Annotated in this window: 56 protein-coding genes (1 of these 56 running past the window's edge); 24 read left to right on the top strand and 32 right to left on the bottom strand. The window is 37.5% G+C overall.

Annotated elements, in window-relative coordinates:
- The 3 genes from murC to gshB all read right to left on the bottom strand — a co-directional run.
- Positions 1–1,099 carry the 5' portion of a UDP-N-acetylmuramate--L-alanine ligase gene (gene murC / locus ACLCEG_RS11210; RefSeq protein ID WP_004704924.1) on the bottom strand. 350 nt of this gene lie to the left of the window's left edge, so 1,099 of the gene's 1,449 nt are visible here — the first part of the coding sequence; its start codon is at positions 1,097–1,099; its stop codon lies beyond the left edge, outside the window.
- An 11-nt stretch (positions 1,100–1,110) separates the two neighbouring features.
- Positions 1,111–2,208, bottom strand: coding sequence for an undecaprenyldiphospho-muramoylpentapeptide beta-N-acetylglucosaminyltransferase (murG, locus tag ACLCEG_RS11215; RefSeq protein ID WP_410567540.1), 1,098 nt, complete (start codon positions 2,206–2,208; stop codon positions 1,111–1,113).
- A gap of 237 nt (positions 2,209–2,445) precedes the next feature.
- On the bottom strand, positions 2,446–3,390 hold the full coding sequence (gshB, locus tag ACLCEG_RS11220) for a glutathione synthase (protein ID WP_410567542.1): 945 nt from the start codon (positions 3,388–3,390) through the stop codon (positions 2,446–2,448).
- A gap of 160 nt (positions 3,391–3,550) precedes the next feature.
- Here gshB and ACLCEG_RS11225 point away from each other — a divergent pair, with 160 nt between their 5' ends.
- The 3 genes from ACLCEG_RS11225 to ACLCEG_RS11235 all read left to right on the top strand — a co-directional run bounded on the left by ACLCEG_RS11225 (position 3,551) and on the right by ACLCEG_RS11235 (position 6,801).
- Positions 3,551–3,763 (top strand): DUF1737 domain-containing protein, encoded by a 213-nt coding sequence (locus tag ACLCEG_RS11225; protein WP_004704920.1) that lies wholly within the window; start codon positions 3,551–3,553, stop codon positions 3,761–3,763.
- Positions 3,764–3,989: 226 nt separating this feature from the next.
- A complete protein-coding gene (locus tag ACLCEG_RS11230; RefSeq protein WP_410567544.1) occupies positions 3,990–6,182 on the top strand; it encodes a TonB-dependent receptor in 2,193 nt (730 codons plus the stop codon).
- Positions 6,183–6,333: 151 nt separating this feature from the next.
- Positions 6,334–6,801, top strand: coding sequence for a surface-adhesin E family protein (locus tag ACLCEG_RS11235; protein ID WP_086496467.1), 468 nt, complete (start codon positions 6,334–6,336; stop codon positions 6,799–6,801).
- Between the two features lie 51 nt (positions 6,802–6,852).
- On the opposite strand, the gene pyrE is transcribed toward ACLCEG_RS11235, so the two are convergent.
- Complete coding sequence (gene pyrE / locus ACLCEG_RS11240) at positions 6,853–7,503, bottom strand: orotate phosphoribosyltransferase (RefSeq protein WP_134262631.1); 651 nt, start codon at positions 7,501–7,503, stop codon at positions 6,853–6,855.
- 38 nt (positions 7,504–7,541) lie between these two features.
- On the opposite strand from pyrE, the gene ACLCEG_RS11245 reads away from it, so the two are divergent.
- Together ACLCEG_RS11245 and ACLCEG_RS11250 are read left to right on the top strand one after the other, a co-directional pair.
- Complete coding sequence (locus tag ACLCEG_RS11245; RefSeq protein ID WP_004704909.1) at positions 7,542–8,366, top strand: exodeoxyribonuclease III; 825 nt, start codon at positions 7,542–7,544, stop codon at positions 8,364–8,366.
- A 456-nt stretch (positions 8,367–8,822) separates the two neighbouring features.
- Entirely contained in the window at positions 8,823–9,173 is a 351-nt protein-coding gene (locus ACLCEG_RS11250) for an arsenate reductase (RefSeq protein ID WP_100193409.1), read from the top strand.
- A 39-nt stretch (positions 9,174–9,212) separates the two neighbouring features.
- Here ACLCEG_RS11250 and ACLCEG_RS11255 read toward each other — a convergent pair whose 3' ends face one another.
- A complete protein-coding gene (locus ACLCEG_RS11255) occupies positions 9,213–9,650 on the bottom strand; it encodes a DUF2147 domain-containing protein (protein ID WP_004704906.1) in 438 nt (145 codons plus the stop codon).
- 149 nt (positions 9,651–9,799) lie between these two features.
- Between ACLCEG_RS11255 and ACLCEG_RS11260 the strand changes: the two genes are divergently transcribed.
- Both ACLCEG_RS11260 and ACLCEG_RS11265 read left to right on the top strand, forming a co-directional pair.
- The gene (locus ACLCEG_RS11260) at positions 9,800–10,711 is read left to right on the top strand and encodes an alpha/beta hydrolase (protein ID WP_004704904.1); all 912 of its coding nucleotides are present in this window, start codon (positions 9,800–9,802) and stop codon (positions 10,709–10,711) included.
- Between the two features lie 176 nt (positions 10,712–10,887).
- Entirely contained in the window at positions 10,888–12,081 is a 1,194-nt protein-coding gene (locus ACLCEG_RS11265; protein ID WP_191110487.1) for a GGDEF domain-containing protein, read from the top strand.
- On the opposite strand, the gene dsbD is transcribed toward ACLCEG_RS11265, so the two are convergent.
- From dsbD to ACLCEG_RS11285, 4 genes are all read right to left on the bottom strand, one after another.
- Positions 12,082–13,890 carry a protein-disulfide reductase DsbD gene (dsbD, locus tag ACLCEG_RS11270; protein WP_410567547.1) on the bottom strand — a complete coding sequence of 603 codons (1,809 nt, stop codon included), beginning with the start codon at positions 13,888–13,890 and terminating at the stop codon, positions 12,082–12,084. It abuts the gene before it with no gap.
- Positions 13,891–13,908: 18 nt separating this feature from the next.
- Positions 13,909–14,676: a transporter gene (locus ACLCEG_RS11275; protein WP_004704898.1), complete on the bottom strand. Its 768-nt coding sequence runs from the start codon at positions 14,674–14,676 to the stop codon at positions 13,909–13,911.
- A gap of 12 nt (positions 14,677–14,688) precedes the next feature.
- The gene (locus ACLCEG_RS11280) at positions 14,689–15,234 is read right to left on the bottom strand and encodes an ankyrin repeat domain-containing protein (protein WP_004704896.1); all 546 of its coding nucleotides are present in this window, start codon (positions 15,232–15,234) and stop codon (positions 14,689–14,691) included.
- A 158-nt stretch (positions 15,235–15,392) separates the two neighbouring features.
- Positions 15,393–15,743 (bottom strand): HPF/RaiA family ribosome-associated protein, encoded by a 351-nt coding sequence (locus ACLCEG_RS11285; protein WP_263614835.1) that lies wholly within the window; start codon positions 15,741–15,743, stop codon positions 15,393–15,395.
- A gap of 252 nt (positions 15,744–15,995) precedes the next feature.
- Between ACLCEG_RS11285 and puuE the strand changes: the two genes are divergently transcribed.
- From puuE to ACLCEG_RS11310, 5 genes are all read left to right on the top strand, one after another.
- A complete protein-coding gene (puuE, locus tag ACLCEG_RS11290; RefSeq protein ID WP_215901306.1) occupies positions 15,996–16,961 on the top strand; it encodes an allantoinase PuuE in 966 nt (321 codons plus the stop codon).
- A 99-nt stretch (positions 16,962–17,060) separates the two neighbouring features.
- On the top strand, positions 17,061–17,564 hold the full coding sequence (gene uraD / locus ACLCEG_RS11295; RefSeq protein WP_410567654.1) for a 2-oxo-4-hydroxy-4-carboxy-5-ureidoimidazoline decarboxylase: 504 nt from the start codon (positions 17,061–17,063) through the stop codon (positions 17,562–17,564).
- Positions 17,561–17,884 (top strand): hydroxyisourate hydrolase, encoded by a 324-nt coding sequence (gene uraH / locus ACLCEG_RS11300; RefSeq protein WP_039251947.1) that lies wholly within the window; start codon positions 17,561–17,563, stop codon positions 17,882–17,884. Before uraD ends, uraH begins: the two co-directional genes overlap by 4 nt.
- Positions 17,885–17,907: 23 nt before the next feature.
- Entirely contained in the window at positions 17,908–19,275 is a 1,368-nt protein-coding gene (locus ACLCEG_RS11305) for a nucleobase:cation symporter-2 family protein (protein ID WP_410567550.1), read from the top strand.
- A gap of 121 nt (positions 19,276–19,396) precedes the next feature.
- Complete coding sequence (locus tag ACLCEG_RS11310) at positions 19,397–20,122, top strand: outer membrane protein OmpK (RefSeq protein ID WP_004704884.1); 726 nt, start codon at positions 19,397–19,399, stop codon at positions 20,120–20,122.
- Between the two features lie 53 nt (positions 20,123–20,175).
- On the opposite strand, the gene hpxO is transcribed toward ACLCEG_RS11310, so the two are convergent.
- Positions 20,176–21,333: an FAD-dependent urate hydroxylase HpxO gene (gene hpxO / locus ACLCEG_RS11315; RefSeq protein WP_410567552.1), complete on the bottom strand. Its 1,158-nt coding sequence runs from the start codon at positions 21,331–21,333 to the stop codon at positions 20,176–20,178.
- 199 nt (positions 21,334–21,532) lie between these two features.
- On the opposite strand from hpxO, the gene alc reads away from it, so the two are divergent.
- Positions 21,533–22,543 (top strand): allantoicase, encoded by a 1,011-nt coding sequence (gene alc, locus ACLCEG_RS11320; RefSeq protein WP_151750023.1) that lies wholly within the window; start codon positions 21,533–21,535, stop codon positions 22,541–22,543.
- Positions 22,540–23,043 (top strand): ureidoglycolate lyase, encoded by a 504-nt coding sequence (locus tag ACLCEG_RS11325; RefSeq protein ID WP_348889240.1) that lies wholly within the window; start codon positions 22,540–22,542, stop codon positions 23,041–23,043. The genes alc and ACLCEG_RS11325 overlap by 4 nt, the downstream gene beginning before the upstream one ends.
- A gap of 117 nt (positions 23,044–23,160) precedes the next feature.
- Here ACLCEG_RS11325 and parE read toward each other — a convergent pair whose 3' ends face one another.
- Together parE and ACLCEG_RS11335 are read right to left on the bottom strand one after the other, a co-directional pair.
- Positions 23,161–25,044, bottom strand: coding sequence for a DNA topoisomerase IV subunit B (parE, locus tag ACLCEG_RS11330; protein WP_004704878.1), 1,884 nt, complete (start codon positions 25,042–25,044; stop codon positions 23,161–23,163).
- Between the two features lie 14 nt (positions 25,045–25,058).
- The gene (locus ACLCEG_RS11335; RefSeq protein ID WP_410567555.1) at positions 25,059–25,640 is read right to left on the bottom strand and encodes a YqiA/YcfP family alpha/beta fold hydrolase; all 582 of its coding nucleotides are present in this window, start codon (positions 25,638–25,640) and stop codon (positions 25,059–25,061) included.
- A 211-nt stretch (positions 25,641–25,851) separates the two neighbouring features.
- Between ACLCEG_RS11335 and ACLCEG_RS11340 the strand changes: the two genes are divergently transcribed.
- On the top strand, positions 25,852–27,195 hold the full coding sequence (locus tag ACLCEG_RS11340) for a hypothetical protein (protein WP_039251962.1): 1,344 nt from the start codon (positions 25,852–25,854) through the stop codon (positions 27,193–27,195).
- Positions 27,196–27,289: 94 nt separating this feature from the next.
- Here ACLCEG_RS11340 and ACLCEG_RS11345 read toward each other — a convergent pair whose 3' ends face one another.
- Together ACLCEG_RS11345 and ACLCEG_RS11350 are read right to left on the bottom strand one after the other, a co-directional pair.
- Positions 27,290–27,811, bottom strand: coding sequence for a hypothetical protein (locus tag ACLCEG_RS11345; RefSeq protein WP_410567557.1), 522 nt, complete (start codon positions 27,809–27,811; stop codon positions 27,290–27,292).
- Positions 27,812–27,901: 90 nt separating this feature from the next.
- Positions 27,902–28,501, bottom strand: a complete 600-nt coding sequence (locus ACLCEG_RS11350; protein ID WP_410567559.1) for a hypothetical protein — start codon at positions 28,499–28,501, stop codon at positions 27,902–27,904.
- 152 nt (positions 28,502–28,653) lie between these two features.
- On the opposite strand from ACLCEG_RS11350, the gene ACLCEG_RS11355 reads away from it, so the two are divergent.
- Positions 28,654–29,310: a haloacid dehalogenase-like hydrolase gene (locus ACLCEG_RS11355; protein ID WP_410567561.1), complete on the top strand. Its 657-nt coding sequence runs from the start codon at positions 28,654–28,656 to the stop codon at positions 29,308–29,310.
- Between the two features lie 109 nt (positions 29,311–29,419).
- On the opposite strand, the gene ACLCEG_RS11360 is transcribed toward ACLCEG_RS11355, so the two are convergent.
- The 11 genes from ACLCEG_RS11360 to gshA form a co-directional block, all read right to left on the bottom strand.
- Entirely contained in the window at positions 29,420–30,091 is a 672-nt protein-coding gene (locus ACLCEG_RS11360) for a hypothetical protein (protein ID WP_410567563.1), read from the bottom strand.
- Between the two features lie 69 nt (positions 30,092–30,160).
- Positions 30,161–30,886: an SH3 domain-containing protein gene (locus ACLCEG_RS11365; protein WP_410567565.1), complete on the bottom strand. Its 726-nt coding sequence runs from the start codon at positions 30,884–30,886 to the stop codon at positions 30,161–30,163.
- Between the two features lie 117 nt (positions 30,887–31,003).
- A complete protein-coding gene (locus ACLCEG_RS11370; RefSeq protein WP_410567567.1) occupies positions 31,004–31,804 on the bottom strand; it encodes a hypothetical protein in 801 nt (266 codons plus the stop codon).
- A gap of 43 nt (positions 31,805–31,847) precedes the next feature.
- Entirely contained in the window at positions 31,848–32,582 is a 735-nt protein-coding gene (locus ACLCEG_RS11375; RefSeq protein ID WP_410567569.1) for a lysozyme inhibitor LprI family protein, read from the bottom strand.
- A gap of 365 nt (positions 32,583–32,947) precedes the next feature.
- A complete protein-coding gene (locus ACLCEG_RS11380; RefSeq protein WP_410567571.1) occupies positions 32,948–33,301 on the bottom strand; it encodes a hypothetical protein in 354 nt (117 codons plus the stop codon).
- Between the two features lie 140 nt (positions 33,302–33,441).
- Positions 33,442–33,798, bottom strand: coding sequence for a hypothetical protein (locus ACLCEG_RS11385; RefSeq protein WP_410567573.1), 357 nt, complete (start codon positions 33,796–33,798; stop codon positions 33,442–33,444).
- A gap of 1 nt (position 33,799) precedes the next feature.
- A complete protein-coding gene (locus tag ACLCEG_RS11390; protein ID WP_410567575.1) occupies positions 33,800–34,258 on the bottom strand; it encodes a hypothetical protein in 459 nt (152 codons plus the stop codon).
- A 21-nt stretch (positions 34,259–34,279) separates the two neighbouring features.
- Positions 34,280–36,028 carry a LysM peptidoglycan-binding domain-containing protein gene (locus ACLCEG_RS11395; RefSeq protein WP_410567577.1) on the bottom strand — a complete coding sequence of 583 codons (1,749 nt, stop codon included), beginning with the start codon at positions 36,026–36,028 and terminating at the stop codon, positions 34,280–34,282.
- Between the two features lie 12 nt (positions 36,029–36,040).
- Positions 36,041–39,346, bottom strand: a complete 3,306-nt coding sequence (locus ACLCEG_RS11400) for a type VI secretion system Vgr family protein (protein ID WP_410567579.1) — start codon at positions 39,344–39,346, stop codon at positions 36,041–36,043.
- 167 nt (positions 39,347–39,513) lie between these two features.
- Positions 39,514–40,029, bottom strand: coding sequence for a disulfide bond formation protein B (locus ACLCEG_RS11405; RefSeq protein WP_004704854.1), 516 nt, complete (start codon positions 40,027–40,029; stop codon positions 39,514–39,516).
- Between the two features lie 14 nt (positions 40,030–40,043).
- Positions 40,044–41,621, bottom strand: a complete 1,578-nt coding sequence (gshA, locus tag ACLCEG_RS11410; RefSeq protein ID WP_346790791.1) for a glutamate--cysteine ligase — start codon at positions 41,619–41,621, stop codon at positions 40,044–40,046.
- Positions 41,622–41,789: 168 nt separating this feature from the next.
- Between gshA and ACLCEG_RS11415 the strand changes: the two genes are divergently transcribed.
- The 5 genes from ACLCEG_RS11415 (at position 41,790) to ACLCEG_RS11435 (ending at position 46,932) form a co-directional block, all read left to right on the top strand.
- Complete coding sequence (locus ACLCEG_RS11415) at positions 41,790–42,329, top strand: DUF924 family protein (RefSeq protein WP_004704852.1); 540 nt, start codon at positions 41,790–41,792, stop codon at positions 42,327–42,329.
- Positions 42,330–42,389: 60 nt separating this feature from the next.
- The gene (locus ACLCEG_RS11420; RefSeq protein ID WP_004704850.1) at positions 42,390–42,953 is read left to right on the top strand and encodes a CC0125/CC1285 family lipoprotein; all 564 of its coding nucleotides are present in this window, start codon (positions 42,390–42,392) and stop codon (positions 42,951–42,953) included.
- 13 nt (positions 42,954–42,966) lie between these two features.
- Positions 42,967–44,277, top strand: coding sequence for a DUF445 domain-containing protein (locus ACLCEG_RS11425; protein ID WP_019458561.1), 1,311 nt, complete (start codon positions 42,967–42,969; stop codon positions 44,275–44,277).
- Between the two features lie 27 nt (positions 44,278–44,304).
- Positions 44,305–45,459, top strand: a complete 1,155-nt coding sequence (locus ACLCEG_RS11430; protein ID WP_410567582.1) for a pyridoxal phosphate-dependent aminotransferase — start codon at positions 44,305–44,307, stop codon at positions 45,457–45,459.
- A gap of 105 nt (positions 45,460–45,564) precedes the next feature.
- Positions 45,565–46,932, top strand: coding sequence for an MATE family efflux transporter (locus ACLCEG_RS11435; RefSeq protein ID WP_223861079.1), 1,368 nt, complete (start codon positions 45,565–45,567; stop codon positions 46,930–46,932).
- 57 nt (positions 46,933–46,989) lie between these two features.
- On the opposite strand, the gene ACLCEG_RS11440 is transcribed toward ACLCEG_RS11435, so the two are convergent.
- Positions 46,990–47,823, bottom strand: a complete 834-nt coding sequence (locus ACLCEG_RS11440) for an SDR family NAD(P)-dependent oxidoreductase (RefSeq protein WP_004704843.1) — start codon at positions 47,821–47,823, stop codon at positions 46,990–46,992.
- 194 nt (positions 47,824–48,017) lie between these two features.
- Between ACLCEG_RS11440 and ACLCEG_RS11445 the strand changes: the two genes are divergently transcribed.
- The 3 genes from ACLCEG_RS11445 (at position 48,018) to phoR (ending at position 51,023) form a co-directional block, all read left to right on the top strand.
- Positions 48,018–48,689, top strand: a complete 672-nt coding sequence (locus tag ACLCEG_RS11445) for a TetR/AcrR family transcriptional regulator (protein WP_004704841.1) — start codon at positions 48,018–48,020, stop codon at positions 48,687–48,689.
- Between the two features lie 255 nt (positions 48,690–48,944).
- Complete coding sequence (phoB, locus tag ACLCEG_RS11450) at positions 48,945–49,655, top strand: phosphate regulon transcriptional regulator PhoB (RefSeq protein ID WP_000650776.1); 711 nt, start codon at positions 48,945–48,947, stop codon at positions 49,653–49,655.
- A gap of 9 nt (positions 49,656–49,664) precedes the next feature.
- Positions 49,665–51,023, top strand: coding sequence for a phosphate regulon sensor histidine kinase PhoR (phoR, locus tag ACLCEG_RS11455; RefSeq protein WP_049066296.1), 1,359 nt, complete (start codon positions 49,665–49,667; stop codon positions 51,021–51,023).
- Positions 51,024–51,090: 67 nt separating this feature from the next.
- On the opposite strand, the gene ACLCEG_RS11460 is transcribed toward phoR, so the two are convergent.
- The 6 genes from ACLCEG_RS11460 to pncB form a co-directional block, all read right to left on the bottom strand.
- A complete protein-coding gene (locus tag ACLCEG_RS11460; RefSeq protein WP_410567584.1) occupies positions 51,091–52,287 on the bottom strand; it encodes an alpha/beta fold hydrolase in 1,197 nt (398 codons plus the stop codon).
- A 39-nt stretch (positions 52,288–52,326) separates the two neighbouring features.
- Entirely contained in the window at positions 52,327–52,746 is a 420-nt protein-coding gene (locus ACLCEG_RS11465; RefSeq protein ID WP_049066294.1) for a hypothetical protein, read from the bottom strand.
- 130 nt (positions 52,747–52,876) lie between these two features.
- Positions 52,877–54,097: an acetamidase/formamidase family protein gene (locus ACLCEG_RS11470; protein WP_019458567.1), complete on the bottom strand. Its 1,221-nt coding sequence runs from the start codon at positions 54,095–54,097 to the stop codon at positions 52,877–52,879.
- Positions 54,098–54,524: 427 nt separating this feature from the next.
- Positions 54,525–55,376 (bottom strand): archaetidylserine decarboxylase, encoded by an 852-nt coding sequence (asd, locus tag ACLCEG_RS11475; RefSeq protein WP_410567587.1) that lies wholly within the window; start codon positions 55,374–55,376, stop codon positions 54,525–54,527.
- The gene (locus tag ACLCEG_RS11480; protein ID WP_049065132.1) at positions 55,373–56,221 is read right to left on the bottom strand and encodes a sulfurtransferase; all 849 of its coding nucleotides are present in this window, start codon (positions 56,219–56,221) and stop codon (positions 55,373–55,375) included. Before ACLCEG_RS11480 ends, asd begins: the two co-directional genes overlap by 4 nt.
- A gap of 150 nt (positions 56,222–56,371) precedes the next feature.
- Positions 56,372–57,586 carry a nicotinate phosphoribosyltransferase gene (gene pncB, locus ACLCEG_RS11485; protein WP_191103242.1) on the bottom strand — a complete coding sequence of 405 codons (1,215 nt, stop codon included), beginning with the start codon at positions 57,584–57,586 and terminating at the stop codon, positions 56,372–56,374.
- Positions 57,587–57,671: the final 85 nt, after the last annotated feature.

Genomic DNA, 57,671 nt, shown 5'->3' on the forward strand with positions numbered 1-57,671 from the left:
TCTGACGAGCTGCTTTAATAGTTGCTTCTACTTCTTTAGGATGATGTCCATAGTCATCGACTAATTTTACATTACCCTCACCAAGCTCAAATTCACCTTGTACTTGGAAGCGACGCCCAACACCACTAAAGCCTTTTAATGCACGACTAATGGCTTCGTCTGAAACACCTTCATCAGTTGCAACACCAATTGCAGCCAAAGCATTTAAAACATTATGCATGCCTGGTTGATTGATCGTTAAACGAAGCGGCTCACGTCCTTTACGCAATACCGTAAAGTGCGAACGCATGCCATCTTGCTCTACATCAATCGCACGGATGTCATTATCTTCATTAAAACCATAAGTAATAACCGGACGGCCTACGCGTGGTAAAATCTCACGAATGTTCGCATCATCACCGCAAACTACCGCTAAACCATAGAACGGTAAGTTATGTAGGAACTGCACAAAAGTATCTTTTAACTTATCAAAGCTACCTTCATAGGTATCCATATGGTCAGCATCGATATTGGTTACAATCGCTGCCATTGGCTGCAAATAAAGGAATGAGGCATCTGATTCGTCAGCTTCTGCAACAATAAAACGACTTTCACCAAGCGCTGCATTTACACCAGTACTATTAAGCAAACCACCAATCACATAAGTTGGATCAAGGTTTTCTTCAGCCAACATTGTGGTTAACAAACTCGTTGTTGTGGTTTTACCATGTGTACCTGCTACGGCAATACCATGACGGTAACGCATAAGTTCACCGAGCATTTCTGCACGACGTACAATCGGAGTACGTTGTTCAATTGCAGCTTTAATTTCCGGATTTTCCGGATCAATAGCAGTTGAAACTACAAGCACATTAGCGTTTTTAATATTTTCTGCTTCGTGTCCGATATAGACCTTAATGCCATTTTCTTCTAATTGTTGCGTAGTTTTAGAAGCTTTAATATCTGAACCGGAAATTTTATATCCTTGGTTAGCTAACACCTCAGCAATACCACACATACCTGCTCCGCCAATACCCACAAAATGAATGTGTTTGATACGGCGCATTTCAGGCACTTTAATCAATTTTTTTGCTTGGTTTGCAGCTGTTGTTGGAGACATAGTAAATCCGATTACATTTTTTGAATAAGATCAACCACATGCTGAGTTGCATTTGGTTGGGCATGTTGACGCGCTTTCACTGCCATTTCTGTAAGTAATTGGCGGTTCATCAACGTAGTAAACAATTGATTTAAAACTTCTGGTGTCATGGTAGATTGCTGGCAAATTTTTGCAGCACCGACATCAGCCAGAAATTTAGCATTTGCTGTTTGGTGGTCATCTACCGCAATAGGTAACGGTACAAAAACTGCTGCAACACCAGCGGTTGCAACTTCTGTCACAGTTAAAGCACCAGCACGGCAAATAATCAGATCTGCTTCGCTATATGCCTTCGCCATGTCTTCAATAAATGGCAAAACCTGTACAGTTAAATTTGCAGGTGCATCTGCGTACAATGCTTGTGTTGCTTCAACTTGTTGCTGACCACACTGATGAAAAATATTCAGTGGAACCTGCAGTTGCTTTAAAGCTGGAGGCAAACGCTCATTGAGTGCTTTGGCACCTAAAGAACCGCCTACAATTAAAATATTTAACGGTTTACCCGCTTGTTCACGCTCATCGTAGCGCCATTTTGGGCTTAAAATGTCTGTTATTTCACGGCGCACAGGGTTTCCTGTGGTCACGACTTTGCCACCAGCAGGAAAAGTATTAGGAAATGCTTCGCATACCACTTTAGCTACATGTGATAACTGCGCATTGGTAAAACCGGCAACTGCATTTTGCTCGTGAATGAGAACAGGAATACCTAATAAGCGAGCAGCCAGACCACCCGGTCCTGCAACATAACCACCAAAGCCAGCGACTGCGTCAACTTTGAGCTGTTTCATATAACGCATAGCGCTAAAAGTTGCTTTTAAAATTTTAAAAGGCGCGGCGAGTTTCCGGATGACTCCGTTGCCACGTACACCTTGAATATCAATTTGATATATTGGAATATTTTGATCTTTTAATAACCGATTTTCCATACCTGTTGGCGTGGCTAACCATGAAACCTGACAACCTTGGTGTTGAAGTTGTTTGGCTACGGCGAGGGCTGGAAAAACATGTCCACCAGTACCGGCAGCCATCATCATGACATGTTTAGGTTTGCTTTGCTGTGAATCTGTCACGGTCTAATTCTTCAACTCAAAAAACAATGGAAATTGTCATCTATTTTTGTAGCCGTTTATTTTAATCCTAAAGCTTCATTAACGAAAAGCGAATTTCACTCGTTTATAACAGAAAGATGTGCTTTTTTGAAAATATGCCTACAAAGCGCCAGCGTATTTCATATTGTGGTTTTATTAATTGATAAATTTTTAGGTGATTTCCCAATATTCGCTTAGGAAATCACCCAAAGTAGATTATTAAGCAGGACGACCAGCTTCTAATACGTCAAATAGATCATCGGCAATCGATGTACCAAATTGAGCATCAATTTCGCGGATACAGGTTGGGCTAGTGACATTAATTTCAGTAACATAATTACCAATCACATCTAAACCTACAAAAATCAAACCTTTTTCGCGTAAGAAAGGCCCGATTTTCGCTGCAATCTGCTTATCATTTTCAGTAAGTGGTCGTGCTTGACCTAAACCACCTGCCGCCAAGTTACCGCGCACTTCACCATTTTGTGGAATACGAGCTAGACAATAAGGAATAGGTTCACCATTCACCATTAGAATTCGTTTATCCCCTTCAACAATTTCAGGAATATAACGCTGTGCCATAATTGGACGAGTACCTAATTCTGTCAGCATTTCTAAGGTAGACCCAATATTTACACCATCTTGGTATAAACGGAAAATTCCCATCCCACCCATACCATCAAGCGGCTTAACGATCACATCGCCATGTTCTTTAATAAATTCACGAATTAAACTTTGTTGAGACGTTACAAGTGTAGGCACTTGTAGCTCTGGAAACTGCGTTGCAAAGAGTTTTTCATTACAATCACGCAATGACTGTGGCTTATTAATAATCCATGAACCTTCACGCTCAGCTTGCTCAAGCACATAAGTTGTGTAGACAAAATTCATATCAAACGGCGGGTCTTTACGCATGAGTACAACATCGTAAGACGCAATAGATTCTTTTCTCTTTTCGCCAAGCTCATAGTAATGGCTGTAATCTTCAAATACTTCTAAAGGAGAGATTAGACCGTAAGCTTTACCTTGATCGATATATAAATCTTGCTGTAATGCATAACCCAATTCATGTCCGCGACGGCTCGCCGCCCACAACATTGCCATGGTTGAATCCTTTTTCAGATTTACGGTTTCAATCGGATCCATGACGACAAGTACACGCATGCTCAAGCTCTTCTTAAAATTTAAATTAGCATGAGTATAACTGAGATTTTTCACTGGTTTTTCTTAATTTCAGTAAAACCTTATCGGTTATTTCTTTATCTTGAATTCAGATAAATTCAGTTAAACTATGACCATAAAATATTATTTTTAAAGGCTAAAGATGAAACTTTATCGCTATTTAACAGGCCCTGATGACTCTGCTTTTTGCGCACGAGTGACTAAAGCGCTCAATCATGGCTGGGAATTATATGGAGCACCAACCATGACCTTTAATGGTACTCAAGTGATTGTGGGCCAAGCCATTTGCAAAACGATTGATGAAAACTATGATCCAGAAATGGATATTTTAGATGTACTTAAAAACAATGCTTAACTCTAAGGGTGTTTTTACTAAAAAAAGCACCTCGTCAAAATCTCATTTATAAATAAAACTAATTACTTACCTTATGCCCGTCCTTTAACATAAAAATTATATTTTTAAAATCAACAACTAAAAGCACACCTCGATAATTTCATAGGCAATAGTTCTTTTATTCTAAATAATTAAATGATTATAATTATCATTTATACTTTTATTTTTGTTAACAGACTTTGTTTTTATGTTAAAAATTTCTATATCATCTCCCCACATTAAAAGCTCATTCCCGCTTAGCTTACTCAGCTTAATGATCTTGAATATTCAAGGTGTCTACGCAGAGGAATTAGCTGACTCATCATCAAAAGTTGCAGCAGTCATGCCGACTATAAAAATTGAAGCGATGAGTGAGCTCGACCCGATTAAAAGCTATATCGACTATGACAAAGCCAATGTCACACGTAATGGTTTAGACAAAAAAGATATTCCGCAAACTATTGATACCATTGATGTTCAAAAATATAAAATTTATGGATCAAATGATTTAAGCGTCATGCTACAAGGTACCCCAGGTGTATCTACCAATTACGATATGCGTGGTGATGGAATTACCATTCGTGGTTTTGGTGCAGACACAGGTGATATTTACCGTGATGGCATACGTGAAAGCGGACAAGTACGTCGCAGTACAGCCAATATCGAACGTATTGAGATTTTAAAAGGCCCCGCCTCTGTTTTATATGGCCGTAGTGCTGGCGGCGGGGTTGTGAATATGGTGAGTAAGTTCGCCAATTTTGACTCTAAAAGTTCAGTTGGTGCATATACAGGTTCTTACGACAACTATGGAACAACGGCTGACATCAACCAAGTACTTAACGACAATTTAGCAGTACGTTTGACTGGAGAATATGGCGAGTCAGGTAGCTTCCGCTCAGGTATTAAAAATAAAATAGAGATGCTCTCTCCAAGCTTTACCTATAAAAATGATGATGGAACACTCACTTGGACCACACAATATACCTATGACAAATTAGGTCGAGTGCCTGACCGCGGACCAACGCGTGACAATCTACCTACAGGTACATCTATCAAAACAGGATTTGCCCAAGATGGCGATTATGTTGATGATATTTTGCAAGTGGTTCGCACCGATGTAAATTATGAATATGCACCTGACTGGAACTTCCACTGGGCAGCAAGCTACCGCCAAGCAGAACAGAACTTTGACCACTTTTACTTTGGAACTTATTGTGGGTTAGATGGTAAAGATTTAAAAGGTAAAGCATGCATCACTAAAAAAGGCTATATCAATCAAATTTACTACTGGCAACAAACTAGCAATAAGACCACGACCAATACATTTGATATTAAGGGCAAATTCAAAACAGGCTCGCTTGAGCACCAAATTATGATGGGTACAGACTGGACCTATGAGCAACGAGAACCACGTCTAGCCAATAAGACTCAAAACGGTTCAACCATTTATGGTTATGTTAATCCGCTCACTGGTGAACGTGAATATAGCCGAGGTAATGGCCCTCTTTTGATTAGCCAACATAACTACAATGAAGGCACCACTTATGGTGTATTTGTTCAGGATTTAATTGGTCTAAATGACGAACTTAAACTCATGATGGGCCTACGTTATGATTACTTTGACTTTTCGACTACCAATAAGCTTAACAATGATCATCGTAATGTAAAAGACAGTAGCTTTAGCCCAAATGTGGGTTTGGTATGGCAACCCGTTCCAGAACATAGCTTTTATACGTCTTACTCTAAGAGTTTTGCACCATTTGGCGGGCAAATGGGTGTTAACCAAGTTACTGGTAGCACCGATGTTAGAAAAATGGATAAAGAGCCTCAATATAATGAGCAATATGAAGTTGGAGTAAAAAGTGAATGGTTAGATAACCGTTTAAATACTCAATTTTCTGTCTTTGATATTCGTAAAAATAATATTCGCTATAAACCAAACCCTGATAGTGAACCAGATGTATGGGCAACTGCGGGTCAGCATCAATCTCGTGGTCTCGAATTTAGCTTTATTGGCCGTGTACTCGATAATGTCTTTGTCCGCGGTGGTTATGGTTATACCGATGCAAAAGTAAAAGAAGACAAGCAAAATCCTGAACGTGAAGGCAACTATTTAGCAAACACATCTAAGAACACAGGTAATTTATTTGTTCGTTATTTACCAACTGAGCAGTGGTATACCGAAGTGGGCCTGACCTATGTCGGTTCTTATTATCCAAATATTAATAATCAAGTAAAAATGGAAGGCTTCAATCGTGTCGATGCAGCAATTGGCTATAGTGCAGCCCCATGGAATGTTACGCTTGCGGTAAATAACCTGACCAATAAAGAGTACTGGCGTTCGGACAGCATGCCAGGCACACCACGTAATGTGTTATTGCGTTTGAATTATCAGTTCTAAATAAAAATAAAAAAGGCATACCCTCCTATTTTAGAGGTATGCCTTTTGTTTTTTAATAATAAAAGAGACAAGTTTTTTTATCTTCAATAAATAAAATATTTAATTTTTAGATTATACTTTTTTCATTAAAGATACCAATTAAATCAACAATATGAATAAACAGTTTATTTTAACTTTTTTATTATTTTTTCTATCACTATCAACAGAGGCAAAAATCATTACTCTTTCAATTGATACATATCAAGACTTATCAAAACAACAGCAAAATAGTATTAAAGACAACCTCAACAAAGGATGGATCAGTTATGCTAGAGATGATAAAAAAATTCATTATTTGAGTTATCAACTAATTAAATCTATTTCAGACTCCGTCGTAATAGCTCCAGTTAAAACCACACCAGTTAATCTAGGAAATTTAAATTCTTTAGAGTTATGGCAATTTGACTGCAAAAATAAAAAAATGATGTTGTTGTCCGAAGCGACTTATTCAATTACGAATTCTGAAATATTTTCAATACAAGAAGTAGAGTTTCCACAAGAAGTACCGGCTATTCCTAATTCTATTGCAAATAGAATTCTAGAAATGGCATGTGTTCTGAACTACATAAAAAATCATTAGACATAAAAGGAAGGAGAGGTCAAGTGCTCCTTCCTTTTATATTATGGAAAATTAAATCCCATATTTCTCACGATAAGCTTGCATATTTGCTAGCGCTTCTTTTTCGCCTTTAGTCTCTAAATAATCCATTAAATCTTTCATGGTAATGAGTGCGTGCACAGGAATTTCTAATTCTTTTTGCACTTCTTGAATTGCAGAGAGCTCACCTTGACCACGTTCTTGACGATCTAATGCTACCAACACACCTGCGATAGTTGCGCCAGCGTTTTTCAAAATCGTTACGACTTCACGAATCGCTGTACCTGCGGTAATTACGTCATCAATAATCCAGACTTTTTTACCTTCAACCGCAGCACCAACTAAAACACCGCCTTCGCCATGATCTTTCGCTTCTTTACGGTTAAAGCCCCATGGCACGCTTTTGTTATGGACCTGCGATAAAGCAACAGCAGTCGCAGCTACAAATGGAATACCTTTGTATGCTGGCCCAAAAATCACATCAACATTTTCACATTGTGTTAATTTATCAGCATAGCCTTGCGCTAAAAGAGATAAAGCTTCACCATCGTTGAGTAGGCCTGCATTAAAAAAATAAGGACTCACGCGTCCAGATTTTAAAGTAAACTCACCAAATTTAAGCACACCGCGTGATAATGCGAGTTCGATAAATGCTTGCGGGTTAAATGACACAGGCGTTGTCATGAGGTGCTCCAAATTCACAATTGAGGTTAAATTTTCGCATGATACCAAAGGATCAGTATCCAAGTGATGTAAAAATTCTTCGAGTCGTTTCCATTAACGTAAATGGCTTACGTTCTTCAGTAACGAAAGGCTTACTTGAATGGTTAGAACAATCCGATGCCGATGTCGTATGCATGCAGGAAAGCCGCATTACCCATGAACAATGGACTGAAAAATTTAGACCCGAAGGATGGCATACCCATCTGTTTCCAGCAGAGCGTGCAGGCTATGCAGGTACTGCAATTTATAGCCGCTTACCCTTCGTTTCTATTAAAGATGGTTTAGGGTTTGAATTGGCCGATAGTCAAGGCCGCTTCATTTCTGCCGAATTCGATTTAGGTTTGTCACATCCCGTACATATTGCATCATTATACTTACCTTCAGGCTCAAGTGGTGAAGAAGCTCAAGCACGTAAAGATTTATTTTTGGGTGAATACGCAAAAATCTTAAAACAATGGCGTGATGAAAATAAGTCCATCATTATTTGTGGCGATTACAATATCGTTCATAAACGAATTGATATTAAAAACTGGTCGGGTAACCAGAAGTCGTCTGGCTGTTTACCACATGAACGTGCATGGCTTGACCATATTTATGATGAACTTGGCTATGTAGACACCTTCCGTGTGGTAAGAACGGAAGCCGAATTGTATTCATGGTGGTCAAATCGCGGTCAAGCGCGTGCGAAAAATGTAGGTTGGCGTATTGACTATCAAGCTTGTTCACCAGACTGGAAAACACGTACAACAAACGCATGGGTCTATAAAGATCAATGGTTTAGTGACCATGCTCCAGTTATTGTTGACTATAAAATTCAAGAATAAGTGAACACGTGTTCACTTACATTGTCGTTTTTGCTTACAGCACATGTCGTTTTTGAGTATTTTTCTTACACACGTTTAACGGCATTATAGCCCCACGGCACAGGGAAGCAGTCAGGATGACGCGAAAGGATAGGACGCCGTAGGAAGATAAAATAAACTTATGATAAGTTTATTTGCAAGGATGTGACAATGGACGTTGAAATGAGACCCGCATGATCAGGATGATTAAATGCGGGTTTTCTCTTTTCTATCTCTTATTTTTTGCGCTAAGTTCTTTTAGTTTTCTAGATTCTTCTTGTTGGGCTCATTATTACCTCGTCTTATGACAGTAACATGACATTGTTTATTGTTTTAATCATTATTTTTCATTTGTTTTAAAAGTATCGGTATAAAGTAGTCCTTAAAAGCATTTTGGGTTAGGCTGTGTGTTCTTTCTTTTTGACATGGTCCGATAAAATGTTAAAAATTTATGGTATTAAAAACTGTAATTCAATGAAAAAAGCATTTGATGCCTTACAAGCAAAAGGTTTGAGCTACGAATTTCACGATTATAAAAAACAAGGAATCGATGCCGACACCCTCAAAATCTGGTTAAAAGAAATAGGACAAGATACTGTTCTCAATAAAAAAGGCACCACGTGGAGAAAACTATCTGAAGAAGAACAGACGCGTGCATTAAGCAGTGAAGATCATCTTATTGAAGCTTTAATTGCTCAACCAAGCTTAATTAAACGACCAGTTCTACAGACGTCTAAAGGTTTTCTGGTAGGTTTTGATGAAACTGCCTATCAAAATTTAAGTGCATAAAAAAACGAGCCATTTGGCTCGTTTTTTTCATTCACAGATTTAGTTCGCACGAATCCATGTTTGGTTACGGCCTAATGCTGACACGCCAATATAACCGCGCAATTTAAGCTTTTTACCGCCTTCAGCTAACTCACCTTTTAATTTATAAGTTTTGCCAGATTTAGGGTCTAAAATTGTACCGTTTTCATAACTGGTGCCACCTACATTTTTTAGATTATGTACAATGGTCACACCTTTAAGCGGTTTGTTTTTATACGGCCCTTCACATTTTGTACAGGAGTTTTCTTCACCTGGTGTCAAAATGTTTTGAATGGTTGCAGTTAAGGTTCCATCCTTCTGTTCCGTAAACTTTACTACGGCTTTGGGCTTATTGGTTTGGTCATCAATCGTTTTCCATACCGTTCCATTGAGTGGATCAGCCGCATTTGCAAATGCAGCCATACCAACAAGTCCTAAAGCTAAAGCAATCTTTTTCATTTTTGTAATATCCTTGGGTCTTTCAAGACTTCAGTATTCAAAACTCGCAACGATATTGCAATTTTTGAATGTGACTGTTTCGTGTAACCTTGTAACCTTGAAAAATAAAATTTATAGGGAAACAAGTTATTAACATAAGCGGATACTATATGAATATACCAAACGTTTTAAAATATTATTTAACTGAAACATTTCTAAAAACAGCGATTCGCAAACCAAGTCAGTTGAATTTACCTCCAACTGCCCTGCGCCCGATGCTTGAACAACTTTGCCGAGCATTTCCAAAACAAAAAAACGTAACTGTTCGCCCGATTCGACTTGCTGGTGTAAAGGGTGAAGAGATTAAAGCTCAGGATTCAGCGACGCAGCTTATTTTTCATATTCACGGCGGCGCTTTTTTTCTGGGCAGTGTAAAAACCCATCATGCATTCATGACGGATTTAGCGGCCCGTACTCAAATGCAAATTATTCACGTGGACTATCCTCTTGCTCCTGAGCACCCATACCCTGAAGCGATTGAGGCATTATATGATGTATATCAAGCGTTATTAGTTCAAGGTATTCAGCCCAAAGATATTATTTTATCGGGTGACTCATGTGGGGCCAATTTAGCTTTAGCACTTTGCTTACGCTTAAAAGAACAACCTGAACTGATGCCAAGTGGTTTAATTTTATTGTCTCCCTTTTTAGATTTAACCCTAACCAGTGAATCTTTAAGATTTAACCAAAAACATGATGCCCTACTTTCTTTTGAAGCCCTGCAAATAGGTATTCAACATTATATTGGCAATCATATTGGAGCAGATGATCCGCGTGTTTCTCCTATTTTCGATAACTTAGCAGGTTTGCCACCGACTTTAGTACAGGTGGGTTCTAAAGAAATTTTATTAGACGACGCGAAACGCTTTAGAGAAAAAGCTGAAGAAGCAGGTGTCAAAGTACATTTTAAACTTTACACAGGCATGTGGCATAACTTCCAAATGTTTAATGCTTGGTTTGAAGAAGCAAAACAAGCGATGGCAGATATTTCTGAGTTTGCACATGAACTCGACAAAACTTAATTGAAATAAATGAAGTGACAAGTTTTAAATACTTTTCACTTCATTTTTTATAAAAACCTTAATCTTAAGGTTTAATAATTGAATCATGATATGTTTAGGTTATGAATCATTCCAACTCTCCCATTTTAGGATGATCTGAAGAGGAAACATCTCTATTTAGGAGTTCATCTATTATTATGAAAATTCGTTTCATCACTTATTCTATAAATAAAATAAAACAGGTGGTTCTCGAATTCATCCATAACAACCATATTATTAATTGGACGCCATTAGAAAAAAGCGCACTGATGCTTACACTTGCATGTGCAATGAATTTCAGTTGGATTTTATGGAAAGCTTATATTTTAATAACGCCTAGCGTTTGGCAATGGGCAAATTTACCGCTTGTAGAGTCACAACTCTGGCTGAATTTACTGACCTTATTTTTATTGGCATTACTGATTATTCCTTGTTATCGCTACAAAGACCAAGAGCGGGCTCAAAAAATTGTTCCTTTGGTTAGCGTACAAGTCTTCATGCTTATGCTGTGTCATGATGGATACTTAATTGGTAGTATCAGCCCTGCCACAATGGTTGGATATGTAGGCACCATTGGTGTAGGTCTGGTTTTATTTGAAAGAAAAATTGTTTATAGCGCCTTTATACCAGCAACAATTATTTTAGCAGTATGTACTTATTTAAGTATGAATGGCGTTATTCCCTACGCTCCTTTATTTAACTTCACCATAATTCGACATGCCCAAACCAATCCATTTTGGTTAGGAAGCATGTTATTTTTTATTATGCCGATTTTAGTGGCCTGCCTTATTTTATTTGAAATATTACTGACCCAGTGGCGACAACGAGAAACTTATATTCAGCGCTTAAGCCAAATTGACCCATTAACTAATGTATTAAATAGACGCAGTTTAAATATCCATCTTGAAACACTTCATGAGCAACAATCCGATTATGCTTTAGTCCTTCTCGACATAGACCATTTTAAAAAAATTAATGATGTCTATGGGCATCATCAGGGTGATCAGGTCTTAATTAAAATTGCTCAATGCTTGTCTGAAAACTTGCGTAATGAAGACATTATTGGTCGATTTGGTGGAGAAGAATTTATTTTATTACTCCCCCATACCGATATTACTCAAGCGGAAAAAATTGCAGAGCGTTGCCGACTTGCCTTAGAAGAGCTGTCTATTTTCAACAATCAAAATATTCAGATTCATGTAAGTGCAAGTTTTGGAATTAGTAGTTCCGCTTTTGCAAACGATCCCTACCTCGTCATTCGACAAGCAGATGAAGCACTTTATGCGGTAAAGGCTTCAGGGCGCAATCAAGTGCGCACTTTTCAACAAATACCACATATAGAATCAATTTAACTATTTAGCTTTCGATAAGCTTGCAAGCTGTTGTAACAGCTCTTGCTGACTAAATGCACCAGTTAAACGTAAAGAACGTATTTCTTGTTGATGCTCATTTAAAAACAGATAAGTTGGTGGCCCTAAAATACTCCACTGCTTGAGTAGAGCCTCATGTGAATGGTCATAATGACTCAAATCAAGCTTAATGAGATAGTAAGGCGCAAGAGCTGACTGAACTTCTGGTGCTTTTAAAATACGATGCTCAATAGGCTGACAAGCCACACACCAGTCTGCATAGACATCAACGACAATAGCCCGATCAGCAGGCGCTGCTGCTAAAATTTTCTGAAAGTCTGCTGCTGTTGTCGCAATGTGCCATTCAGCCATATGGTCGGAACTTTGCAAACTGCGATTTTGAATATGCTGATACTGGTTATAGGCAACAAACGGAGTAACCAATAAAAGCAGAAGCGCATAGAGCCACTGTAACTGCCCTTTTTTCCAAAAGAACTGATAAAGTGCGTAGGCAATAAAAGCGAGGCCTAGCAATAAACTAAGCACTTGCATGCCCCAATCTGGCAATAAAGGGCGAATAAAATAAAGACTTAGACCCAACATCAGAAAAGCAAAAATTACTTTAATCTGATGCATCCAGTCGCCAGCTTTAGGTAAAAATCTTGCACCTAAAACACTAGCGATGAGTAAAGGAATCCCCATTCCAAAACCTAAACAAAATAAAAGCAAAGCGCCTTGCCATTGGTTTTGGGTTTGAGAAATAAATAGTAAAGTTCCAGCCAAAGGTGCGGTCATACATGGACCAACCAATAGCGCAGAAACTACGCCCATGACTCCTGCACCAACTAAAGTACCACCTTGTTGCATGGACTGAATGCGGTCAAGTCGATTTAACCATGTTTGCGGTAAACGAATCTCAAACAATCCAAACAGATTTAGGGCAAAAACCACGAATAACAAACTAAACGCGATAAGCGTGGCGGGCTGTTGCAACCAACGTTGGAAATTTAGCCCTGCTGAAGAAGCAATTAAACCTAGACCTGCATAAACCAATGCCATACTACATACAAAAGTAAGTGCAATAGTCCAAGCCTTTAAACCTTTATGCTCTCGAATAATTAATGAAGTTAAAATCGGCAGCATGGGTAAAGAGCATGGTGTAAATGCGAGCAACATGCCTAAGCCTAAAAATAATAAAACACCATACCAAAGCGAGTGTTCAATTAATTTCGCCGACCAAATCTGGTCTTCTGCAATTTGGGGAGCGGCCGCATCTGCTTTAGTTTCTGAACTTGTTTGATTAGTTAGAGTTTCTTGAGACGATGCTTGTGTATTTGCCAAATCTAATAAGCGTTTCGGTGCTGCCGCTTGGTTTTGCACACCAACCAATCCGTCTGCATCGGTTTGAAACTCGATGGTTTGGGGTGGATAACAAATACGGTCTTTGGCACAGCCCTGCCAAGTTACAGTGTAGTGCTCTGAAGGCTTGGTTTTAATCTGGAAATTGATTTGATGATAATAAACCTGACTTTGCCCATAGTTCTCATCATATTGAGAAACTGCCTTAGGCAAATTCAAAGTTAAAGGTTGAGTACCCTGTTGTACGGTAAATTTATGCTGATACAAATAATAGTTCGGCTGAATCTGCCACGATAATTTCGCAGTATGCGATTGTGGCGACTCAACCGAAAATGAAAAAGCCTGTTCTGGTGAAAGTAGCTTATCTTCTGCAAAAACAAACTGACTAAATACCAACGTAGCCGCAGCTAGAAAATAAATAATTCCCTGAGAAAAAAGCTTTTTCATTAACATCTATTCAAGTTAGTTTTATCAGAATAAGAATGCCATACCCAAGCCACCGCGGTAGCCTTTATATTGACCATCTAGATCTACTCCAACACTTGCATCAAGCTGAGTACGCTTATTGACTGCATAAACTAAACCTGTGCCTAGGCTATATTGATAGTCTTCGCTTTCAGCTTTACGATATACAAACTCAGAATAACCAGAAAGTTTGCCGGCAATTTTATAGTTGATGGTTGGAATAGCAGTCACAGCCCAGTTGCTGTTTTGCACTTCGTAACGCATGGTAATTGCTGTATTGATCAAATCATTATATTGATAAGCCACTGCCGAACTTAAACTATAAATATCGTCATGTGCAGTAAATTCATCATTACCTGTTGCAATAAGCGCTTGAGCCAATACAGCCATTGTTAAATTTTCATCATTTAAATCAATCGCTTTTTTTAAGCCGATGCTTACATCACCTAAACCAGAGGTATCTGTCTTTTTACCTGCGCGTTTAGTTTGAGTCCAAGCCGGACCTTGCCAACCTAATTGTAATTCTAGGTCCTTAGCCAAACCTGTACGGAATAACATATCTTCATTGACGGTCACGGTCTTTTCTCTCACACCATCAACATTTGATTCTGTATAAGTTGCACTTGGTAAGCCTTGTTCCCAAGCTAACTGCCCTACTGGAGTGATGCCTGTTCCAAAGCCTGAACCAGGACGGTCAAACGAGAACTCAGCAGCAAAAGTACTTCCTGCGGCAACAGTGGTCAGAGCAAAAGTTAAAATTTGAAATGTTCTCATTCTATTATCCAATCAAGTAGTTAGTTCTTTTGACATTTTTGCCCCATGATGGCGCAACAATTCTAATGTTTCACGCTCTTCTTGAAGCGCTTCTGACCAATCTATTTCATCAAAATCACAATCAAAGAACAACTGGCTGATTGAAGATAAAATGGTAAGTCCTTCTTCATCACGTGTATTTGGGTCAACTTTTTCATCAAGTAAACGTTGAACCGCTGGTGCGCATGCCGAACTTGCCGCATCCCATAGTGGGCCATAAAATTCTTCTGCATCCCAAAGATGAACATTTGCTTTAGCTTGGATTAAGGCATCAAGGATATCGAGATAAACTTGTAATGCGTCTTGCTTTTCTTGTTTTGATAAAGGAGTACCCGCTTCATAAGCTTCTGAAACGTCTTCCCACCATTTAAAAATTCCATCACAGATAATTGACACGGGTGGCCCTTGTTCCGGATCAATGAAATTCGGATCAAGCCCCTCAGCAAGTAATTTTTGTACTTGCGTAAGTTCTAATTCTTCTATGGCTTGAATTAAAGCCTGCTGCTGGGTGGTTAACATGACCATCTCTCAAAAATATATTAGGGCTATTATGCCTAATCTCTGATAAAGATTTTAGAGGTCAATGCTATTGCATTGCAAACCAAAAGTTGTGAAGAGTTTTTATTCTTGTTTTTAATATTCCATAAAAAAAGCCCCGAAGGGCTTTTTAGCTATTTTTAAGCTTCATCATCAATGAGTTCTGGTTGACCACCTCTCGGGTGTTCCTTTTTCTCAAACGTATGTTCAAGGCTGCGTTTTAGTTTTTCAATCGCGCCATGAATTGAAGCATCAATATTTCCTGCTTTATGGTGCACTGCAACTGGTTTCAAACCAGCAGGACGGGCTTCAATCATACAGTGGATATCTTTATCACCACCTTTGTCCCCATTTTCATCACTAAAATGAACCGAAAAATGCGTAATACGTTCGCTATGACGTTGGAATTCTTGAGTAAGTTCTGCACGTACATAAGTAATTAAACGTTCACTATTATGGATGTTTTTATCTGTGCGGATTTCAATATTCATAAATACCATCCTCTCTTTCTTACTGTGGATCTTTTCTATGCAAAACTTTTTTATGTTGGCATGTTTTAAGCATGCATGAACTGACTTCAATTGTACATTTTGATGGTGTAATGGTTTGTTATCTCCTGACTTAAACGTACTGCTTTTAATTTATTTTGAAGATCTTCATATCTTCAATATCAGTCCATCTATAAAAATATGCAAGCTGATTTTTTAAATTTTTATGAAAAATTGAACAAAAGGAGAGCAATTGTGACCGAATCTTATCTATATGGAGCAGAACTCATTGAGCAGATTCAGAAGTCTCCTTATTCACGTGATTTAATCGGTTATCACGGACAGCCTCCAGAGGTGAAATGGCCCAACAATGCTAAGGTTGCAGTGCAATTTGTCCTGAATTATGAAGAAGGTGGCGAAAAGCATATCGAGCATGGCGATGAGGGTTCGGAACAGTTTTTATCAGAGATTATTGGTGCTGCAAGCTATCCAGCCAAGCATATGTCGATGGACTCTATGTACGAATATGGTTCACGTGCTGGTTTTTGGCGCATTCATAGTGAGTTCCAACGGCGCAAGCTCCCAATGACCATTTTTGGCGTTGCTATGGCGTTGGCGCGCAACCCTTATATTGTCGAAGCGATTAAAGAAGCTGATTATGATGTGGTTTCTCATGGCTACCGATGGCTTCACTATCAAGACACTGACATTCAAGTCGAAAAACAGCATATGAAACAAGCTTTATCTGTTTTAGAAAACTTGTTTAAAAATAAAACTATAGGCTGGTACACTGGACGCGATAGTCCTAATACCCGTCAGTTACTCGCAGAGTTTCCGCAAATACAATACGACTCAGATTATTATGGTGATGATCTACCTTTTTGGACGACCCTTACCAATGATGCAGGTTCATCCCGTCCGCACTTAATTATTCCTTATACCCTCGAATGTAACGACATGAAATTCTGCTCACCGGGTGGATTTAATAGCTCTGAACAGTTTTTTCAATATTTAAAAGATAGTTTTGATGTGTTGTATGCAGAAGGTGAAACTGCACCAAAAATGATGTCGATTGGAATGCATTGCCGTATTTTGGGGCATCCGGGTCGTTTTAAAGCGTTACAAAGGTTTCTCGACTATATTGAAATGCACGATCGTGTCTGGGTCTGTCGCCGTCAGGATATTGCAGAGTATTGGTATAAAAATCACATAACTCGATAGTTGATTATTAATTTTGCAAATTCATTAGCGAAATATTAACCACTCTTGGCACTGTTATTGCTAAAACTCTATATCACTATATTGAGTTTAGGAATGACAGTGTTTTTAGCCGAGTTTAACCAAGCCCCACCCGATCAACTCAAGACTCTGTTAAATAACTGCGTCCATATTCCAGCTTGGGCTGAAAAAATTATCTCAGAACGCCCCTACTCATCACCATCTGTTCTTTTAGGATATGCGGAACAATTAAGCCACACATGGTCATGGGAAGAGATTGAAAATGCTTTAGCAACTCATCCAAAAATTGGTGAACGGCAAGCAAAAAAACAGCTGAATGCAAAAGAACAAAATTTTTCAGCTCAGGAGCAAGCTGGCATTTCCTTAGATGAGCAAACACAACAAGCTCTACTACAAGGCAATCTCGATTATGAAGAGAAGTTTGGCTTCATTTTTTTAATTAAAGCCGCCGGCCTTAGTAGCGATGAGATTTTAAAAAAACTTAATCAACGTCTTCAAAACAACTTAGCTATAGAAAAAGTCATTGTACATGAGCAACTCGCAGCAATTGCTCTATTACGTCTATCTCAGGAAATACAAGCATGATCAGCACTCATATTTTAGATACAAATTTAGGTAAACCCGCTGCAGAAGTCGAAGTGAAGTTATTTCATGCAGCAACTCATGAACTGATTGCAACCGCAACCACCAATAAAGATGGTCGAGTAAGTGATTTTGGTATCAAAGATTTAACTGAAGGGCCATATCAACTTGAATTTGAAATTGCGCCTTATTTTTCATCAAAGCAAGTCAAAACTTTTTTCCCGCGTGTTTGCATTCAATTTTTTATAGAAGACATCAAGCAGCACTATCACATTCCACTACTCATTAGCCCGTTTGCTTACTCTACTTATCGTGGTAGCTAACTGAATTAAAATAGGAGAAAAATATGAATGATCGACAAAAGAATGCGATTTCTCCAGAGCATGAATATTTAGGAATCTCGAAAAGTTTTGCTTACGGTTTACAACATGTGCTGACCATGTATGGTGGTATTGTGGCTCCGCCCCTTATTATTGGAACGGCTGCTGGTTTAAGCTCGGTACAAGTCGGAATGCTTATTGCAGCAGCCCTATTTGTAGGTGGATTGGCAACACTCATACAAACCATAGGAACCAAATATCTAGGCGCAAAACTACCTTTAGTTCAGGGGGTGTCTTTTGCTGGCGTGGCAACCATGGTCGCTATTATTACCACGGGCGGTGGCCTGCCTGCGGTTTATGGGGCGGTCATTGTAGCCTCTCTAGTTGGACTTTGCCTTGCACCTTACTTTTCAAAAATCATTCGCTTTTTCCCCCCTGTTGTGACTGGATGCGTCATCACGATTATTGGGCTATCTCTGTTACCCGTTGCGATTCGCTGGATGATGGGTGGCAACGATAAAGCACCCAACTGGGGAAGCGTAGAAAATATTTCTTTGGCCCTACTCACCTTAGGCATTGTGATTATTTTAAACATGCTGCCACAAGCTAGCATTCGTCGTTTATCTATATTATTAGCAATCGTGGCTGGTACCATACTGGCTTACTTTATGGGCTTCGGCGATTTTAGTCAGGTCAGCTCAGGTGCATGGCTACAATTTCCACATTTCTTTGCATTTGGTTTGCCTACCTTTGAACTGAGTGCCATTTTATCAATGCTCATCGTCACCTTGGTGATTATGACGGAAACCACAGCCGATATTATTGCTGTAGGAGACATTGTAGGAACCGATGTCGATTCTAAACGTATCGCCAATGGTGTTCGTGCAGATATGTTCTCAAGTGCTATGGCACCTATCTTTGGTTCGTTCATGCAAAGCGCTTTTGCCCAAAATGTTGGGTTGGTTGCGATTACAGGCATCAAAAGTCGTTTTGTCGTGGCGGCAGGTGGTGTCATTCTGATTATTTTGGGGCTATTGCCTGTTATGGGGCGTCTAATTGCAGCAATTCCTATGCCTGTACTTGGTGGTGCAGGTCTGGTCTTATTTGGGTCAGTTGCAGCGAGCGGAATTCGCACTTTAGCAAAAATAAATTATAACGATCAGAAAAATTTGATCATTGTCGCGACTGCTTTATCGGCAGGAATGATCCCCATTATTAACCATGAGTTTTATGCACATTTTCCAATTTGGGTACAAACTTTGTTTCATTCGGGTATTAGTTCGACTTGTATCTTTGCTATCTTATTGAATTTATTATTTAATCATTTACCTTCATTTCGTAGATCATCGACCCCTCATTTGAGCCAAACCGTAAATACTAGAAATACACATTAATAAATTGGTTTTTAGCGCCCCACTTCGGTGGGCCTTTTTTTAACCGTTGATCAAATTTGGCTTCATTTTTGCTTAAGACCCTGTATCCTTAGCGTGCTTTATTTGGGGGGAGATCATTTAAATGCAATTAAAGCAACTTGCGGCGACTTGTGCCTTGTTATCTGCAACTGCCATGGTTCAGGCAAAACCAATTTGGCAAGATTTTAGTGTGACTGGACTTTATGGTGAAAACTATGAAGTTGTAGACAACAAAGAAACTACGATTACTTTGGAATATGCTGCAAAAGTTAAATATGCTGATGTGTTTTTCTTCATGGACCGTATGCGCGGTGAAGATGATCACAAAAGTACATATTTTGAGTTATCACCACGTTTAAGCTTGGGCGAAGTGTCTGGCAAAAAACTAGCTTATGGCCCAATTAAAGATGTGCTCATTAGTACCACTTGGGAAAGTAACAGCGAAAACGGCAATAACTTTGATAACTTCTTATATGGTTTTGCTGTTGATTTAGACATTCCATATTTTAAATATGCGAATTTAAACTTCTACCGTGCAAATAATGAGAAAACTGACGACGATTATCAAATGACTTTCGTTTATGGTATTCCATTTAACATTGCATCTGAAGAATTCTTGGTTGATGGCTTCCTAGATTGGTCAACTGCTGAAGGTGACCATGCTAGCGAGTTAAACTGGACAACTCAGTGGAAATGGAATGTAGGTAAACACATTTCTCCTGACACACGTCTATACCTCGGTATTGAACACTCTGTATGGAATAATAAATTTGGTCTACAAGGCCGAGATGAAAATAACGTGAGTGCTTTGGTTAAATACCACTTCTAAAATTTTTATTTAGAAGCTTAAAACAGCAAGGAAAAATCCTTGCTGTTTTTGTTTTAGTCGAGTGGATTACCCACAATATTACTAATAATCCCCTGCATAATATGTCCGCCTTGTTCACGGCGTAATTCTGCATACCAAGCTTTGGTCACAGTTTCATCTTTCATATGAGTCACATCACAGCGTTTACGAGCACGAAGAACCAACTCATTGGCCCGTTCATTACGCTTGTTTTGATAACGACGTAAAGCGTCCTCTAAACCCAAAGTATTTATTTGCAAAGAACGCGCTAAATAAATCGCATCTTCCATGGCTTGGCAACCACCTTGTCCAATATCAGGTGTGGTGCTGTGTGCAGCATCGCCTAAGATCACCACGCGGCCTTTATAAAATTGGGCAAACGGTTCAATATCATGGATTTCTACCCGATTGGTCTTTTGTGGGTCTAAGCGTTCAATGAGTTGCTGTACAGGCTGACACCAATCAGCAAAATATTGTTTTAAAAGTTTTTTATATTCATCTCGATTATTGTCTAATCCTGCTGGCAAAGGCACATCTAAAAAGAAGTAAAACTTACCATCTGCGACGGGCATTAAAGAAGCTCGCTTACCTTCTCCGACATAAGTCGTCCATTGCTGAGCTGGTGCTAAATCTTCAGAAATCTCAACCAAACCATTCCAGTTTACATAACCAGCATAACGGCGCTGTACTTGCTGACCCAACACATAGGCACGAGTCATTGAATGAGTACCATCCGCCCCAATCAGTAAGTCAGCTTGCGTTGAACTGCCATCTGCAAAATGTACTTCGACATAATCGGTCTTATCTTCAAGGCTGACCATTTTTTTGCCTAGATAAATCTGGTCTCGACCAAACTCATCCATCAGCATATTTTGTAAATCGGCACGTGCAACCGGATATGGGCGCTGTCCTACTTCTTCAATTAATGGCAGTAAACTGAATTGTGTCATCACATCTCCAGTTAAACCATCGACATAGGCCAAGTCGTCCATTTGTCCGCCAAGTTTGGCGATTTTGTCAGTTAATCCGAGATAGTTCAGACATTTCACACCATTTGACCACAACGAAATAGCAGCGCCGACTGGAAGAATCTTTTCAGTTTGCTCAAAAATACGAACTTGGTGACCAAATTTTTTTAATGCAATGCCTGTGGTTAGACCTCCCATTCCCGCACCAATAATCACCACATTCATAACACTCTCCTATAGATATTCACCTATAGGGTGCTTATGCTAAAAACATGCCATCGTTCAAAATTTATTTAGCTTTTCCACAAAACTGGCATGCCCCATGCTTATATATTTAAGTATAAAACTCGTCTCAACGTGCTCTGTATGTTGATAGTTTTAAATGAAAAATCATGTTTTTAACAAGAAATACGGATACCGCATTATGGCAACTCTACACGCCCCAGCTTTTGAACTTCCTGAAATTTTGAATACCAAAACCAATTTGGCAGATGTCCGAATTGGTGCACAAGTCATTGAGTGTTCAGATGATTTCTTTGCAGAAGCAAAGCGTATGCTGCAATTTGAAGCACCTATTTTTGTTGAAGATAAATTTGATGACAACGGTAAGTGGATGGACGGTTGGGAGACCCGTCGTAAGCGTCACGCGGGATATGACTGGTGTATTGTGAAGCTAGGAGTAAGTGGAAAAATCACCGCACTTGATATCGACACCAGCTTTTTTACAGGAAACTATCCAGCATCTGCCTCATTAGAAGCGTGTTATGCACCAAATGGAGACCTAACAGGTGCAAAATGGGAGAATGTTCTAGAAAATACTGAGCTAGGGCCAAGTCAACATCATATTTTTATGGTCAATAATGATGCACTTTTTACCCATATACGCCTCAATATTTTCCCAGATGGCGGTGTTGCTCGTTTGCGTGTTTATGGAGATGTTCACATTCAGGTGACTGATAGTGAGCAAACGCTTGATTTATTAGCCCTTGAAAATGGTGGTCGCGTAGTTGCTTATAGTGATGCGCACTTTGGACACCCACGTAATTTGATTAACCCTGGTCGTGGTATCAACATGGGCGATGGTTGGGAAACCAAACGTCGCCGCGCACCGGGTTATGACTGGTGTATTCTTGCGTTGGGTAAAAGCGGAAAAATTGAAAAGCTTGAAATTGATACCGCTCATTTTAAAGGGAACTTCCCTGCCCAAGTATCTATACAAGCGGTTTACCTTGAAAATGCAACCGATGCACAGTTAATTCCACAAAGTATGTTCTGGTCTTATTTACTTGAAGCTCAACCAATGCAAATGGATCATATTCATGAATATGTGAATGAGATTTTACAGCATGAAAAGATCTCTCATATTCGCATTAACATGATTCCAGACGGTGGTATTAGCCGTGTTCGTTTATGGGGGAAAATTGCTAAATCATGATCATGAATACTGTTCAAATTCAGCCCTTAACTATTGAAAACTTTCAGCCCTTCGGAGAAGTCATTTGTTGCGACGGGCATGACTTTTTTCATATTAATGATGCTCACACCGAGCGCTACCATGCGCTCGTTGAAACTGAAATTGAAGGTGAAGCAAAGGCAGGAATTAGTATTTTCCGTAATATTAAGGCCAGTGTGCTACCTCTGGAAATTTCAATGCTAGAGCGTCATCCGAAAGGCTCTCAGGCATTTATTCCATTACAGCAACAAAAGTTTTTAATTATTGTCGCACCCGCTTTAGATGAAAACACTCCCGATATTTCCAAGCTCTGTGCTTTCGTTTCAAATGGAAAGCAAAGTATCAATTATCGGGCAGGCACATGGCATCATCCTTTGCTTACTTTTGAGTCACCAAGTGATTTTGCAGTAGTAGATCGCATCGGAAGTGGAGCAAATTGTGATGTTTTTCAGTTTCCACAATCTATAGAAATTAGGTTTTAAATAAAGAGTAATTTATACAGACTTGTCTGTTTTAAATTAATTATATAAATACATCGAATTATCTGTCGCTAAAATAAAAATCCCCGCCTATTGAGCGGGGATTTTTTTAATTTTATTTTAAACAGTGATATCGGCTAAGTTACCCTTCTGCTCAAGCCATTGCTTACGATCTGCGGAACGTTTTTTCGCAAGCAATTTATCGAGTAAACCAGCTGTTAAATGTGCATCATCCAGATCAAGTTGTACTAAACGACGAGTGTTAGGGTCCATGGTTGTTTCGCGAAGCTGAATCGCGTTCATCTCCCCTAGTCCCTTGAATCGAGTAATTTGAGGATTTTTATTGCCTTTGACATTTTTCAAAATGGTTTCAAGTTCATCATCATCGAGTGCGTAATGGACATCTTTACCAATATCGATACGGAACAGTGGTGGCATTGCTACAAATAAATGACCTTCTTCCACCAATGCAGGAAAATGCTTAACGAATAAAGCACAAAGCAAAGTCGCAATGTGTAAACCGTCCGAGTCGGCATCGGCCAAAATACAGATTTTGCCATAGCGTAGTTCTGACAAATCATCACTACCCGGATCTACACCAATCGCAATCGCAATGTCGTGAACTTCTTGAGAAGCGAGTACTTCATCTGAAGAGACTTCCCATGTGTTTAAGATTTTTCCACGAATTGGCATGATGGCCTGAAAGTTTTTATCACGCGCTTGCTTGGCACTACCGCCCGCAGAGTCACCTTCGACAATGAATAACTCACTTTCTTCACGAGTTTGGCCAACACAGTCTGCCAATTTACCCGGTAAAGCTGGGCCAGAAACAATCTTTTTACGCTCGACTTTCTTGGCTGCTTTTAAACGACGACCTGCTTTAGAAATCGCCATTTCCGCCAGTTGCATAGCAATTTCAGCATGTTGGTTGAGCCAGAGCGCAAAGGCATCTTTAGCAATATTTAAAACAATATTTGATGCTTCACGACTCGAAAGACGCTCTTTGGTTTGACCTGAGAATTGTGGCTCTTGAAACTTGAGCGACAAGATATAGTTCACACCATCCCAAACATCTTCTGCCGAAAGTTTAAGATTACGCGGTAACAAGTTACGCAATTCACAGAACTCACGTAACGCCTCGGTCACGCCTGAACGTAAACCGTTCACATGCGTACCGCCTTGTGCAGTTGGAATCAAGTTGACGTAACTTTCTTGAACCTGCTCACCGCCTTCTACATTCCAGCAAATCGCAAACTCACAGGCTGCGCGGTCTGCTTGTCCACTACTTACAAATGCAGGGTTTGGCAAAATTTCGCGGTCTTGTAATTCATCCATCAAATAATCGACGAGGCCATTTTCAAATTGCCATTCGATTTTTTCATCATTAATTTGATCGATATAAATAATTTTTAAACCAGCTGCTAATACAGCTTTCGCTTTTAAATTATGTTTGAGTGCTTTTAACGCAAATTTTGGACTATCAAAATATTTTGCTTCAGGCCAGAAATGTACCGTTGTACCAGTCGCACGTTTTGGTGCTTTGCCTTCTAGCACTGCTAAAGGCGCAACAGGTTCACCTTGCTCAAAAGCCATCTGGTATAAATTACCCTGACGTTGAACTTCGACCTCAACACGTGTCGATAAAGCGTTTACAACTGAAATCCCCACACCATGCAAACCACCTGAAAACTGGTAGTTATCGGTACTGAATTTACCACCTGCGTGGAGCTTGGTCAGAATGATTTCAATACCACTTTGGCCATATTCAGGGTGAATATCGACTGGCATACCACGGCCATTATCTTCAACCGACAATGAACCATCTTTATAAACCGTGACACAGATTTTGTCGGCATGACCAGCTAATGCTTCATCGACAGCATTATCAATAACTTCTTGGGCTAAATGGTTAGGTCGAGTCGTATCGGTATACATTCCCGGACGACGACGAACAGGGTCTAAACCAGAAAGGACTTCAAGCGATTGAGCCGTATATTGTGTCACGTTGTACGTTTTCCTTATTTGATGGTGTGCGCAAAGAATTCGATCACTAAGGGTAATTTTTCTTCAAAATCTTCCATGGCATGATTGCCATGAGCATCCGTCAAAATCAATGAGGATGGTGTTGCAGCACTATAATAGCGTTGTGCTTGACGATAATCCAAAATTTCGTCGCCTTGTTGCAGCAAGACGAGTATTTTGTCGGCATTTTCAGGTTGTTTCAGTTCCAGTTGTTCTAACTGTCGTAACTGAACATGATCAATTGACCATTGATCATTCACCTTATAAGGCATGCTTTCAACTTGAAATAACTTATCAAACAACTTCCATGGTTGCATAGCAGGGTTAATCAGTACAGCCGGAATATTATATTTCGCGACAAAATATGTCGCAAAAAAACCGCCGAGGCTACTACCGACTAAAGCCACGTCTTGCAAGGACTCAATAAGCGCTGAAACTTGTTCTACCACTAGATTAGGAGATCTGTTTAGGTCTGGCAAATGCACATTTATGCCCAATTCGCTACAATACTGCTTAAGGCTCAGCCCTTTAATCGAAGAAGAGCTGCTATTAAAGCCATGGAGGTAGATAATATTCATATATTTCCCTCTTAAATTGAGAATAAACTCACATTTTTGTTCTCAGTTTGTATATAAAAACACTATTGTCAGACAAGAAAAACGATTCAACTTACCATTCATCAGTATTTTAAAAACATGTGTTATTTAAACTACTAAGATGGAAACGTTAGCTGCCGTTGATAAAAAGTACAGCTTAAAACGTCGGTTATAACGTAAATGGGGAAAAGATATGCCGAGCTTAACACCGTTACATGAAACTTATTGTAAATGGGATCGTACGCCACCGAGTCAGGCCGACGTACTAGAAGGTTTAGCTCAACTGTTCAGCACCAGCTTAAATGGTGTACATGAATTAATACAAGTCATTAATATTGAAGTATTAAAAAATGCTTTTGGTATTAGCGCCCAAAATGCAAAAAACTTTCAAAAACGACCATTTGTGCAAAAGCTATATCAATTTTCTTATGGCGCTTTACAAAAATATGGTAGCCACTTTTTAGCGCCAAGTTTACGTCACATTATTGAAAAATATCCCACACTTCACGAAAAACCACTCACCCCGAGCCAACATTTTTTGGTGGGTATTTTAAATGGTATTTTTGGAGACTATTTACTTAAACAACATAGTCCCCTTGCCTTACCCATGGTGCTATACGACCACTACGGTGCAATCCAGCAAGGTGAACTTGCAGGCCGTATCGTGATTTTGGCTCATGGTCTATGTATGAACCATCTGACTTGGTCAAATGCACACTATGGCGGCATTGGTGAACGTCTGCTCGCGCAGCGTGACCATAACACCATGTTGTATTTAAACTACAACACAGGTCGCCGCATTTCAGCCAATGGCCGCAGTTTCTCTAACTTGTTAGAAGATTTGGTACAACGTAATCCAAGAATTACCAGTATTGATATCATTGGTCATAGTATGGGTGGACTGGTTTCCCGTAGCGCGCTGTTTTACGGCAAACAAAATATGTACCAATGGATTCATATGGTCGAGAACTTAGTCTGTATTGGTTCTCCACACCATGGTGCAGTACTTGAGCGCTTTGGCTTTGCTATACAAGATAAACTCGGGGCGTTCCCATTTGTCGGATTACTGGGTCAGTTAGTCAATATTCGTAGTAATGGCATTTTAGACCTACGCCATGGTAGCGTTCGTGACGATGACTGGGAATATATGGATGCCCGTATCGGCATGATGGATGACAACCGTGCTCCAGCTCCTCTACCTTCCCATATCAATACTTTTTTAGTGGCTGGAACACTCGAGTTTGAAAAGGTGCGTAATAAAGCGCTTACCGTGATTGGCGATTACTTAGTGAGTGTGAAAAGTGCACTTGGCGAACATCCAAATCCACGTTTTCAACTTAAAGTTCCAGACTCACATAAAGCAGTGTTTTATGGCTTAAACCATTTTGAAATTCAGTATCACTCAAGTGTAGCCGAACAGATTACTCGCTGGTTATATCCTCATGTAAATGATTATGTGCAAGAAGGTATTCAAACCCATATTATTGATATGCCGAACTATACGCTCGAAGATTTAGAAGGAATTGTAGAGACGTAAATAGAGCCCAATTTATGAATATAAAAACTATTTAATAATCTATCACTAATTTGTACCTGATCTTATCAACACATAAAATCGGGTATAAGTAATATTACTCACAATCAGATAGATCAAATCCTTTTTTTCCTAAATGTATTCCTTGTATTTTCCCATGTACAACATCAAAAATTAAACTATTATTTTTCTGTAAATTATCAGTCACTAAGTAAGTATAATCATTTTGTGAATCTCCAGCTCCATCACTTTTCATTTTTTTAATATTATAACCCTTATAGTTTTTGTATATATTTTTAACACCCATACCATTTCGTATATTTTTTGATGTGTATATACTTTTATTTTCACTTCCAATTAATACTTCAACCAACTTCTGATTATTAAGAGTATATGAAATACTATTATTAAAATCTGAAAAAGTTGTACAGCTTCCCATTTGATCTTTTGCTATACCTTTTGACGAAAAATTAATATCAGAGTATTTATTATCAATAATATAAGATTTATCTTTTAAATTTATTGAGTTAAAGTCTAAATAATTTTTTCTATCCAAATTTACAGCACAATAACTGTGCATACTTATACAGCCAAATATAAAGATAAATGTTAGTTTCATATCAAAAGCTTATACTATCTGATTTACAAAGGTTAAAAACTTATGACTCTTGACATAGAGTTAAAGAATTAATATAACAAAAAATCTAAATTATAATTCTGGAATTTCTTTAAAATAAACTTTTTCCTTATCAGTACAAACACCATAGAACATACCAGAAAGATTATTTTTTGGATCTAGATCTTGCATATAGCTCTTACAATCAAGTAAAAGTTGCTTATTTTTCTTTATAAAAGTTAATTTTTGATATTGTCTAAAAGAATATCGATCATAGAAGTCATTAAGCACATACATATTACTTCTATAATTTTTTGATGGAATGTACTCAAAATTATCACCACCACCTATAGAATTATAATTTCCTAAAGTCTGAAATATTTCATTAGTTTCCATAACCAGCTTTTTTTCATTATTAGTAATTATTTTCATTTGTGCCCAGCCTACTTCAACACCTTCCATAAAGATATTTTTATATATCACATAATATTTATCATCTTTTATTTTAATATAGAACTCATCGACAGGAGGTTCATATGCATGTAAAACATAACTCCCCTGATTCAATGTGTATTTCAGTTCTTTACATTTATTCTGAATAGTACAATACTTATACGAATAAAATGCGGCATTCGATATATTTGAGCACACTAAAAGGCTAAAGCTCAGAAAGATAAAGGAGGCAATTTTCATTTATTAAACTCTATATTCAATATATTTTCAAAATTCTTATAAATAGTTGGTTATATTATATGAAACTCTTATTAATTGCCAATTTAAAGAAGATTAAAAAACACCCATTTAGATATTAGTAAATATCATTACTATTCAATTTAGAGAAGTACATGAAAGAAATTGTTGTTTTTGACTTAGATGGAACATTACTATCGGGTGACTCTACAAAGGCATGGTTAACAGATAAATTGAAATCTAATATTTTTAGATTCATCGCTGCACTTATTGTTACGCCCATCGCTTTACCTCTTATGAAATTTAAGAAATATAAATCTAAAGGTGCTTCATTATATTTCTGGATTGCAACGTATAGCTTGAACGAAGAAGAATTAGAATACAGCTTTAAAAATTTCTCTAAGAATATCAATGAAATTACTTCCGGTTCATTATATTGGTTTGAGCAAGGTATAGCCGAAGTTAAAGATCATTTAGCCAATGGAAGAATTGTGTGTATTGCCACGGCTGCACCAGAAAAGTTAGCGAATGTTTTACTCGAGTCTATCAATCTAGATGTACGAATTATTGGTACTCCTCTACAAAACAAGTTGGGAGGATGGATAAGTGGGATACATTGCAGGTCTGAAGAAAAAGTAAGAAGATTGAATAAGCTTGATATCAAACAACCTTGGTTTGCAACATACAGTGATGATATTGATGATGACTTACCTATTTTGATGGGCGCTAAACTGCCCTATTTAATTAATGGGGATAACAACAAAATTAAAAATATTAAAATCAAAAATTTGAAAATATTAAACTGGGTTTAAAGTTATGATATGAATATAGTTTATATAACCATCTAACAACTAAATAAGAATGGTATAGGCTAATATAAGCACTTTTATCAATAAAAGTGCCTATATTACTCAAATCTTACTAATAATCTTTATACTTATTTCTTAAATCCAACAAACCTTTACTATATATTTCTTCATTTTCAGTACATGAGGCTTGTAAATTCATATCTAGGTAGGTATAACGATGTAATAATTTTTCTTCATTATTATACCCTCCAAAAATATTAAAATGAGCACCTTCATTTGAAAAACATTCAGTTACAATATTAGGGATTCCATTCCCTATCAAATCAACTCCTCTAATTTTATTATTTTTATATAGAATCTGATCCTTATTTAATTCAAAACCATAACCACGAACTAACTCCTTACTTCTTTTATTAATATTATAAAAATAATTAGGCTCATCTGTAACAAAAGCTAATTCTGAAACACAATCACTACTATCTTTTTTCAATATTGGATTCACAATATCATATTTAAACTTTTCGTCCTCTTTATAGATAATTACGACATCCTTATTAAGAGGTTTTTCACTTACTATACAGCCCTCATCAGAATCTAATAATAAATAAATTTTATTATCTAAACCCTTTTTTATTTTTCTATTTTTTTCAGTAGATTCAATGAATTGGACATTATTCACTTTCTTTATTTCAAAAGAATTTGCATAAGCTCCTTCAATTACATATTGAATACTATATAAGCTAAAACCTACTAAAAATACAAAAACTAATTTTTTATAAATCACTTATATTTTCTCGCATCACTAATGAAATTAATATTTATAGCCATTCATAACTTTAATATATGAATTTTATCAAATATCAACTTTCCAAGCCTTATTAGAAACTAATTTTCCATTCTTTACATTTAAAACAATATTGTAAGCTGCTGCACCACCATCATTAAAAGTATTTAGAATAAAAATATTATTATTTAAGTAGTATATTTTAAAATCAGCAAGCTCATTCTTGCCCCCATCGACACCATCTTTAGGGAAAAAATATTGTTCAAGCTCAGTTCTACTAATTTCTATTGTGTTATCTTTTTCTTTAACAATAATTTTATCAAGTTGTAAAAAATCATTATTAGGTAGGCTACCATCTGTACCAAAGAACTTTTTATCATTAAAATATTTATATTCACCTTTAAAAGTTTTATAAAGTTTAGGATCTAAAATAGCTTTTTTTGCATACACTTCTACTATTATATTTTTATCACTATAAACAGCTTTTTCTCTAGAATATTGAGATAGTTTAATAGAAGTGTAGCCACTAAAATTATTTATTCTATTTCTATAGACAAACCCTGTTGCACCATTACTTGCATTAACTAAACAAAAATTATTAGTTTCTTCATCCATCACACAAGAAACAATTTCATTATTATTTAATTTGGTTGTAACTTTCGAACTTAAACTTGGATTTTCCCTTACATTCACATACCCATCTTTATCTTGAATAAAACCAAAATCAGCATATGAAGTCTCAATAAATCCAATCATGAAAGAGGTAAAAACTATAAATTTAAGATATTTAGTCATTCGATATTAACCTTTATTAATAAGAAAATATTCTCAATATTACCAATTACTTATAAGCATTAAAAAATTATATTAATTTATTACTGCTTATAAAAAAATATGAATATTAAAATATTTCTATTTTAAAAAATATGAATACATATCATTATTTTCAATTTTCGAAACAATATTTTTATCACCCTTTCTCTTTTCAATAATATCTTTAATTAAAAAAGGTTTATTTTTATCAGGAATCAAGTAAAAAGAATATTGAATTGGAAACTTCTCATAATTAACTTTTCCAGTTGAAGTAAAATCCTCACTTACTTCTTGAAAGTCATATACTATTTGATAGGACTTATCATTTTTATTATACTTTATGGATGATAATTCTGTAAATTTCATTGAAGCATCATTTAAACTTCTTAATTTAACATTTATTGATAAAAATGATGGATTATATATTCCTAAACTTTTTTTATTAAATACATATATATCACTTTTAAATTTTTTTGAATTATTATTGGACACAGGATTTGTATAACTTTCAATTGTAAAAATAGAAATATTATTATCATTATAAATAATACTAGTACCAATTGCACCAACATCTGAAATAACAAATGGAAGCCTATACTGACTTTCCCCAAATAGAATTTTAGGTTGATAGCTTATAAAGTAATAATCCTTTCCTTTTATCTCATTATTATTATTCAAAACTGGATCTAGTAATAGTATAACTTCACCATATGGAACAGTAACGATATTTTTTTTTAAATCTATATTTTTGCTGACATCAGTATATATAAAGGAAGAATTTAAAACACGCTGATACCCTAATTTGATATTTACTGGCTGATCTTGATTAGTTTCTATATTAAACTCAGCATTAGCAGCATTAGCCCAAGCTAATATACCAATTAAAAAAAATTTAAACATACAGTTTTCTCAGTTTACAAAAATATTAGTCTTTAAATTTATATCAGTTAATTGAACATGCTAGTCTCGTCTCTTTAAGATTATTATCTGCTGTATAATTAATTGCAAAATTTAAATTTATCAAATCTTCTTTTCTAAAGATTTTAGGAACTATATTCCAAACATTTTTACCATTAGTAACGAATGTCAAATTAAATTCTGGAACTTTATTATTATTCGTATCAATTTGATATTCTATAAAAAATTCATCTTTTTTCTTACCAACAATATTATATATACGTGGCTCCTTTAATCCTTGATCACAAGCTTGATATATATAAATTTTGTCTTTTAAAACTTTAATTGTATTTTCATTACAATAACATCCTCCTGTTTCTAACTCTTTCATTATACCATTTGTATATTTAAATGGCTTTATTAGTTTTCCTTCTAAACTATCAAAGTCTAAATATAAATTTTTCAAATCTTTTATTTTAGAATAATTAAAATCACTTAGACATTTATAGTTTTCACTATTTGCTTCTTTCCCATTAAAATTACATTTTAAATTTCTATTTTTCAACCAAGAACGTTGAGTATCAACAAGATACTTAACTTCATTTTTATTATCACTGATATAGCTTTTTATATCAGAATATATACTATTCAGATCATGCTCACTATTATTATATATTGTTTTCTCATCTAACCCTTGTGCTTTATAATCAGCAGCATTTGAATAGATACTCAAACTAGAGACTAATAAAATATTAGAAAACTTAGTGAAACTATTTCTCACTATATATACCTTCAATAAAAATCAAAATTCAGACAAGTTCCTATTTTATAAAAAATTTACAACAACATCAAAAATATATTAAAGTCTCTTGTTTTACCCAACCATAATTTATATATTACACTAGTACACACTAAATAGAAATAAATATTATTGCTGCAAAATCTTAATCAAATTAGTATTATTATCGTATTTTATATTCTTAATAATCTTACATTTTCCTTTATTTTCTATCAAAAAATCAATAAACTCACCATGTGTAGGCATATTAAAATTATTATCTGCATAAGCAGCATTAATATTAAAATATACAATTATTAATAAAATTATTTTCTTAAACACAAACATACTCACAAAAATTCAATTAATTAAAGACATTTTCTTATATAATCTTTTTTATCCAAAATATTCATTGGAATATTATTTTCTTCATCATATGTAATGTCATATAATTTATTATCCTTCCTACCAATTCTTATCCAACCAAAAGTCGCACCATCATTAACTCCACTTTTACTTTTAACAAAAATTTTTATAAAATCTTTTTCAGAAAAATCAAAAATTATATCATCCTTATTAATACCATTAAAATCAAAATTCTTAGATGCTATTAACATCAGATCATTCTTACATTGCTTTTTTTGATCATAAGTAATTTTAGAAATTTCTGCATTGCATCCCGAAATTAGAAATAATGTAAATAAAAAACAACCAACTCTCACTATACAACCTCTATAAAATAAAGAAAATTACTATGATTATTTTAAAATTTTGATAAAATATTAAAATTAAATAAGCCCAAAAGTAAGTTAGGCTTATTTAATACAACTAAAAATATTTAATAAAGATCAAATAATAGCCATTATTTATCCTTAAAGAAAAAGTTTTTTCTACCATCTATAACATAATGGGAATAAAGATAATAATTCCCTTTTCTAAAGATAATTTTTCCAAATTTCTCATGGCTATTAGCATCAAATATGTATAGAACATTATTTTTTTCTTCCACCTTACATGAATAAGTTTTATCCATTTGAAAACCAAAAATAGAGAAAACACAATTTTTTGATGTTAGTGTTAAAATCACCTCCCTAGTTGCAACATTATCTCCTAAAAGTTTTTCTGAGCCATAATAATGATAGGTACCATTCCATATATCTGTATTTGCAAATGTATGGTTAGCAAATAGTAAAATTAAGAATAATATTGAATATTTCATATTATTTCCGCAGCATTTTAATTAAATCACTTCCATCATCATATTTTATATTTCCTATTTTATTGCAAGAAGATTCTTTATTAATAACAAAGTTAATAAATTCTGAGTATTGATGATATTCAACTTTAACTGTTACTAAATTATCCGTATCCTGTAATATCTTATATTTATTTGGGGTATCTTGAGAATGAATTAAAATATTAAAATCAATATTACAAACCCCATTATTTCTTCTACTACATTCTTGATCTTTTATAAGTAAATTTGTAAGGTTTTTATCAAAAAAATTACTTAGGGTTTTTCTATTTTTATTTTCAACAACCTCATCTCCATTAATAGGAAATTTATTATATAAATCCGTAATTAGAGATTTTGAAGTATTGTAACATTCAGCTTCTTTTGCGGAAACGCAACCAGATAAAAGGCTTAAACATAAAATTTCTAAAATTAAAAGTTTCATTAAAATCTCCTATTTAACAAATTACATTCTAAAGTATCTGTAATTAACATGATCGCTATAAATCCTATGACCTTTTTGTTTAAAATCAGAAATCCATTGGCTACCATCATAGCCTGCAATATGGCCATATTTATGCTTATCCGTTTTTGTGATGATATAAATATCACCTAATTGGGGCTTACTAAACTCTTCAGGTATTTCTTTATAACCTATTTTTTTGAGAGTTGGCCCCCAATCTGATGCAGGGACAGGATGTCCTGAAGTATCTGCTCCCCCTGCCTCTAATGCAATTCTTACATATTTTGCGCATTCATGTTGGCTTTCTTTTTTAGCCCTCTTTCTTAAAATTTCAGCAAATTTTTCCAAATTAATTTTCTGATTATTTTTTATCTCAGCATTATTTATGTATGCACAGGTATAATTTTTCTCTAAGTTTTGACTTTTTATTCCTTCAGTTAAGTGTTTTTTAATTTCTTGCTCGACCTCCCAAACTTTAGTAGATCCATTTTTAACTCCTTGCCTAATAATTTTTTTGCCATCCCGTTTATATTCATCCTTCTCTTTCATAAAAATAGGATTTTGATAATAGGGACTTTCTAAAAATTTTTTAGAAGTTACTTCCGCATCTTTAGGTGCAGCATAAACAATATCTTCATCCTCTAATCGATTTTCTTTGACATTTTTAGGATAATTCACCCATAAATATAATCCGGTTAGAGTCTTAATCTTTGTATGAGCCGAACTTAATTGATAAAATTTTTCTACATAATCTAATTGCTGTATTGCTGTCATTTTTGCTAAATCAGATCTTTTAACTTTTAAATCAATTGCAGCACCTTTACCAAATTGTATGAGTCCAACATAACCACCATCGGCACTATCTGTTAAATTTTTTCTTGTAAAAGTACCAACTTTGGGGCTGAATGTACCGGTAGTTTCTAAATGCATAACAGCCATTAATTGGCTTGCCATATTCACTGAATCATTAGGCCACAAATTCTTTGCTATTTTTATAACTTTTTTCCTAAACTCACAACTAACTTTAGATCCCCAAGCCAAATTATATTGTTTACAAATACATGGAGACGTTGCATTAGTAGCAACTTTCATTGGTTTTCCTGAGTCTTTTGTGTATTCATCAGTTATATCTTTTGACTCTATTCTTTTTTGAGGTTTATCTGAAGTATTTTTATTATTATTTTCATGTGAATTTACTTTCTGAGGAGAAGATGGTTTATTACTTTCATGCTTAGATTGATTTTTATCAGAATTTTTTTTAGTATTATTCGATGCATTTTTATATGGAACTTTAATAATTTGTCCAATATCTATATGATCAGGATTTTTTAATTTATTTAAATGTACAATTTCATTAATTTCACAATTAAATTGACGAGAAATTGAAGATAAACTCTCTCCTTTTTTTACTTTATGCGTTAAATATCTATAATTACCAGGTTTATTCGTTGATTTTACCAAGGTAATATTATCTAATAAAATTTTTGATGATGTTACTCTAACTATCTCCTTTTTATAAACAACAGTGTGTCTAACTTTTTCTTTCAAATCACCTGTTATAATATTTTTTAAATATACATAAAGAGTATCACCTACATCTCGACTTATCATTACTGTTAAGCCATTGCTATTCGTCATTCCGGAAGCAATAGTTGTGCCCTTTTCATTCTTAATAACATGATATAAATTAGGTATATTATTACCAGTAAATAATTCAACAAACCTAAACTGAATTAAACCTTTCTTATTCATTTTCTCTCCCCCTTAATTAGAATTATTATTTAAATTAGAATCATTATGGGTTTCATAGTCCTCAAAATCCTCAAACTCTTCTGTTTCTTTATGCCATTTATCAGCACTATATCCCACTAAAACCTTCATTTTGTCAGGGGTACTACTCTTGAATCTTTCTGTTCTTCCTAATTCATCTAAATTCCCTTGCGTAACTCTTTGATTTTCAAAAATTGCACTATATTTAACATTTTCGAAATCACTCCATTGAAACATCTTATATAAATCAATTCTATTACTATAATCAAAAGAACTAGGCATCTTAGGAACCTCATAAGAAACCTTGGCCCCACTCGTAAACAAATGCTGCCCAGCTTTACTTTCAAACTTACCGCCTGTTGTTGAAAACACGCCATTGGCATTAATTTTGAGCTGTGACCCACCTGCTGTTAATACAATTTCTTTTGGACTCGTAAGCTCGATTTTATCTTCAGTAGAAATGAGCTTAATGACCTTCTTGGCAATTGCTTCAATAGCATCATCTTGTGCTTGTAGTTCGATCTTTCCTTTTGCTGCATAAGCACGCAAACCCTTTTGCGCGGCAAACAAACTAATTTTGTCTTGTGCGTGCCCAATAATATTTTTCTGTGCACTCAAATTAATTGAGCCGCTGGCACTTTCAGCAATATCTTGCGAAGCTTGCAAAATAATATTTTCAGGTGTCGTCAAAGCAATGCCATTTGGCGATGCTAATAACATAAGCGCTTGTCTAAAGATTTTTCCTTGTTCTTGCTGTTTAGTATCGGAACTGCTTTCTAAACCTTGGGTATAACCTTCCATAAAGCCTTGTAAAGAACTCAATGCTTTAGAAGGTGATACTTCCAATTTACTGCCTTTACTAAAAGTTCCGCATACACTCATTAGGTCAAAGTCTTTAGTCTCAACATTGGCTAAGACTTTTCCGACCTCTTTAATACTCTCAAATGGATTTTTATGAATGCGATCTTTAATGCTGGCAAGTTTACCTTTAACGATATCGGCACCATGTTCTTCAACGTTTTCGATGAACGCTTTTAAGTTTTCTACTGCATCTTTGGCATCGGTAAAGAAAGCATTAAATTCATCTACAACGCCTTTTGCATTTCCACCTAGTGCACCAATGTCTTGGATAAAGCCGCCACAGTCTTTTAAAGCGTGAATAGGGTCGTTATTAATTCCTTCTTTAAATAAGTTCACCGTACTATTTAATGCCTGTCCTGTGGTTTTTAGCTCAAGCGACTGGATGAATTTGGGTAAGCGATTAATCACGTTCAAAGCATCAGTTTGTTGCTTGGCTGCAACTTCACTGAGCATTTTCATACTCTCATAGCCTTGTGAAAGTAAAGATTGTGCTTGTGCAGCCTCTAAATGGTCTGCAATCGCCTGCTCTTGTGCATAGGTACTAATCAGCATGCCTTTACCCGCACGCACAGCTCCCCAAGCGTCTGTTCTCAGCTCAAAGCCTTCACCTCGGCCTTGGCTCGTCTCTTGTTCTTTCGGATGGCTTAAATTACCCAAATTCAGCTGTGTTGCTGCATGACTACTTTGGAGTTGAGTACTAATTTGTCCGGTTGTGTCATCAAAGCGTAATTGGTTGAAGCCACTTCCATTGATTTCCTGACTGCGAATCCCACTCAGTTTTTTAGTTGCAGGAAGTTGCCCTTTTACATCGAACTTGGTGGGTGAGCGCTGTGCTTCATGGATACGCCCAGTCACAAATGGACGGTCGATATTGCCATCAAAAAAGTCAATAACAACCACTTCTCCAATACGTGGTAAGAAACGTGCGCCATAACCTTCTCCTGCCCAAGGAGTCAGTACATCCACCCAAGCCGAGTCGGTATCGTTATCATTGCTACCTGCACCACCGTCATGGCCATGATCATCACTACGGGTAAATAGAAAACGTACTTTAATGCGCCCCCACTCATCGACATGAATGGTTTCTCCTTGTGGTCCCACGACTTTGGCTCTTTGCGGGTAGGCAATTGGGCGATGCTGTTCTGGATTATATTCAGGCGCAGTTTTGATTTGACGGCGTATTAGAGTCAGCTCATTACCTTGACGTTCGATGTCATCATAACCATGTTGGTCCCAACGACTTTGGGTTAATAACTGGCTAACTTGCTGATGTAAATCTTTAGGTAAGTTATTTTGATTATAGAAGTTTTTAGCAATGATCAGGAACTCTTGATCTGCCCCTTCATGCTGATCAATTTCAGGGTGTTCACGTAGATTAAACCAATAGCCGACTTGGCTATCGCGGACACTACTATAGGCTTTAAAATATTTAGCCCGACTCGCATGCATGTCGGTGAAGTGCTGATTTAGTTTTTCTAACTGACTACTACCCGAAGCGGTTGCCTGATCTTCCCCTTTTAAATCTTGCATCCAAGCGGGGCTTACGTGCCATGCTTGCTCAAGACTTAAAGTGGCTGAGTCAAAGTTATCTGAGTGTGTATGTGTGGTAACAACCGAACCATTACCTTCTTCTTGTGCAAGGGCATCGGGTTGCCAGCGCTGCACATGTACCGCTGTTGGTTGCAAACTTCGCACTGCAACAAAGCCAGTAATACTATCTTGATATTCGGTTGCGCTACTTCTGTGATAACGAATACTACGACGCTCTAAAGCCTGATACTGGCTATTGTCATCAATGAGTCTTAGTTTTTGAGCTTGTATTGGCGCAGTAAAATGCGGAACAAAAAGCTCTGACTCATCAATGAGCCAACTAATGCCTTCACTTCGCCATAAGCGCGTAAGAAAGTCATAGTCAGACTCATTGTGCTGCATGGTGAAAGGTCGAATATCATAGTTTTGACTTAACCCATCCAAGTCTAGACTTAAACTCGCAGCAAACAGTGGACTTTTTTCTTGCCACTCTTTAAATAGAACTTCGGTAATTTCTACGATACTTTTATTCATAAAAACACGACTATTACGGCGTTTGTGCCATAAATTTGTCGCGTCTTCTATAGTCAGCTTATAAAGCGTTAAAGCGCCATCACTTTGCCCATAGCTGGCTTCAGTCACAATACCTGTTGTTCGGAACAATTGGCCCGAATCTGTGACCTGATCAACAGCGACTTGAACACCAATAAATTGCTTCAATGCAATTTGGGCATTGGTTGAAAGGCAAATCAACTCTGCCATTAGGCCACCATTCAGCTGATGTTGGCCTTCTATACGTTGTAAGAATATTTGGTTATTGAGTAGTTCATTAGAGAACTGTACATGGATAGCACGTTTCTGAGCATTTAGCCCTATTTTTTCCAAGACACTAAATATATTAAAAAGCATTTTTTTATAATCGTAAGGATATATAAACGGGTGCACTTTATAAAAAACAGAACTATCTGTCTACAAAATTATGCGCTATTTTTATCAATTTTTCTTATATTCTCACTTATTCTAAAGTGATTAAAAAAAGCCCAACTTGAGTTGGGCTTTTTTTAATCATATTAAACTTAGTTTTTAGCCGTCTTAAATACTGGATAAAAACGGAATAATTGCCATAAACAAACCAGTAATAGCAAAACAAAATACACTAATGACCAAACTGGCAAAGACTGACCTAAAAAGGTCCAATCAATAGCAGCACATTCACCTGAACCAGAAAGCACTTCTTGTAAAACAGCTTTCATCGGTAAAGCATCAATCAGGTAATTTAAACCCGGTCCACAGCTTGGTACTTGGTCTGGTGGTAAATGTTGTATCCAAACATGACGGCCTGCCACGCCTACAGACCATAAAATTGCAATGCCTGCTAAAAATGCGTAGAAGCGTTTAATCGCATTTGAAACTGGGTTATGCAAAAATGCAATGAGCGCCACAAAACCCATTGCCATTAAGCCAACACGTTGAAAAATACAGAGCGGACATGGCTCTAAACCTTTTACATGTTCCAAATATAACGCAAAAGACATGCCGACAATGCTTGCCAGTACAAGCAGTCCACTCACCAAACGGTAACTTAATCGCATGTAAAACCTCGTTTTTATCTATATTGTTCAAGATATTGATCAAAACTGATCTGACTATCTTGTTCAAGTTGTTCTTGCTGCTGTAAAGATTGTGCAGCCAATTGTTCAAAATATTGTAAAGTCTCTGCACTGATTTCATGCTTTTCATAACTTTCAGCATGCATCTGTGCCATATGACTGCCAAAGCTCCAAGTTCCACCATGCTTTAACGTGTCATCAATCACATGGGCAGATAATGTTTCATCTACTTCATCAATGCGTTCTTGCATTACGGTCAAAGCCGAGCTGTACAGAGTTGTTGCATAGGTCTGATCAAGTAATTTGGCACAAGCCTGCATGTTCGAGATATGCTGACGTGCCCAGTCCTCAATATGGTAAGACCCGTTTAAATCAGTAATGGTTGCGTTTGGCGCTCGGCCACGGTTAACCACTTCTGTCTGGTTCTTCTCAATCAAATCTTGCTCAGGACATAGCAACTCAGGGCTATCACTGAGTAAGCAATAAAGCGCCAGTGCCTCAAGGAAACCAGCCGTTGTTTCATTTACACCAATTGATGAATATGGATTTACATCTACTGCACGAAGTTCAACATAACCCACGCCTCGCTTTTGCAAGGCTTGAGATGGCGTTTCACCTGCGTGAGGTACCTGTTTTGGACGCACGAGACTGTAATATTCATTCTCGATTTGTAAAACATGGTCATTAATTTGCAACGGTTCACCAGAGGCATCATTTAACCCTAAACGGCTAAATGGCGGGTAAGGAGAATGTACTGCTTTTTGTAAACCAGCCAGATAACCAGATAGGTTGTTGTAGTGAATACCTAAACTTTTTTGTGCCGAGTTTTGGTAGCCTAAACGTCCCATACGGAGTGCTGTAGCATACGGTAAATAGTATGACCCTTTGATTAAAGGCAACAAATGATGTTGATGCCCGGTCAAAAAACAACGACAAACCGAAGGACTTGCCCCGACTAGGAACATTACCAGTGGCGTTAAACGAATAAAGTTACGAATAAGTCCAAAATAACGGTGACTACGATAATCTTGCAGACTGAGTGATTTTAATTTTTCGTCAGTTTCATGTGCCTGCAAAGCAGAAAAAAGAGAATCTGGAAAAGATAAATTATAGTGTACACCCGAAATCGTCTGCATACGGCGACCATAACGGATCCCCAAACCACGGCGATAAAGCGTTTTAAAGCGACCAATATTAGAAGTACCGTATTGAGCTAAACGAATTCGTTCTTCGTTGTCATCTAGCATACATGGCATAGACAACGGCCAGAGCTTTTCACCATTTTCTAAATGACGGTGTACAACCGCATGAATATCGGTGAGTTCATGCAAGGCATCACCAATTGTTGGCTGTGGTGAAGTAATAAACTCCATTAACGCTTCTGAATAGTCAGTCGTAATTTTTGGATGTGTTAAAGCTGAACCTAATGCCTTTGGATGTAACTCTTGTGATAAGAACCCATTACTTTGCATACGTAGGCTTTCACGTTCTATTCCACGTAACATGCCTTGTAATAGCGACGAATCCACCCAAGCAGGAATAACTGATTGAGATGGTGTAGTGGGTTGACTCATGCATTTGCTCGCTTATAAAAGATCACTATATACAAAATCGTGACATGATATGGATGTTGATATGATCACATCATTTCAGTTTGGCAATTTTTATCACAATCTTGTTATTTAAGACACGAAAGAATTGTGATTTTATTGAAGAATAATTGCTAAAGAGTTGTCAATATCATGAACGATCAAGACATTTTAAACTTCTGGTTTTCACCTGAACACCGTTCACTTTGGTTTGCAAAAAGTGATGATTTTGACAAAAAAATCCGTGATCAATTTGCAGACATTCATCGTCAGGCGACTCAAGCAGAACTTTGGTCTTGGCGAAAAACAGCAGAAGGTCGTCTTGCAGAGATTATTGTGCTAGATCAGTTTTCTCGCAACATTTATCGTGATCAACCCGAATCTTTTGCTTATGACAGCCTCGCTTTAGCTTTGTCACAAGAAGCTATTAGCTTACAACTCGATGCACAGCTTAATCCTGACCAACGCTCATTTTTGTATATGCCATTTATGCATAGTGAATCAAAATTGATCCATGAGTTTGCTTTAAAGTTATTTCAACGCCTCGGCAATGAAATTAATTTAAGCTTTGAGAAAAAGCATAAAGTGATTATTGATCGCTTTGGACGTTATCCTCATCGCAATGCCATCCTCGGACGTGTTTCGACACCAGAGGAAACCGAATTTTTATTAGAACCGAACAGCAGTTTTTAAGACTGCTCTATTTTTTAATGCTGAGTTATCCATTCTTCCATGCTCAGCTGGGAGTTCACCATGAAATATCTCTCTCTTTGTTTAGCTTTAGGCACTGCCTTAACTCTAGGTGCTTGTTCTACCATACCTAGCAAACCAAAAACTTTCGATCAACTTGGCCAGTTTTCAGCCTATCCGTTAAATGCACAAACGTTCCGAATCAGCTTCCAAGCTGACTCAAACATGAGCTATGGAACAGCTGAAGAAATTACCTTGGTGAAATCAGCACAAACGACTGTACAAAAAGGCTTCCGCTTTTTTAAAGTACAAAATGACCCAAGTAATCAAAGCCAAAAACCACCTCGTCAGGCTGTGGTTTATCCAGCTGCACCGAGTTTTTATCCGTATGGTTATGGGCGTCGTTATCCAGGTTTCTGGCATGATCCGTTCTATGATTTCCCACAAGTGGTCAATATCGACCCTGTTCAAGTGTCGTATACTATTGAATGTTATCGGGATCAAAAGCAGGCTCCGCAAGATGCTTTTGATGCAACATTAATTCTCAAATCTATCGGACAAAAATATGGCTTAAGCCCGACAGGAGAATTGCTGCCACCGCCTGAGCCGCCAGTAAAACAAAAATGAATAGGATGAACGTATGAATATGGCAGAAGAAGTACACCATGCACCCAATCTGAAGCGCAGCAAATACTTTGCGACGATGGCGCTGGTTATTGTTGTAGTGTTGTGGATTGGCTTATTGGTTGCCAATCGCTTTTTGCCAGAGTACACAAACTTAATTCATATTTTAATGTTAGGTGCGGAAGCTGGCGTAGTCGGTGGACTTGCAGACTGGTATGCCATTACCGTTCTGTTTCGAAACCCATTTGGTAAGCTTCCTATCCCTAAATTTTTGCGCGATCATACCGAAATTATTCCGCGCAATAAGGCTCGTATTGCAGAGTCAATGGGCCGATTTGTGCAGGAAAACTTCCTGTCACCTCAAGTGGTTGAACGAAGCTTAGAAAAAACCGACCTAAGCCTTGCCATTGGTCAATGGCTAGCAAGCCCACAAAACAACACACAAGTGGTACAGCTCATTCAACAAACGGTACCGAAAATTTTTGAATTTGTGAGCCAAGAGCAAATTGCCAATTTTGTGCAAAACAACAGCGTGCAATGGGTACGCAATACGCAAGTCAATAAACTTGCCAGTGAAATGTTACGTGCAGTCTTGGAAAATGATTTCCACCAAGACGTATTGCAGCGTGGTCTCGATATCGCGCATGAGTGGGTCGTACAAAACCCTGATAAAACTCGTGAATTGACCCGAAAAATGTTTAAAGCGCTGGGAGTCTGGTCACTGGCAAAGGGTGCAAGCTGGATTGGTATTGATGTTCAGCAGCGCACCATCGACTCATTGATTGAAAAAGTAGAATCAATGCTAGCTGACCCTGAACACCCATGGCGGCAAGAAATTGAAACTGTTGCTCACTCTCTCATGCTTGAGCTGGCAAAACCAGATAGTGTTGCGAGCCAACGTCTAAATAGCGGTAAAGATGCACTGTTAGATAGTCCTCAAGTCCTGAACTTCATTAGCGGTGCTGTCACAATTTTATGTGATGCCATTAAAGAAGATTTAATGAAAGAAGACTCTGGCATTGCAATGAACCTACGTGCAGCAATCCAGCAACTCGGTGAAAACCTTGTTCAAAATACCAAAGTACGTGAAGTTCTCAACAAAGAAATGACAGGGCTTGCACTGACTTTTACCGATCAATATAGCCATAAAATCATACGCTATGTGAGTGAACGCATTCATGAATGGGACTCACGTGAAATGATTGGAAAAATTGAAAATGAAGTCGGTGGCGACTTACACATGATTCGCGTAAACGGCGTTGTAGTTGGCGCATTTATCGGTTTAACTCTAGGTGTAATCCGCGCAGCAATTGAATCGATTTTATAACCCTAATCATTTCTTTAAGAGAACAACATGCTACAGCTTCAGTCAAAATTGCCCGCACAAGGGGTCACTATTTTTAGTACCATGACGGCAATGGCACAGCGTTTGGGTGCACTTAACCTTTCACAAGGTTTCCCTGACTTTCCTGCACCTCCTGCTTTGCTCGAAGCCCTCTCACAGGCAACTTTGGCTGGACACAATCAATACCCACCAGGTGATGGCATTCTCGCTCTGCGTGAACAGCTTGCTTTACAGTTTCAACAGCGCGACCAACTTCAACTTGATCCTGTCACACAAATCACGATTACACCTGGCGCGACCATCGCTATTTTCTGTGCCATACAGGCATGTATTAATGCAGGTGATGAAGTCATTATTTTTGACCCGAGTTATGACAGCTACAGCCCTTCTGTTCAGCTAGCAGGTGGCAAAGCTGTTCGTATTGCCCTGCAAGCACCTGACTTTAAGGTTGACTGGCAGCAAGTTAAAGATTTGATTAATGACAAAACCCGTATGATTGTGGTGAACACGCCCCACAATCCAACTGGCACCATATGGGAAAAACAGGACTGGTTAGAGCTTATTGAACTGATTCGAGATAAAAATATTGTGGTTTTATCTGATGAAGTGTATGAACACTTAGTTTTTGACGGTCAGCAACACTTTAGTGCGTTGCATTTTCCAGAGCTTAGAGAACGTAGTTTTGTGATTGGTTCTTTTGGGAAAACCTTTCATGTGACAGGTTGGAAAACAGGTTACTGTGTGGCTTCACCCGAATTAATGCGTTTATTCCGTCAGATTTACCAATATGCGAATTTCTGTGGCACGACACCTTGTCAGATTGCCCTAGCGCAATATATGCAACAGCATCCGGAATATATTCGGGAACTTTCACAGTTTTATCAAACTAAGCGGGATCGATTTAATCAGGCAATTCACAATAGCCGTTTTTTACTTAAGCCATCTCAAGGCACTTATTTCCAAAACCTTGACTACAGCCAGATTAGACCCGATTTAAACGATGTTGAAATGTGCCAGTTTCTTGCCGAGCAACATAAAATTGTGGCTATTCCAGTTTCGGTGTTTTACCAACAAGCGCCTGAGTCTTTACGCCTCATTCGTTTCTGCTTTGCTAAAAATGATGAAACATTGCAAAAAGCAGGAGAAATCTTGAATGAATGTTAATAAATTTAGAAACTTAGCATAGCAAAACACTACAAGAAATTTCCTCTAAATATGCTAAGTTGAATATCTGCCCCGCTCATCAAAGAGATGGGCGATGGAGAATACATGCCACCAAGACAGTCTTTAATTCATCAGCAAAATCTATGGAAAACATTTTTTGTTTTCTTATTACCACTCATTGCAACCAATATTTTGCAGAACTTGTCTGGCACCATTAACACCATTTTTGTTGGCCAAATGATGGGGGTCGATGCAATTGCCGCAGTTTCTGTATATTTCCCCATTTTGTTTTTACTGCTGGCTTTTATTATCGGAATTTCAACTGGTACGACTATTTTAGTCGGGCAAGCATGGGGTGCGCAGGATATAGAAAAAGTTCAAAGTGTCGTAGGGTCTACTCTGTTTATGACCATTATTGGCGGTATCATTACTGCAATTATTGGTGTGTTTTTTGCCCACGATATTTTAGAACTTTTAGGCACCGACCCAAAGGTCATGCATCTCTCATTGCCTTATGTGCAGTGGATGTTGGCAGGTAGTCCACTTCTCTTTGTCTATATTATCTATACCTCAATTTTACGCGGTGTAGGTGACAGTACGACACCTTTACTGGCTCTTGCTTTAACTAGTGTAATTGGCGTAATTATTACCCCTATATTGCTTAAGGGTTATTTTGGTTTTCCTGCTCTCGGTATTATTGCACCGGCTATAGCGTCTATTATTAGTTATATTGCGATTCTAATTTTTCTGGCAATTTACCTAAACAAGAAAAAGCATCCGCTTCGACCGAACCGCCAACTTTTGCAGCATATTCGTCATAACCCAGACTTAAGCAAAATCATTTTGCGCCTAGGTGTGCCAACTGGTATTCAAATGATTACCACCTCTATGGCAGGACTCGTGATTGTAGGTTTAGTCAACCGTTTTGGCGCTCATGCGACAGCTGCATATGGTGCTGTGAACCAAGTACTCAACTATATTCAGTTTCCTGCTTTATCAATCTCAATTGCAGCTTCAATTTTTGCAGCACAAGCCATTGGTGCAGGTAAATCAGACCTACTTGCACGTGTTACCCGCACGGCTCTAGGTATGAACTTTTTATTTACAGGTACCCTAATCGCACTGGGCTATCTATTTTCAAAATATTTAATGGCTTTATTCATTACCGACCCAACTGTGGTGGTGTTAGGGCAGCAACTTTTATTTATTGTACTTTGGGCAATTTTGTTCTTTGGTGCAGGTGCCATTTTTGCATCCATAATGCGTGCCAGTGGTACCGTAACAGCCCCAATGCTATTAAACATATCGGCTATTTTATTTATTGAAATTCCATGTGCTTACTGGTTTAGCTCAATGTGGGGACTTAAAGGGATTTGGTTTGCTTATGCCTTGGCATTTGTCAGCCTCTGTATTGTTCAAGGCTTGTATTATCAGTTTATTTGGAAGAAAAAGAAGATCAAAGTTCTTATTTAGAATGCATTAAGCCTTATAAAAAAAGCCATCAAATGATGGCTTTTTTTACATTAAAAGTTATTTCATTAATTTGGTCACAATGGTTGAAGCACGTTGGTACCCTGTCGGGAATAAACGTTGGAATGCATCCAGAATTTTTGCATCACTACCAATGAGTAAACGACGCTTATTTTTCAAAACTGCATCCAAAATTTGACGAGCCGCTTCTTCTGGTGGGGTACGCAATAACTTGTCAAAATTTTGAATCGATTTTGTCGGATCCATACCCAAGGTGTTCAAGCTATCGCTCATTTTTGCAGCTTTAGCAATATTGGTACGGATACCACCCGGATGTACGCACAACGAGCTTACGCCACATTTTTCAATATCTAGCTCTTGGCGTAATGACTCGGTAAAACCACGCACCGCAAATTTAGTGGCATTATAGCCAGACTGAGTAGGTTGAGCAGTTAAACCAAATAAGCTAGAAATATTAATAATATGACCATCTTGAGTTTGCTTAATAAACGGTAAAAATTCTTTAGTACCGTAAACCACACCCCAGAAGTTAATTCCAACGATCCACTCTAAATCTTCGTAGGTCGCACCTTCGACAGTTGAACCTAAGGCAACCCCAGCATTGTTAAAAATGAGATTAACAGAGCCATGATCTTGCACGGTTTCCTGTGCCCACTGTTTTACCGCTTCACGGTCAGAAACATCCAGCTTTTTAGTTGTTACGCTAATGTTGCTGTAGGGTTTTAATAGCTCAACAGTTTTCTCTAAGCCCTTTTCATTAATATCACTCAAAGAAAGATGGCAGCCTTGTTTTGCCAAGAGAATTGCTAGTTGTTGCCCAATGCCAGAACCTGCGCCCGTAATTGCAGCGACTTTGTTTTTAAAATTTTTCATTGTCCATCCTTTGTTTTTCGATTTGCACAATCGGTTCATTGCATGTGCACTTTAGACTCTTTTAATATAATTTTGACAATATTCATTGTCAATATAGTACACTGTAATTTCAGATAGATTGGCACAATTCTGCTGACGGCTTTATCATAGGCCCATATTTGCCGAAAAACCGATAAATCAGGAAACCATTTTTTATGGCGACAAACGACTCAACCAGTAAAAAGAAAACAAAAACTGTGAGTAAAGAACGTCAGTTCAAAGGGTTATCTCTTACTGAGCGTAAAGAGGCACGCCGCGAAAAACTGATTGAAGCAGGTATTGCAACTTATGGAACTCTCGGCTTTTTTTCAGTGACGGTAAAAGATGTTTGCCAAGAAGCAAAACTCACCGAGCGCTATTTTTATGAATCTTTTAAAAAGAGTGAGGATTTATTCCAAACTATCTTTTTAAAAATGATTGAAGAGTTACAACAAAACTTAATGCAAGCTGTGATTAAAGCTGCGCCAGATCCAGAAAAAATGGTCGATGCTGGCTTAAGAGCACTGCTGACAACCTTAAAAGACGACCCAAGATTAGCTCGTATCATCTATGTTGATGCAGTTCTTGTTCAAGAATTACATAATCAGGCCACCATTCAGGAAACACTTGCTCAGTTTGATCGTATGATTCAAGCTTTCGTTATGCTGACCATGCCGCAAATTCAACATCATGAAAATGAGCTATCTTTAATCGCAACTGGCTTAAACGGATACGTGACACAAATTGCGATTCGCTGGGTGATGGGAGGCTTTGAGCAGTCTCTGGAGCAAGTTTTGACAGCTTGCCGTATTGTTTTCTTATCTTTATTGGCACAAGTTTCAAAATAATATTAAAGTTTTTTGACACGACTTTGACCTAAGAAACCTATAGGAAAGCAAACTGGTAACACCTTGAATGATTTTAAGAAAATTTATGTTTTCCTGTCATCATTCGGTCATGTGCTTGCCGTATTTTTGTCACAAATTATTGCTAAATTCGATTTTATAGACTTTTCTGCAATGAAATTGTCATAATTAATCTTTGTAATAAGCCTGTCATAACTACAAAACGGTTCACCGTTAAAATCTACAAGGTATTACGCTGTGAAAGATGACTACATTTTAATTGTCGATGATGAGCTTCCTATTCGTGAAATGATCCATACTTCTTTGGACATGGCAGGCTTTCAATGTTTACAGGCTGAAGATGCTAAACAGGCTCATCAAATTATCGTCGACCAACGTCCGGCGCTTATCTTGCTCGATTGGATGTTACCTGGAGGGGTGAGTGGTGTCGACTTATGCCGCCGCTTAAAACGCGATGAAAACTTAGCAGAAATTCCAGTCATTATGCTCACCGCTCGCGGAGAAGAAGACCACAAAGTACAAGGTCTAGATGCTGGTGCAGACGACTATATGACTAAGCCATTTTCAACACGTGAACTGGTTTCTCGTATTAAAGCAGTTCTACGTCGTGCAAATGCATTAAGCGGTGAAAAAACAATTGATGCCAATGGTTTAATTCTTGATCCTGTAAGCCAGCGTGTAAGCTTTGGCAACAGCATTTTAGATATGGGACCAACTGAATATCGCTTGCTTGCATTTTTTATGACCCATCCAGAGCGTGCATATACACGTGCACAGTTGCTCGATCAGGTATGGGGCGGTAATGTATACATCGAAGATCGTACCATCGATGTACATATTCGTCGTTTACGTAAAGTCCTAGAACCTTTTGGTGTTGACCGATTTGTTCAGACAGTACGTGGTACAGGTTATCGTTTCTCAACACGTGCAGATTTAGCCGCAGGTTAACCAAAATTTATGTATGAACCCTACCCCGTCCCTGAACAGGTACGTGAACAAAAACTTTCTCGTTACAGTAGTTTATGGACGTTTGCTAAACAAGATTTACGGCTTTTATTATTTTTCCTGATTATTGCGGGTTTAGTCGGTTTAGGGGTTGGGTATTTCTGGAGCTGTATTTTTATCGCCTTCGTGGTGTTTTTTGCACTCCAGTTACGTTCTTTATATTTGGTCAATGATTGGATTGCCAATAATCCTTACGATGTTCCTCCCAACTTAAGTGGAATTTGGGGGGCATTATTGTTTAATGTGTATCGTGCTCAGCGTCAGGAACGAATTGTTCAGGCCGAAATGGTTGGGCTGATTGACCGCGCTCAATCCTCTTTAGTTGCGCTTGCTGAAGCCGTTGTACTCATTGATGATCAACATCAAATTGAATGGTGGAATCCTGCCGCAGAGCGTTTATTGGGTATTAGCCCACTCGACCGTGGTCGCAACTTATTAACGATTTTGCGCCAGCCTACTTTTATTGAATATTTTAACAATATTGATCAGGCACCTGACGGCATTAAGCTACATTCCAACTTTGATGATGATCGTTATGTGCAAGTCAAACTCACACGGTTTGGTGGTGAAAGCCGCTTACTTGTCGCTTATGACGTGACTCGTATGCATAACCTTGAGCAAATGCGTAAAGACTTCGTCGACAATATTTCGCATGAACTACGTACGCCGTTAACTGTACTCAGTGGCTACATCGAAACATTTACCGATCAAGAAGATATTAGTCCACGCTGGAAACGTGCATTTGACCAAATGCAATCGCAAACCAAACGTATGAATGCGTTAGTGAATGATTTATTGCTGTTATCGAATTTAGAAAACAACAAAAAAATTGCAAAAAATCAGATTATTGAAATGCCGAGCTTAATGAATCAACTGTTTGATGATGCCCAGGCTTACAATGCCGATTATGGACACACGCTCAATTTACATATTGATAGCCACTGTGACCTCATTGGTTCCGACATGGAAATTGCCAGTGCATTTAGTAACTTAATTACCAATGCCATTAAGTACACACCAAAAGGTGGAACGATTACCATTGGTTGGCACGACGATGGTGAACATGCTTACTTTAGCGTACAAGATACAGGCATTGGGATTAACCCAAAACATTTGCCGCGGCTGACTGAGCGCTTTTACCGTGTAGACAGCGACCGTAGTCGTCAAACAGGTGGAACGGGTTTAGGTTTGGCGATTGTAAAACACGTGCTGATGCAACACGGCGCTTATTTAGACGTGCAATCTAAAGAAAATGAAGGGTCAACATTTACCGCAGTTTTTCCAAAAGAAAGACTATATAACATGACCTAAAATTACCCCTCATATATAAAAAGCCGACTCATAGAAAGTCGGCTTTTTTGTGAAAATCACACTCTGTCTATTTAGAAGTCGAGCAATACGACTTACTTTGGTTTTTCTGTATAACGTTTAAGAAGTTGGTAGCGAAAGTATTACTTTGACGCAGTGCATCTCGATGATCTCCGCCATCAATCGTTTGATAAATGGTTGGTTTTTTTAATTTACATAACTGTTGGTAATAAGCATATGTTCCTCTCGGGTCAACTAAATGGTCTTTAGAACCCTGCACGATCATTAACGGTACAGTCGGCACCATATTTTCAATGGACTGCTGTTTTAGATAAGCCAAAAGAGGTTTTAAGTCTGCATCAGCTTTAAATATGCTCGAAGGAGATTTCTTCAAATCAGATTGAAGTTCAGATAAACAGCGGCTACGTCCTTGAGTCAGCACAGCGTTCATTTCAGGACTGACTAAGTTTTCAGGAACAATGCTTGGTTCAGCTGCTTGTGCGCCTAATAATACAATCGGGAAAAAAGCAGCCACACTAGGTTCTGGGTTCGGATTAGTTTTCACATATTCTGCAATACCTTCATATTGATAACCGCCTGGCGCAAGCGCAATCGCTCCTTTTAAATCCAGTTCAGGCGCATCTTTTTGGCCATAAGCAGATACTGCAATTGCCGCAGCCCCACCTTGGCTATGTCCCATGACTAACCACTGTTTATTGAAATCTTTTGGCTTCAACACATGTAATGCTCGTACGGCATCGACCACCGTATGCAGTTGGCTTTTTGCATTCATATAAGGATGCCCACCCGGTGTACCTAAACCCTGATAATCAGGTGCAACAACTGCATAGCCACGTGCAAGCCAACCATCTAAAGCTTTAGAAGCAACTTCTTGATATGAATGAACTGGGCCACCTACATAGTCACCCGAAGGTGCGCAGGTGTCAGCAACTCCTGTCGTACCATGTGCCCAAGCAAGTATAGGCCAGCCATTTTTAGGCGGTGTTCCTTTCGGTAGTAAAATAAATGCTGAGGTAACGATAGGTTCACCGTTCACACCTCGACTACGATAATTTATTAACAAACGCTGATCGGCGTGAGGAAATAAATTCGTTACATCTTGCTGTGCTATAGACAGTATTGAACCTGGTTTATCGTTCACAATTTGCTTGTTCAAATCTGTAATTGACGCAGCCATAGCAGAGCCAGACACTAAACAAGCACTACTAAATAAAATTTTAAAAAACGAATTACTTTTTTTAATCAAGGGATTACTCCTCTACTTTCTAATCAATTCAAGTTGAACTTATAAAAAATATGCCCCTATTGCATATAACGAACCCAACAAGAGGCAAATGAAAGAACTTATATACCAAAATAGATCACTATTCCCACTAAATCTAGCCTTTAACCACGGAAATGCCAAACCACGCAAAATAAATATAATCGCAATGAGAGAAATAATAATTTTTTCAAACGGCAAACTGATAAAGCCACTTGCTGCACAAAAAGCATAAAAAGAAAAAATACAAAGAATAAAACCAACCGAAATTGCCATAAAATTCGGATACCAATCACCTCTTTCAACCATCTGGACAATACTTTTTCCAGCCCCTAAAAACCGAAAACCATTTGCTCCCCAGAACACACAAATAAAATGAAGTAATGCAGCGCAGAATGTTAATACCGCAGCAAGATATAGTGAGACGTTCGGAAGTAAGTTCATTAGATTTTATAGTAATAAATATATGTGAGACTTATTATACTCAACTATAAAATATATAAAACTTATTAATAGTTAAAATGAGATTTAGCTTGATATTTAAAATATTAAATACCAAGCACAGATCATATAATTATTTGCTCTCAAACTCTTTAAAATCAGCTTTTCTGATTTTTGCGTGAATACCTTTAGTTTTATCTACAACTTGTGAAACTTCAAAATCTGTTGCAGCACTTAAATACGCATATGCCGTCGCTTCATCAATACCATATTCTTGGTTTAAGAAACGGATGGCTTCACGTGTAGATTTCCTCATCGCCTCATCTAAATCTTCATCAAGGCCTGGTGTAATCCAAAACTCAGCATTTTCAGCTAAAGGTTGTTTTAGCTCCTTGCCCGGTATTTTGTCTTTACCAGCTTTAAGCAAGGTAAATTTTAGTGTTGCACGTGCTGAAGCTTCGAGTGCAGTTAATGCGACTTCACCATCCCCTTGCGCGAAATGGCTATCACCCGTATAGAATAATGCGCCTTTGACCTGAACAGGATAATAGGCTGTTGAACCTGCACCTAGTTCATTAATATCAATATTTCCGCCATACATTGCAGGTGGTACAGAGTGAACAGGCTCAGACGTATTGGCTGCTACCCCCATAATTCCCATAAAAGGATACAGCGGGAAACGTATTGATTTACCCGATTCTGTTTTTAATACACCTTCGTACTCACCTTTAGCATTTTTTTCAATTGGGGTGAAAATCGATACATTTCCATAGCGTTCAGGATGCTCAGCCGATGCATTTTCTTGCTTTGCTTTCTTAGGAAACTCACCGACTAAAGCACCTTTACCATGTCGATTTGAAATAACACCGTAAGGTACACGCGGCTCAACTTTAAGTACTTCAACTTTTAAAATATCGCCAGGCTGTGCGCCTTCAATTGCGACAGGACCTGTCACAATATGTGGACCATCTTTATGAAAATCATGCTTTAAATTTGACTGGGTAATTGTTTTTGCTTCTTCCAATATTTCATTAGATTTTACACCTTTCGATTTAAAGAACTTTTCAGCATTACGCCCTTGGTCTTCAAGCAAACCTTCATGAGAAACCGTATCAAACGTTACAACACTACCCGACGGAACAGTAAGCACAGGTTTAGCATCTCGATTTGGTAAATATCCCCATGTAATCGTATTTAAAGTAGAAGGAACATAATAATTACCTTTATATTCTCCAGTTTGAATTTGAGTAGGCTGTTTTGAAATTTGGTTTAAAACTTTAAAATCATCTGCATGAGTGAGTGAAATGCAAAGTACAGATAAAACCGAAGCTGTCAGCTGTTTAACATTTAGCATGATTTCAGAACCTAAATATATGAAAGTTAGAGTAAAGTCCTGAATAGTTAGCAAACATTATGCCAAAGCTAATTTTTTATAATATGTAAAAGGAACTTAATGTTTATAAAAAAATAAATAATTTTTTAGATTTAAATACTTATCTTCAAATAAAATTAAAAGTACGACTTAAGTCTAAATCAAATATCTATTTTCATTTCTATTTACGAACGTTAAATATTCTTGATCATTTCTATCATACATAAATATGTCTAGTGCATATAATGTCCTAATTTAGACCACTAATAACATTATTTCAAAATAATATAAACAAGAACATAATAATATATTATATTTTTACATCATTTAAATTTAAAAACCCTGAATAACTTTATTCAGGGTTCATATTTTATATAAGTTATATAGCTTATATAGCTTATATAGCTTATTAAACTGTATGACCTATACGTTCGCCCATCACAACAACAGACTCAGCTTTAAAACGCTTTTCCCACTCGACCTTATCTTTTTCAAATAAGATAACAGCCGTAGAACCTAAATAAAAACGGCCAAGCTCAGCACCTTTTTCTAGCTTTAACTGATGATGTTGTAATTCGATACGACCTGAAGGCTTTACCTTGCCTGTTGCTACAGTTTCAATACCAGCAACAATCATAGCGCCGACTAAAACAACAGCCATACGTCCAAGTTCAGTATCAAACAAACACACCATGCGTTCATTACGGGCAAATAATCCCGGTACATTTTCAGCAGTCACCTGATTTACTGAAAATAGCTCACCCGGTACGTACAACGTTTCAGTTAATGTACCTGCAAATGGCATATGAACACGGTGATAGTCGCGTGGTGAGAGGTAAACTGTTGCAAACTCACCTTCTTGGAAAGGTTGAGCAAGTTGTGGGTCGCCAATGAGTTTCTCTACAGAGAAGCTTTGGCCTTTTGCCTGAAAAACTTCGCCAGCAGTAATTTTACCAATTTGTGAAATAGCGCCATCTGCTGGTGAAACAATGCTATCTGCATTTTCGTCGACCAAACGTACGCCATCTTTTAAAGCGCGGGTAAAAAAGTCATTAAAAGATTTATATTTCAGTGCATTGCCTTGTTCAGCAATCGATAAATCAATCCCATACTTAGTTTTAAATGCTTGAATAACAGCAGTTTTTATAACTGGATTTTCACTCGCAGCAACTTTACCCACTACACGGCTCAATTGATGTTGAGGAACAAGATTTTGTGCCTTAATAAATAATTCTTTTTTTAATCGAGATGTGAAACTCACGACGGTGATTCTCCAGTAATAATAGGACTATCGAGGCGATTGCCCCATTCACTCCACGCACCATCATAGGCTTTTGCTTCCCAACCCAAAAGTCTAGCCAAAATGTAGGCCAGACCGGAACGGTGATGTGACTGGCAGTACACGACTACAGGTTGCTGTAAATCGAACCCAAGTTGTTCAAGGCGCTGCCGCGTGCGTTCAAGCGGATGCAATTTTAGATGATTTTGACGATTAAGTGCAGTACTCCACTCAAAATGAAGGGCATTTGGAATGTGACCACCGCGTCGCGCTGCTAAGCGGATACCACTATATTCATCAATTGTTCTACAGTCCCATAACTGAATACTTTCTTGCTCGACTTGCTTTCTTAGTTCCTCATAGTTCACTCGGTACTGAGCAGCATGCGATAAATCAATTTGAATTAAATCGGCAACAGGAGAAACTTTTTCAACTTCTGCCGTTGTGGGTAAGCCTGCTCCTAACCATGCATGAATACCACCATTAATTAAACTGGTACGCGTAAATCCTAAGCAATGTAAATTCCAGATTAAACGCCCAGCCCATGCCCCGCCTTCATCGTCATAGACCACAACGTGATGATTTGGTGAAATATTCAATTTTTCAATCAACGCTTGTAAGCCAGATTCATCAGGCAAGATGCCAGTGGCTTCTTCATGTTGAGCCACCAACCATTTAGGCTGTAAATGAATTGCATGTGGAATATGAAGTTGCTCATAAACAGATGCACGGCTCAAATCCACAATACGGATATATTCATTGCCTAAATAAGGCACTAGCTCTTCGGCTTCTATGAGTAAATCAAGTTTAAAATCAGGAGGGGTCATCGTCATGGTTACTTTTTATACCAGCTTAATTTCATCTTAACATAAGCTTATATCTATCAAACTCTGATTTTCTGCTACCGTTTAGCAAAAAATCAGATATAAACATTCTTAAGCACCGAGTCTTTGTCAAGTCGTCAAACGACATTGTCATTAAACAGCTTCATCAAGCTCTTCAATTTGGAAAACCTGACGCAAATAGGCCAAGAACGTATCGTTGTCGGTCATGGTCTTTCCTGGACTATCCGAAATTTTAGCAACCGACTGACCGTTGCACTCAACCAGTTTCAACACAATATTGAGCGCTGTTTGTCCCATATCATTGGTCAAATTGGTTCCAATACCAAAACTCACCTGAAAACGATCTTTAAAGTATTGGTGAAGCTCCCATGCCTTTGGCAAATTAAGTCCATCACTAAAGGTGAGCATTTTGGTTTTAGTATCAATTTTTAACTTACGATAATGCGCGTAGGCTTTATCGCCCCACTCATATGGGTCACCACTGTCGTGACGTAAGCCATCAAATAGTTTAGCGAAATACAGGTCAAAATCTCTGAGGAAAGCATCCATTCCAACAACGTCAGTCAAAGCAATTCCTAAGTCTCCACGGTACTCTTGTACCCATGTTTCTAAAGCAGCTTTTTGAAAGTCACGTAAGCGCACATCAAGGGCCTGAAACGCTTGTAGGAATTCGTGCGCCATGGTTCCAATTGGCGTGATATTTAATTCTTTAGCAAGCAAGACATTACTTGTACCACGGAACACATGCGGGACAGTTTTATGAAATGCAGCAACTACATGTTTTTGCCATTCAAAGCTATAGCGACGGCGTGTACCAAAGTCGGAAACTAAAAATGGAGGATCATTCGGCTGTTGAGATTTTTCGTATTGCTGAATTAATTCGAGTTTTGCTTTTAAACGCCGTTCGCCCTCGGCCCAAACTTCATCTGTTCGAATGCGGCTAAAATATAACTCGTTTACAATCGCCAGCACAAAAATCTCGAACATCATGGCCTGAACCATCGGCCCCTCAATACGAATATCTAGACGGCCTTCAGCATCTATACTGGCTTCAATAAAACGACGTTTGAGTTGGAATAATTCTAAATAATCGACAAAATCACTTTTAATAAAACGCAATTTTCTTAAGTATTGCAATTCGTCTTCTTTATATTTGAGATTACATAAATGGTCGAGTTGCTCATTTAAGTCATCCAAAATATCCACTAATGGATAAACCGTATCTTCTAAGTTTCTGCAACGAAAATGATAGACGCTATGAGTTTGCGGAAATTTGTGCAAAACCACTTGTAGCATCGTAAATTTGTACAAGTCTGTATCAAGTAAAGAATGGATAATTGGAGACATAGTCAATGATTATTCGCTTGCTTCTTTGCATTAAAGCATATTTTTATAGATGAATTATGGGCTTTTATACCATTGTTGCAACTCC

The sequence above is a fragment of the Acinetobacter sp. H1(2024) genome (assembly GCF_046557555.1).
GTDB lineage: Bacteria > Pseudomonadota > Gammaproteobacteria > Pseudomonadales > Moraxellaceae > Acinetobacter > Acinetobacter seifertii.

Coding starts and splice junctions, on each gene's coding strand:
- ACLCEG_RS11250 (WP_100193409.1), top strand. CDS start 8,823: ATGTTAAAAATTTATGGTATTAAAAACTGTAATTCAATGAAAAAAGCA.
- ACLCEG_RS11440 (WP_004704843.1), bottom strand. CDS start 47,823: ATGAAAAATTTTAAAAACAAAGTCGCTGCAATTACGGGCGCAGGTTCT.
- ACLCEG_RS11420 (WP_004704850.1), top strand. CDS start 42,390: ATGAAATATCTCTCTCTTTGTTTAGCTTTAGGCACTGCCTTAACTCTA.
- ACLCEG_RS11355 (WP_410567561.1), top strand. CDS start 28,654: ATGAAAGAAATTGTTGTTTTTGACTTAGATGGAACATTACTATCGGGT.
- ACLCEG_RS11305 (WP_410567550.1), top strand. CDS start 17,908: ATGAATGATCGACAAAAGAATGCGATTTCTCCAGAGCATGAATATTTA.
- ACLCEG_RS11365 (WP_410567565.1), bottom strand. CDS start 30,886: ATGACTAAATATCTTAAATTTATAGTTTTTACCTCTTTCATGATTGGA.
- gshA (WP_346790791.1), bottom strand. CDS start 41,621: ATGAGTCAACCCACTACACCATCTCAATCAGTTATTCCTGCTTGGGTG.
- dsbD (WP_410567547.1), bottom strand. CDS start 13,890: ATGTTAATGAAAAAGCTTTTTTCTCAGGGAATTATTTATTTTCTAGCT.
- gshB (WP_410567542.1), bottom strand. CDS start 3,390: ATGCGTGTACTTGTCGTCATGGATCCGATTGAAACCGTAAATCTGAAA.
- ACLCEG_RS11350 (WP_410567559.1), bottom strand. CDS start 28,501: ATGAAAATTGCCTCCTTTATCTTTCTGAGCTTTAGCCTTTTAGTGTGC.
- ACLCEG_RS11445 (WP_004704841.1), top strand. CDS start 48,018: ATGGCGACAAACGACTCAACCAGTAAAAAGAAAACAAAAACTGTGAGT.
- ACLCEG_RS11370 (WP_410567567.1), bottom strand. CDS start 31,804: ATGTTTAAATTTTTTTTAATTGGTATATTAGCTTGGGCTAATGCTGCT.
- ACLCEG_RS11265 (WP_191110487.1), top strand. CDS start 10,888: ATGAAAATTCGTTTCATCACTTATTCTATAAATAAAATAAAACAGGTG.
- pyrE (WP_134262631.1), bottom strand. CDS start 7,503: ATGACAACGCCTGTGTCATTTAACCCGCAAGCATTTATCGAACTCGCA.
- ACLCEG_RS11260 (WP_004704904.1), top strand. CDS start 9,800: ATGAATATACCAAACGTTTTAAAATATTATTTAACTGAAACATTTCTA.
- ACLCEG_RS11245 (WP_004704909.1), top strand. CDS start 7,542: ATGATACCAAAGGATCAGTATCCAAGTGATGTAAAAATTCTTCGAGTC.
- ACLCEG_RS11465 (WP_049066294.1), bottom strand. CDS start 52,746: ATGAACTTACTTCCGAACGTCTCACTATATCTTGCTGCGGTATTAACA.
- pncB (WP_191103242.1), bottom strand. CDS start 57,586: ATGTCTCCAATTATCCATTCTTTACTTGATACAGACTTGTACAAATTT.
- ACLCEG_RS11385 (WP_410567573.1), bottom strand. CDS start 33,798: ATGAAATATTCAATATTATTCTTAATTTTACTATTTGCTAACCATACA.
- ACLCEG_RS11230 (WP_410567544.1), top strand. CDS start 3,990: ATGTTAAAAATTTCTATATCATCTCCCCACATTAAAAGCTCATTCCCG.
- ACLCEG_RS11390 (WP_410567575.1), bottom strand. CDS start 34,258: ATGAAACTTTTAATTTTAGAAATTTTATGTTTAAGCCTTTTATCTGGT.
- ACLCEG_RS11400 (WP_410567579.1), bottom strand. CDS start 39,346: ATGCTTTTTAATATATTTAGTGTCTTGGAAAAAATAGGGCTAAATGCT.
- ACLCEG_RS11415 (WP_004704852.1), top strand. CDS start 41,790: ATGAACGATCAAGACATTTTAAACTTCTGGTTTTCACCTGAACACCGT.
- ACLCEG_RS11435 (WP_223861079.1), top strand. CDS start 45,565: ATGCCACCAAGACAGTCTTTAATTCATCAGCAAAATCTATGGAAAACA.
- ACLCEG_RS11310 (WP_004704884.1), top strand. CDS start 19,397: ATGCAATTAAAGCAACTTGCGGCGACTTGTGCCTTGTTATCTGCAACT.
- ACLCEG_RS11285 (WP_263614835.1), bottom strand. CDS start 15,743: ATGAATATTGAAATCCGCACAGATAAAAACATCCATAATAGTGAACGT.
- ACLCEG_RS11395 (WP_410567577.1), bottom strand. CDS start 36,028: ATGAATAAGAAAGGTTTAATTCAGTTTAGGTTTGTTGAATTATTTACT.
- ACLCEG_RS11470 (WP_019458567.1), bottom strand. CDS start 54,097: ATGCTAAATGTTAAACAGCTGACAGCTTCGGTTTTATCTGTACTTTGC.
- ACLCEG_RS11225 (WP_004704920.1), top strand. CDS start 3,551: ATGAAACTTTATCGCTATTTAACAGGCCCTGATGACTCTGCTTTTTGC.
- ACLCEG_RS11255 (WP_004704906.1), bottom strand. CDS start 9,650: ATGAAAAAGATTGCTTTAGCTTTAGGACTTGTTGGTATGGCTGCATTT.
- ACLCEG_RS11430 (WP_410567582.1), top strand. CDS start 44,305: ATGCTACAGCTTCAGTCAAAATTGCCCGCACAAGGGGTCACTATTTTT.
- ACLCEG_RS11480 (WP_049065132.1), bottom strand. CDS start 56,221: ATGACCCCTCCTGATTTTAAACTTGATTTACTCATAGAAGCCGAAGAG.
- ACLCEG_RS11235 (WP_086496467.1), top strand. CDS start 6,334: ATGAATAAACAGTTTATTTTAACTTTTTTATTATTTTTTCTATCACTA.
- alc (WP_151750023.1), top strand. CDS start 21,533: ATGGCAACTCTACACGCCCCAGCTTTTGAACTTCCTGAAATTTTGAAT.
- ACLCEG_RS11335 (WP_410567555.1), bottom strand. CDS start 25,640: ATGAATATTATCTACCTCCATGGCTTTAATAGCAGCTCTTCTTCGATT.
- hpxO (WP_410567552.1), bottom strand. CDS start 21,333: ATGAATGTGGTGATTATTGGTGCGGGAATGGGAGGTCTAACCACAGGC.
- ACLCEG_RS11275 (WP_004704898.1), bottom strand. CDS start 14,676: ATGAGAACATTTCAAATTTTAACTTTTGCTCTGACCACTGTTGCCGCA.
- ACLCEG_RS11340 (WP_039251962.1), top strand. CDS start 25,852: ATGCCGAGCTTAACACCGTTACATGAAACTTATTGTAAATGGGATCGT.
- ACLCEG_RS11425 (WP_019458561.1), top strand. CDS start 42,967: ATGAATATGGCAGAAGAAGTACACCATGCACCCAATCTGAAGCGCAGC.
- ACLCEG_RS11405 (WP_004704854.1), bottom strand. CDS start 40,029: ATGCGATTAAGTTACCGTTTGGTGAGTGGACTGCTTGTACTGGCAAGC.
- uraH (WP_039251947.1), top strand. CDS start 17,561: ATGATCAGCACTCATATTTTAGATACAAATTTAGGTAAACCCGCTGCA.
- ACLCEG_RS11345 (WP_410567557.1), bottom strand. CDS start 27,811: ATGAAACTAACATTTATCTTTATATTTGGCTGTATAAGTATGCACAGT.
- ACLCEG_RS11325 (WP_348889240.1), top strand. CDS start 22,540: ATGATCATGAATACTGTTCAAATTCAGCCCTTAACTATTGAAAACTTT.
- ACLCEG_RS11280 (WP_004704896.1), bottom strand. CDS start 15,234: ATGTTAACCACCCAGCAGCAGGCTTTAATTCAAGCCATAGAAGAATTA.
- phoR (WP_049066296.1), top strand. CDS start 49,665: ATGTATGAACCCTACCCCGTCCCTGAACAGGTACGTGAACAAAAACTT.